Source organism: Bradyrhizobium sp. Ken01 (assembly GCF_055807355.1).
This window is the reverse complement of the sequence record NZ_JBVVPC010000018.1, coordinates 1-57,671: the sequence shown is the minus strand read 5'-3', so window position 1 is coordinate 57,671 and position 57,671 is coordinate 1. Positions and strand designations below refer to the sequence as shown.

The 57,671-nt window shown below is 60.8% G+C and carries 45 protein-coding genes and 2 pseudogenes (1 of these 47 running past the window's edge); 36 read left to right on the top strand and 11 right to left on the bottom strand.

Annotated elements, in window-relative coordinates; genetic code table 11:
• Together AC0L3S_RS18725 and AC0L3S_RS18720 are read right to left on the bottom strand one after the other, a co-directional pair.
• Window positions 1-1,365, bottom strand: partial view of a toll/interleukin-1 receptor domain-containing protein gene (locus AC0L3S_RS18725; RefSeq protein WP_259219268.1) — the 5' portion only. 96 nt of this gene lie to the left of the window's left edge; 1,365 of the gene's 1,461 nt are visible here — the first part of the coding sequence; its start codon is at window positions 1,363-1,365; the stop codon falls past the left edge of the window.
• A gap of 11 nt (window positions 1,366-1,376) precedes the next feature.
• Window positions 1,377-1,619 carry a DUF2188 domain-containing protein gene (locus AC0L3S_RS18720; RefSeq protein ID WP_259219270.1) on the bottom strand — a complete coding sequence of 81 codons (243 nt, stop codon included), beginning with the start codon at window positions 1,617-1,619 and terminating at the stop codon, window positions 1,377-1,379.
• Between the two features lie 107 nt (window positions 1,620-1,726).
• On the opposite strand from AC0L3S_RS18720, the gene AC0L3S_RS18715 reads away from it, so the two are divergent.
• The 5 genes from AC0L3S_RS18715 (at window position 1,727) to AC0L3S_RS18695 (ending at window position 9,695) form a co-directional block, all read left to right on the top strand.
• A complete protein-coding gene (locus tag AC0L3S_RS18715) occupies window positions 1,727-2,617 on the top strand; it encodes a BrxR family helix-turn-helix transcriptional regulator (RefSeq protein WP_259219271.1) in 891 nt (296 codons plus the stop codon).
• Between the two features lie 66 nt (window positions 2,618-2,683).
• On the top strand, window positions 2,684-4,657 hold the full coding sequence (locus AC0L3S_RS18710) for a DNA methyltransferase (RefSeq protein ID WP_473280335.1): 1,974 nt from the start codon (window positions 2,684-2,686) through the stop codon (window positions 4,655-4,657).
• Window positions 4,654-8,055 carry a DEAD/DEAH box helicase family protein gene (locus AC0L3S_RS18705; RefSeq protein ID WP_259219273.1) on the top strand — a complete coding sequence of 1,134 codons (3,402 nt, stop codon included), beginning with the start codon at window positions 4,654-4,656 and terminating at the stop codon, window positions 8,053-8,055. The genes AC0L3S_RS18710 and AC0L3S_RS18705 overlap by 4 nt, the downstream gene beginning before the upstream one ends.
• A 31-nt stretch (window positions 8,056-8,086) precedes the next feature.
• Complete coding sequence (locus AC0L3S_RS18700) at window positions 8,087-8,824, top strand: hypothetical protein (RefSeq protein WP_259219274.1); 738 nt, start codon at window positions 8,087-8,089, stop codon at window positions 8,822-8,824.
• 259 nt (window positions 8,825-9,083) lie between these two features.
• Window positions 9,084-9,695: a restriction endonuclease gene (locus tag AC0L3S_RS18695; RefSeq protein ID WP_259219275.1), complete on the top strand. Its 612-nt coding sequence runs from the start codon at window positions 9,084-9,086 to the stop codon at window positions 9,693-9,695.
• A gap of 30 nt (window positions 9,696-9,725) precedes the next feature.
• Here AC0L3S_RS18695 and AC0L3S_RS18690 read toward each other — a convergent pair whose 3' ends face one another.
• Complete coding sequence (locus AC0L3S_RS18690; protein ID WP_259219276.1) at window positions 9,726-10,100, bottom strand: hypothetical protein; 375 nt, start codon at window positions 10,098-10,100, stop codon at window positions 9,726-9,728.
• Window positions 10,101-10,313: 213 nt separating this feature from the next.
• On the opposite strand from AC0L3S_RS18690, the gene AC0L3S_RS18685 reads away from it, so the two are divergent.
• Window positions 10,314-10,661 (top strand): DUF2958 domain-containing protein, encoded by a 348-nt coding sequence (locus AC0L3S_RS18685; RefSeq protein ID WP_259219277.1) that lies wholly within the window; start codon window positions 10,314-10,316, stop codon window positions 10,659-10,661.
• 135 nt (window positions 10,662-10,796) lie between these two features.
• Here the strand turns inward: AC0L3S_RS18685 and AC0L3S_RS18680 are convergent, their stop codons facing one another.
• Genes AC0L3S_RS18680 through AC0L3S_RS18670 form a run of 3 tightly spaced genes read right to left on the bottom strand, consistent with a single transcriptional unit; the run spans window position 10,797 to window position 12,949 of the window.
• Window positions 10,797-11,612, bottom strand: a complete 816-nt coding sequence (locus tag AC0L3S_RS18680; RefSeq protein WP_259219278.1) for a hypothetical protein — start codon at window positions 11,610-11,612, stop codon at window positions 10,797-10,799.
• A gap of 4 nt (window positions 11,613-11,616) precedes the next feature.
• Window positions 11,617-12,543, bottom strand: coding sequence for a nucleotidyl transferase AbiEii/AbiGii toxin family protein (locus AC0L3S_RS18675; RefSeq protein WP_456652743.1), 927 nt, complete (start codon window positions 12,541-12,543; stop codon window positions 11,617-11,619).
• A complete protein-coding gene (locus AC0L3S_RS18670; RefSeq protein ID WP_259219281.1) occupies window positions 12,533-12,949 on the bottom strand; it encodes a DUF6088 family protein in 417 nt (138 codons plus the stop codon). Before AC0L3S_RS18670 ends, AC0L3S_RS18675 begins: the two co-directional genes overlap by 11 nt.
• Before the next feature lie 938 nt (window positions 12,950-13,887).
• Between AC0L3S_RS18670 and AC0L3S_RS18665 the strand changes: the two genes are divergently transcribed.
• Entirely contained in the window at window positions 13,888-14,070 is a 183-nt protein-coding gene (locus tag AC0L3S_RS18665) for a hypothetical protein (RefSeq protein WP_259219282.1), read from the top strand.
• Between the two features lie 311 nt (window positions 14,071-14,381).
• Here AC0L3S_RS18665 and AC0L3S_RS18660 read toward each other — a convergent pair whose 3' ends face one another.
• Together AC0L3S_RS18660 and AC0L3S_RS18655 are read right to left on the bottom strand one after the other, a co-directional pair.
• On the bottom strand, window positions 14,382-15,671 hold the full coding sequence (locus tag AC0L3S_RS18660) for a M20 metallopeptidase family protein (RefSeq protein WP_259219283.1): 1,290 nt from the start codon (window positions 15,669-15,671) through the stop codon (window positions 14,382-14,384).
• An 80-nt stretch (window positions 15,672-15,751) separates the two neighbouring features.
• Window positions 15,752-16,654 (bottom strand): hypothetical protein, encoded by a 903-nt coding sequence (locus AC0L3S_RS18655; RefSeq protein ID WP_259219284.1) that lies wholly within the window; start codon window positions 16,652-16,654, stop codon window positions 15,752-15,754.
• A 111-nt stretch (window positions 16,655-16,765) separates the two neighbouring features.
• On the opposite strand from AC0L3S_RS18655, the gene AC0L3S_RS18650 reads away from it, so the two are divergent.
• From AC0L3S_RS18650 to AC0L3S_RS18580, 15 genes and pseudogenes are all read left to right on the top strand, one after another.
• A complete protein-coding gene (locus AC0L3S_RS18650) occupies window positions 16,766-17,605 on the top strand; it encodes a hypothetical protein (protein WP_259219285.1) in 840 nt (279 codons plus the stop codon).
• Between the two features lie 450 nt (window positions 17,606-18,055).
• Window positions 18,056-18,298, top strand: coding sequence for a hypothetical protein (locus AC0L3S_RS18645; RefSeq protein WP_259219286.1), 243 nt, complete (start codon window positions 18,056-18,058; stop codon window positions 18,296-18,298).
• Window positions 18,295-20,766, top strand: a complete 2,472-nt coding sequence (locus AC0L3S_RS18640) for an AAA family ATPase (RefSeq protein ID WP_259219287.1) — start codon at window positions 18,295-18,297, stop codon at window positions 20,764-20,766. Before AC0L3S_RS18645 ends, AC0L3S_RS18640 begins: the two co-directional genes overlap by 4 nt.
• 219 nt (window positions 20,767-20,985) lie before the next feature.
• A complete protein-coding gene (locus tag AC0L3S_RS18635; protein ID WP_473280329.1) occupies window positions 20,986-25,665 on the top strand; it encodes a hypothetical protein in 4,680 nt (1,559 codons plus the stop codon).
• A gap of 112 nt (window positions 25,666-25,777) precedes the next feature.
• Window positions 25,778-25,957, top strand: a complete 180-nt coding sequence (locus AC0L3S_RS18630; RefSeq protein ID WP_259219289.1) for a hypothetical protein — start codon at window positions 25,778-25,780, stop codon at window positions 25,955-25,957.
• A 502-nt stretch (window positions 25,958-26,459) separates the two neighbouring features.
• The gene (locus tag AC0L3S_RS18625) at window positions 26,460-27,416 is read left to right on the top strand and encodes an ArdC family protein (protein ID WP_259219290.1); all 957 of its coding nucleotides are present in this window, start codon (window positions 26,460-26,462) and stop codon (window positions 27,414-27,416) included.
• Between the two features lie 107 nt (window positions 27,417-27,523).
• On the top strand, window positions 27,524-29,638 hold the full coding sequence (locus tag AC0L3S_RS18620) for a ParB/RepB/Spo0J family partition protein (protein WP_259219291.1): 2,115 nt from the start codon (window positions 27,524-27,526) through the stop codon (window positions 29,636-29,638).
• Between the two features lie 184 nt (window positions 29,639-29,822).
• On the top strand, window positions 29,823-34,145 hold the full coding sequence (locus tag AC0L3S_RS18615; protein WP_259219292.1) for a strawberry notch family protein: 4,323 nt from the start codon (window positions 29,823-29,825) through the stop codon (window positions 34,143-34,145).
• Window positions 34,145-35,206, top strand: a complete 1,062-nt coding sequence (locus AC0L3S_RS18610) for a DUF7146 domain-containing protein (RefSeq protein WP_259219293.1) — start codon at window positions 34,145-34,147, stop codon at window positions 35,204-35,206. The genes AC0L3S_RS18615 and AC0L3S_RS18610 overlap by 1 nt, the downstream gene beginning before the upstream one ends.
• A gap of 329 nt (window positions 35,207-35,535) precedes the next feature.
• Window positions 35,536-36,459: a DUF2493 domain-containing protein gene (locus AC0L3S_RS18605; protein WP_259219294.1), complete on the top strand. Its 924-nt coding sequence runs from the start codon at window positions 35,536-35,538 to the stop codon at window positions 36,457-36,459.
• A 141-nt stretch (window positions 36,460-36,600) separates the two neighbouring features.
• On the top strand, window positions 36,601-37,152 hold the full coding sequence (locus AC0L3S_RS18600) for a hypothetical protein (RefSeq protein WP_259219295.1): 552 nt from the start codon (window positions 36,601-36,603) through the stop codon (window positions 37,150-37,152).
• A gap of 479 nt (window positions 37,153-37,631) precedes the next feature.
• Window positions 37,632-37,952 (top strand): DUF736 domain-containing protein, encoded by a 321-nt coding sequence (locus tag AC0L3S_RS18595; protein ID WP_259219296.1) that lies wholly within the window; start codon window positions 37,632-37,634, stop codon window positions 37,950-37,952.
• A 1,301-nt stretch (window positions 37,953-39,253) separates the two neighbouring features.
• Entirely contained in the window at window positions 39,254-40,069 is an 816-nt protein-coding gene (locus AC0L3S_RS18590) for a ferredoxin--NADP reductase (RefSeq protein ID WP_259219297.1), read from the top strand.
• Between the two features lie 861 nt (window positions 40,070-40,930).
• Window positions 40,931-41,113 (top strand): hypothetical protein, encoded by a 183-nt coding sequence (locus tag AC0L3S_RS18585; protein ID WP_259219298.1) that lies wholly within the window; start codon window positions 40,931-40,933, stop codon window positions 41,111-41,113.
• A 91-nt stretch (window positions 41,114-41,204) separates the two neighbouring features.
• A pseudogene (locus tag AC0L3S_RS18580) lies at window positions 41,205-41,444 on the top strand (DUF736 domain-containing protein); the annotation flags it as partial.
• A gap of 162 nt (window positions 41,445-41,606) precedes the next feature.
• Here the strand turns inward: AC0L3S_RS18580 and AC0L3S_RS18575 are convergent.
• Window positions 41,607-41,888, bottom strand: a complete 282-nt coding sequence (locus AC0L3S_RS18575; protein WP_259219299.1) for a helix-turn-helix domain-containing protein — start codon at window positions 41,886-41,888, stop codon at window positions 41,607-41,609.
• A 105-nt stretch (window positions 41,889-41,993) separates the two neighbouring features.
• On the opposite strand from AC0L3S_RS18575, the gene AC0L3S_RS18570 reads away from it, so the two are divergent.
• The 5 genes from AC0L3S_RS18570 to AC0L3S_RS18550 all read left to right on the top strand — a co-directional run bounded on the left by AC0L3S_RS18570 (window position 41,994) and on the right by AC0L3S_RS18550 (window position 44,502).
• A complete protein-coding gene (locus AC0L3S_RS18570; protein WP_259219300.1) occupies window positions 41,994-42,272 on the top strand; it encodes a DUF2285 domain-containing protein in 279 nt (92 codons plus the stop codon).
• 158 nt (window positions 42,273-42,430) lie between these two features.
• The gene (locus AC0L3S_RS18565) at window positions 42,431-42,613 is read left to right on the top strand and encodes a transcriptional regulator domain-containing protein (protein WP_456652740.1); all 183 of its coding nucleotides are present in this window, start codon (window positions 42,431-42,433) and stop codon (window positions 42,611-42,613) included.
• Between the two features lie 58 nt (window positions 42,614-42,671).
• The gene (locus tag AC0L3S_RS18560) at window positions 42,672-43,193 is read left to right on the top strand and encodes a DUF2285 domain-containing protein (RefSeq protein WP_259219301.1); all 522 of its coding nucleotides are present in this window, start codon (window positions 42,672-42,674) and stop codon (window positions 43,191-43,193) included.
• Window positions 43,194-43,317: 124 nt separating this feature from the next.
• Window positions 43,318-43,596, top strand: a complete 279-nt coding sequence (locus tag AC0L3S_RS18555) for a helix-turn-helix transcriptional regulator (RefSeq protein WP_259219302.1) — start codon at window positions 43,318-43,320, stop codon at window positions 43,594-43,596.
• Window positions 43,597-43,599: 3 nt separating this feature from the next.
• A complete protein-coding gene (locus AC0L3S_RS18550; RefSeq protein ID WP_259219303.1) occupies window positions 43,600-44,502 on the top strand; it encodes a replication initiator protein A in 903 nt (300 codons plus the stop codon).
• Between the two features lie 587 nt (window positions 44,503-45,089).
• Here AC0L3S_RS18550 and AC0L3S_RS18545 read toward each other — a convergent pair.
• A pseudogene (locus AC0L3S_RS18545) lies at window positions 45,090-46,067 on the bottom strand (transposase).
• A 278-nt stretch (window positions 46,068-46,345) separates the two neighbouring features.
• On the opposite strand from AC0L3S_RS18545, the gene AC0L3S_RS18540 reads away from it, so the two are divergent.
• From AC0L3S_RS18540 to AC0L3S_RS18525, 4 genes are all read left to right on the top strand, one after another.
• A complete protein-coding gene (locus AC0L3S_RS18540; RefSeq protein WP_259219304.1) occupies window positions 46,346-46,810 on the top strand; it encodes a DUF2840 domain-containing protein in 465 nt (154 codons plus the stop codon).
• Entirely contained in the window at window positions 46,810-47,316 is a 507-nt protein-coding gene (locus AC0L3S_RS18535) for a S26 family signal peptidase (RefSeq protein WP_259219305.1), read from the top strand. Before AC0L3S_RS18540 ends, AC0L3S_RS18535 begins: the two co-directional genes overlap by 1 nt.
• Before the next feature lie 360 nt (window positions 47,317-47,676).
• On the top strand, window positions 47,677-48,219 hold the full coding sequence (locus AC0L3S_RS18530; protein WP_445432987.1) for a lytic transglycosylase domain-containing protein: 543 nt from the start codon (window positions 47,677-47,679) through the stop codon (window positions 48,217-48,219).
• 241 nt (window positions 48,220-48,460) lie between these two features.
• Window positions 48,461-50,188, top strand: coding sequence for a relaxase/mobilization nuclease domain-containing protein (locus tag AC0L3S_RS18525; RefSeq protein WP_456652739.1), 1,728 nt, complete (start codon window positions 48,461-48,463; stop codon window positions 50,186-50,188).
• Window positions 50,189-50,674: 486 nt separating this feature from the next.
• Here AC0L3S_RS18525 and AC0L3S_RS18520 read toward each other — a convergent pair whose 3' ends face one another.
• A complete protein-coding gene (locus AC0L3S_RS18520) occupies window positions 50,675-51,484 on the bottom strand; it encodes a polysaccharide deacetylase family protein (protein WP_374762386.1) in 810 nt (269 codons plus the stop codon).
• A 580-nt stretch (window positions 51,485-52,064) separates the two neighbouring features.
• Here AC0L3S_RS18520 and AC0L3S_RS18515 point away from each other — a divergent pair.
• From AC0L3S_RS18515 to AC0L3S_RS18495, 5 genes are all read left to right on the top strand, one after another.
• On the top strand, window positions 52,065-54,041 hold the full coding sequence (locus AC0L3S_RS18515; RefSeq protein WP_259219309.1) for a conjugal transfer protein TraG: 1,977 nt from the start codon (window positions 52,065-52,067) through the stop codon (window positions 54,039-54,041).
• Between the two features lie 9 nt (window positions 54,042-54,050).
• Complete coding sequence (locus AC0L3S_RS18510) at window positions 54,051-54,473, top strand: CopG family transcriptional regulator (RefSeq protein WP_259219310.1); 423 nt, start codon at window positions 54,051-54,053, stop codon at window positions 54,471-54,473.
• Window positions 54,474-54,860: 387 nt separating this feature from the next.
• Window positions 54,861-55,523, top strand: coding sequence for a ribbon-helix-helix domain-containing protein (locus AC0L3S_RS18505; RefSeq protein WP_259219311.1), 663 nt, complete (start codon window positions 54,861-54,863; stop codon window positions 55,521-55,523).
• An 82-nt stretch (window positions 55,524-55,605) separates the two neighbouring features.
• On the top strand, window positions 55,606-56,925 hold the full coding sequence (locus AC0L3S_RS18500; protein WP_259219312.1) for an MFS transporter: 1,320 nt from the start codon (window positions 55,606-55,608) through the stop codon (window positions 56,923-56,925).
• A gap of 357 nt (window positions 56,926-57,282) precedes the next feature.
• A partial coding sequence (locus AC0L3S_RS18495) for an electron transfer flavoprotein subunit beta/FixA family protein (protein ID WP_473280321.1) occupies window positions 57,283-57,671 on the top strand: 389 nt, incomplete at its 3' end.

Here is a 57,671-nt window from a genome sequence, read left to right as displayed (position 1 = left end):
CGTCCACGGGCTGGTGAAATTCATCGGCGTCATGGTGATGGTCAATTCCTGGCCGCCGCCGACCGTGCTGGCGAAGCTCTTGCCGCCCTTGGCGAGTTCGGAAGTGAATGCAAAGAGCCGGTCGCGCCATTCCTTGTTCCACCACTGCTTGCAGACGCTGCGGCGGGCCCTGTGCATCCGCTCGGGCTTCGACCACGGCTTGATCCCATCGTCGGTGAAGATGACGTGGTGCCTGAGCACGAGGCGCGGAAACGGCAGGAGCTGTGGTGAAGCCGAGAGCGCGTAGTGCCAAAAGCCGTCGGGAACCTTCTGGCCCTCCCTGGTGCGCTTGCTCTTGTTGCCCACTAACTGCCGGAAGGCGCGACGGCCGCGGAGCGCACGGTAATAGGCGCGGTTCTTTTCAAGTTGGCCGTTCTTGAAGAAACGCGCGGCAAGGCCACTTGCGAGCTCGAACATTCCGAGGCCAAGTGCGGTGAGGGCGCCTTCCCACGCCTGCCGGACGAGGTCGGTGACGATGTTGGTGGCATCGAAAGGGGCAATTTCAAGCGTCTTATCCCCGTCTTCGATGAAGGCTTCAGTCTTGGCCGCCGTGGCCGCCTTGAACGGCGCGTCGGAACCAAAATGCTCCCTGATCTCCCGGTCGGCGGCGAAGGTGATGAGGTGCGTGCCATGAACGCGGTGGGGATATGGGAAACCCGTGGCGCGCTTCTCGAGGGATTCCGCCGATCCCATGAAGGCGTGGAACTTGATCTCCTCGGGCAGATGCAACTTGAACCAGTTAGTGTAGCAGACCTCGTCGCTGATGACGATCCGTCGGCGGCGATCGAGCTGACGGGCATACCATTCCGCTACGCTGACAGGTCCCGCGAGGGGTGATTTCGGGATGTTTTCTCGCTCGAACAGCCTGAGCAGGGTCGCAAGCCCCTTTGACCAGTTCTCGTCGAACCGCACGATGTTCAGATCCGCCAAGGGCTTTTGCATTGCCTCAAACGGGAAGGCGTCGATTTTCAACGGGACGACGAAGTCGCGAAGCCCATATTTCTCCTGTGCCTCGAAGGCGAGACGTAGCTCCCGCAATGTGCCAGCCTTGCGATTGGATTCGAGCTCGGAGACGAAAAGGAAGCGGATCGCGTGCGCGTCGATGGCGTCCTCGATGTCCGACCAGAAGCGCTCACCCCCGAGGAGCTTGGTGGTATCGCACCATACCTCGTAACCCGCGATGGCGAGCTGGGTGGTGAGCCAGGTGGCGAAAGTGTTTTGCTGCGGGCTCGCGTGGCTAAGGAAGATGACGCCGCGCGTGGACGGAGGCGGCGCCGAAACCCCGGCACCGCTTTCAAAGAGCTGATCGTCAACATCACCCCGCATGACTGGCTCCCCTAGTGCTTGCGATCGCGCGGCGGGAACGGATCGTGGCCCGGCGCCACGGTGTCCGAATCCCGCCAGCGGCCGTCGCGGCCCTGAATACGGACCTCGCCGCCGCCCAGGTTGTGGACCGTGCGCTTGGCCGAGCGTTCGGCTTCACTTTGCTTGTGATGAACGCTCTCCGGCGTGGTCACGCCGCCTTTCTTCACGGCCCAATCGGGGCCATGCTTCACGACGAATCGGTCGTTCTTCGACATTGTAGTCTCCTTAAAAGGGTTGAATTCAAACTGCCGATGGGTTAAGAAACTATACGCACCCTCAGCGGGTGTCAATATAGTTTCTATACGCATTTTCGGGAGTGGGGATGAAAGCGGACGACAGCGGAATCAGGTGGGGCGTCGAGCAAAGGCTCGAATTCATCGAGTTCCGGCTTTTCTGGGAAGGGGCCCTAAATCGGTCCGACATCACCCGTTACTTCGGGGTGTCGGTACCGCAGGCTTCGAATGATCTATCGCGCTATCAGGAGCTTGCACCGAACAACATCGAATATGACCGCAGCCACAAGCGCTATTTTGCGAGCAAACGCTTCAAGCCAGTATTCCTGAAGCCCGATGCCGACAGCTACCTCAACCAGCTTCGATCGATCAGCGACGGCGTTCTGCCGGCGCAGCAAACATGGCTGAACAATTCGCCGGAATTTGAGTCGATGCCGCTCCCGCGGCGTCGCGTCGATCCTGCAATCCTTCGGACGCTTTTGGCTACGATACGCGAGAAGCGCTCGATTGAAATCCACTACCAATCCTTGACTCGTGCGGAAGCGATGTGGCGTTGGATTACACCGCACGCGCTGGGGTCCGACGGCCTGCGTTGGCATGTTCGCGCCTTCTGTCACCTCGATCGCATCTTCAAGGACTTTCTCCTGCCGCGTTTCCTGGAGTTGAAGGGCGATGCAGAGCCTGGTGCTCCGGCCGATGCCGATGAGATTTGGAACGACCATGTAGATGTGGTTCTTGTCCCCCACCCTGGTCTCACCAAGAGTCAGCGCCGAGTCGTTGCCCTGGATTTCGGTATGACCGGCGAATCCATCAAGGTGCCTGTGAGGCTCGCGCTTCTTTATTACTTCCTAAAGCGCTTAAATCTCGATGGCGATCCCGAACGGCGCGCGACGAAGGAGCAGCACGTCGTGCTCGGCAATAAGGCGGATGTGCGCGCCGCCATGAAGCGCGCGCAAGAACAAACGCCGCTCGCGGCATAACCAACAAGTACAAGCGGTATCACGATGACAGGTTTCGGTCCCCACAATCCCCACCCGCTCTCGCGTATGAAGACGGAGCTGGTCTGGGAAGGCAAATACGACGAGTTCGGCAACCGGCGCGAAGTGAACGTAAGCAATCTCGCGCTGCCTTTGCAGAAGATCGAAACGATCGACGAGCCGCGCTCGCGCGCGGACGAACAGGGTTCACTTTTCGACGTTTCCAAAGCCCATCGGGACGATTTTCGAAACAGGCTTGTCTGGGGCGACAACAAACTTATCGCGGGCTCCCTACTCGAAGAATTTCGCGGCAAGGTATCGCTTGTTTACATCGATCCTCCGTTCGATATCGGGGCCGATTTTTCGATGCGAATTCCGATCGGAGATGAACGCGAACAAGTCCAAAAGGACCAAAGCATCATCGAAATGATTGCCTACAGGGATATGTGGGGCAAAGGCGCTGCGTCCTATCTCAGTGTCATTTACGAGCGTCTCACGGTCATCAGCCAGCTCTTGTCGGAGCAAGGCAGCATTTACGTTCATATCGGTCCCAACGTAAATCACCTTGTTCGTGCGATGATGGCTGATGTGTTTGGACAAGAACGCGAACAGCGGGAAATTATTTGGAAACGCGTCGCGTCACGGAGCCATGGTCGCCACTACCCCGCGACACATGACTCGATATTGTTCTTCTCAAAAGGCGAATCTCCAATCTGGAACCAGCAGTACGAGCCACTCAATGAGAAGTATGTCGCTGATAAGTACAGATTTCAGGACGCGGACGGACGGCGCTTTCGCAAGGATAATTGCTTAAACCAAAATCCCGATCGTCCAAATTTGACGTACGAGTGGAAGGGTCACCTTCGCACGTGGCGCTGGACCAAGGAAAAGATGCAAGACCTGCATGATGCCGGTCGCTTGATTTACACGAAGAATGGAGTTCCGGAATATAAGCGGTATCTAGATGAGTCAGAAGGAGTTGCGTTGCAGTCGGTGTGGGCGGATATTCCGCCAGTGAATTCGCAGGCTTATGAGGACACCGGTTATGACACGCAGAAGCCAGAGGCGCTCCTAGAACGGATAATAAAGTCCTCCTCAAACGAAGGTGATATCGTTGCCGACTTCTTCTGCGGCTCCGGCACGACAGCGGCCGTCGCAGAGAAGCTGGGGCGGCGTTGGATTGCCTGCGATCTTGGGCGGTTTTCGATCCATACGACAAGGAAACGGCTGATCGGAATTCAGCGTGATCTCCATGAAGCCGGCAAACCCTACCGTTCGTTCGATCTCTACAATCTGGGCCGCTATGAACGCCAGTGGTGGCAGAAGGAGGCGCTAAACGGCGCCGACGACCAGCATCGCGCAATCGTCCTGAAGTTCTTCAAGGCCGAGACACTCGGCTCCGCGCCGTCCCCTCTTCTTCATGGCCGCAAGGGTACGGCGTTCGTGCATGTCGATGGCATCGATAGCATTTTCACGCGCCCCGAAGTCAAGGCGGTTGCTCAGGCGGTCGCGGCTGCCGGTGGTCGCGAGGTCTATGTCCTCGCATGGGACTTCGAAATGGACATCCGGCAGGTGACAGCGGCTGTAGAAGCCGAAACGGGCGTAAAGCTTCGGTTGAGCCGCATTCCTCGCGAGATCATGGAAAAAAACCGCGCTGAGGTGCCGCCCTTCTTCGAAGTTGCGGTGCTGGAGGCCGCGGCTGTTGTCCGCAAGGAAGGCAGGGAGCGCAAGGTCGATATTAAGCTCTTGAACTTCCTTCCGTCGCTTTCCGAGGTGCCGAGCAAGGAGTTGGAGGCCCTACAAGAGCGCGCTCTTGAGAGCGGCTTCGATTTCATCGACTTCTGGGCCATTGATTTCGACTGGAGGCCTAACCGGCCGTTCAATCACCATTGGCAAGAGTTCCGCACGCGCAGGGACCGCGCGCTCAAGACGGTGAGCGACGCGGGGCACGTTTATTCAAAGCCGGGAAAATATGTTGCCTGCGTCAAGGTAGTTGACGTCTTCGGGTGCGACACAAGCATTACGGTCGAGGTGGAGGTATGATTGATCAGAGTACGCCGGTTATCAACGCGGCTGCGCTGCAACCCCTTTTTGCGCCATGGGATGAGCCGAACCGGCACCGCGTGCGCGGGTCCAGCCCAGGCGCGCCGCCCGAGATCAAGACTTATCGGCGGCCTTCGCCCATCCGGCTGGTGAATCCGCTACGCGCGGCTGTCAAGGAGTGGCGTGATCTCCATTACCCAGGCGCGAGCGATACCACGCGGGAGTTGTTGGCGTACTGGTTTGAGCGCCCCCATCGTATTGCGACGGGCGCCGGGGACGATTTCGAGTTCCGGTACTATTTCTGCCAGCGGGAGGCGATCGAAACTTTCATCTATCTCCTCGAGATCAGGCGGCTCCACAATCTCTCTTCGTTGTTATTTGAGTATGGCGGCCCGAGCGGTGAGACGGAAGCCCTAGGCGTCCGGCCGGAGGACGATGAGTGGGCGCGCTACGCCTTCAAGCTTGCTACGGGTGCCGGCAAGACAAAATGCATGAGCCTTGCGATCGTGTGGAGCTACTTCCACGCTTTGCGCGAGACGGATTCCGAGATGGCGCGACACTTCGTGGTGATCGCGCCCAACCTCACAGTATTCGAACGGCTGAAGCAGGATTTCCGTCCCGAAGCGGGCGGTCGCGATATCTTCCTTGCTGATCCGCTCATTCCTTCCGAATGGCGCGGCGACTGGAATTTCTCGGTCGTCTTGCAAGACGAGGCCAGTGGCGCAGCGACTGGCGGCGGTCTTTACCTGACGAACATTCACCGCCTGTTTGATGGCCGCTCTGGCGGCGGCGAAAGCGACGAATACGATTGGGCCGGACCCGCCGTTTTAAAGTCAAAGGCATTGGAGACGGCCGCAGAACTCCGCGACCGCATCGCAGTGCATCGCCGCGTGATGGTGCTAAATGATGAAGCGCATCACGTGTGGGACCCAGGCTCGGCATGGAACCAAGCAATCCGCTCCCTTCACGACGTGATGAAGGAGCTGGGCGGCGATGGCGTGATATCGCAGCTCGATTTTTCCGCGACACCCAAGAACAATAACGGCCAGATTTTCCCGCATGTGGTTTGCGATACGCCATTGGGCGAAGCCGTTGACGCGGGCATCGTCAAGACGCCGGTTCTTGGCCGCACCAAGGAGATGATCGAACAACCACATGATGACGCCGCCTACCGCTTCGAGGCGCATCTACGACTTGGATATGAGCGCTGGCGCAAGAGCCAGGACGAATGGAAGAAGAGCGAGAAGAAGCCGCTTCTGTTCGTTATGTGCGAGAACACCGATGCTGCCGATCAAATCACGGCACGGCTAAACAACGATCCGATATTCGCTGGGCTGAACCAGAAGACAATCAACCTTCATACGAACCTGAAGGGCAAGATCAAGACCATCAAGCAGGAAGGCAAGCGGATCGAGGTCTTTGTCGAGGATGAGAAGGCTATCTCCGATGAGGATTTGAAAGCGATTCGCCGCATTAGCCGCGAGCTGGACAGCAATCAGAGCCCCTACAACTGTATCGTATCGGTGCTGATGTTGCGTGAGGGCTGGGACGTTCGAAACGTCACAACGATTGTTCCGCTTCGCGCATTCAGTTCTTCCGCCAATATCCTGCCCGAGCAGACGCTCGGCCGCGGCCTTCGCCGCATGACACCGCCCGGCCAGGCAAACGAGCTGGTAATCGTTATCGAGCATCCGGCTTTTGCAAGCCTTTACGAGCAGGAGCTCGAACAGGAAGGCTTGCCGATCGAGATTATCGACGCGGAAAAAGTCCCCGCCACGACGGTCACCATCTTTCCGGACGATGCCAAGAATTTCGACAAGCTCGACATCGTCCTACCGGTCCTCTCCGCTGCACACGAGATCCAGCCCAAGCTGGAAGGCCTTACCATTGAAAACGTGCGAGAAAAGTCCCGCGAGTACAAGTCGCTGCCGCTTGGCAGCAAGGGGGCAACCGAAGTCAAATACGAAGGTCGTCACCTCATCACGGATGAGGTGGTCGAGGAGATGCGCGTCAGCCTCCCGCTTCTTCGGAACGGCCTTACGGCGATCTCCTTTTATGTGCGTGAGCTGGAGGCGGCCTGCAAAGTGCAAAGCACCCATTCGATCCTCGCGCCGCTTTTGCAGACGTTCCTCGGCGAGATTTTGTTTGGGGAGAAGGTGTCGCTTGTCGACCCGCGTTTGGTCGCGCGGCTTTCAGATCCCGATGTGCGAGAACACATTCGGGCGGTCTTCGTACCCCTTATCCGTGCACGCACTGTCAAGACCGAGAAGCGCCGACTTGCGAGAGAGGCAGAGACGGTGCGCCACTGGAAACCCTACCAGGCGACCTTCTCGGAGCAGCGTCCGGCAATGAAGGCCGGCCGCACCCTGTTCAATCTTGTTCCCTGCAACCGCTCGCTCGAAGTCGCGCTCGCGAAGTTCGTCGATGTCGCGCGGGACGTCGCAGCTTTTGCAAAGAACGCGGGGCCGCAAGCGGTTCGCATCGACTATCTAACGATCGACCAGCGGCTTGCTTTCTACACGCCGGATTTCTTCGTACGCGGCGATGATGGCACACTTTATCTGGTCGAGACGAAGGGTCGCCAGGATCGCGATGTGCCGAAGAAGGCCATGGCTGCGATCGAGTGGTGCAAGACGGCATCGCGCAGCAAGACCAAATGGGAGTATGTTTTTATCCCACAAAACGTGATGGAGGGGCTTGCTACCGACAAGTTTGCTGATCTTGTTCGTGCGTGCGCGCCCGCGTTGCAGAATCTGCTTAGCGAAACCAGCCGCGAGCCAGAATTGCCGTTGTTTGGGCCTAGGGAAGGTCATGACGCCGAGAACTTCTTTGGTGCGGCGACCTTGGCCAAACTTGGACCCCGGGCCAAAAAGGCCGCGGAAGACGCCCTGGAACTGTATCGGTATTTGGAGAAGAAGACTGATACAACGAGCCTTGCGCCAGTGTTCAACACGCTGCTTGGTTCAGTCGATGAAGCTGCAAAGACCTTCATCATCAAGTTGCTTCAACCCAAGGTGCCGATCAATCGTCTTGACCAGCAGCGCTGGTTTGAGCCGGACCTCTCAGCAGTTCCTCATCGTGAAGTTCGGCATTTCCAGAATATGGCGGCTTCTCTCAAACGCGCGCTGGTCTATGGCTCGGTCCACTCTGCGATCGGCCTGGCACGCTCGTGCCTTGATCACGCGGTTCAGGGTAAGCCCCCTTTGAAAGGCGTCTTTGAGGGCGTGCGAGAAGCCTTTGTTATTTCTAACGCAAAGGGGCATTTGATGAGGATCACAGAGCTGAACGATTTCCGGAATATGTATGTTGCTCATCACGAGAAGCCGCTCACGGATAGACCGCTCGCTGAAAAGAACCTCAAAGCCTGGGTCACGACGCTTTCCCTGCTGCGCGCGTAGGTCGCAAGCGCGACTCTTTGGAGACTACCCCGTGGCACGCAACGCTAAAGTTTCACAAGCGATCTATCGGCATCACCTCAGGCTCAATCGGTTCCTCAACGACGCGTGGATTTTCACGACGTTGACACGCCCAATGCTGAAAGAAAAAGGCGACGCGCTGGTCGCGAGCAAGTCGAAACGGAAACGAGAATATCCTGTTCCGAAGAAGGGGGACACAGTAATCAGCGAGCGCCGGGACGAAGACGTGGGAGCGCTCTTTCTCGCGCAGCATGGCCGAGGCATCTTCGACACCCACCTCATATCCATCATCTCGCGGATCGAAGCTTTCATTCAGGATTGCATGTTTGAGGTCGTAAAGAAGTATCCTGAAAAGCTCTCCATCATCGGCGGAAAGTCTGGTATCCCGCTGGACCTCTATCTCCAGCACGAGGATCGTGACGATTTGCTGGAAGCCTATATCGCCCTGCGGTGCCAGGATTTGATGTTCGGGAAACCATCGGACTATCTGGCGAAAGCGGCGGAGGTGCTTTCGATCCAACTCAAGCCGGATCTTGTCGCAATCTACGTTGAAATGAAGGCTTCTCGCGATTTGTTGATCCACAACGGCGGCCTGATCAATCAGCTCTACCTCGACAAGGCGGGCCGCAAGGCGCGGGGGAAGATCAATGAGGAACTCGATATTGACGAGGACTACTTTGCGGAGGTGATCATGAATGCCAAAATGTTATCAGGCGCCGTCCAAAGAGCGACTGAAGAAAAATATCGATGAAGACCCAAGCCACGGCCTGTGACCTAGCTTACTCGCGAGGATAAGTGTGAGTGTCCAAACCCCTCGGACAATAGGACGTAAGCCGTCCTTCAGTCCCGACCGCTACGGCAACCCCGATAACGATCCGCGCGGAGCTTACTTCGCTGCGCCTCTCACTTACCTTGGTGTGCGGCACAATCGTCAGTACGAGTGGAGAGGACACGCTCCGCCGCCGGGCCGACGCTGGAAGTTCACTCTAGAACAAGCAGAGGCGGCGGATGTGGATGGCCGCATCCATTGGCCAGCCAAGGGCGGCGCCCCTCGGCTCAAAAGATATTTGGCGGATGAGGAGACGCCTCCGGATGAGGAGAGTCTTCCGCGCACATCGGTTGAACGTGCACTGCGTTCCATGTTGCACGCCTTGGCGCAAGAGATCGTCCGAACGCCAGATTACCTAGCGCAGGTCGAGTGGCGTGATCTTGAGCGATTGCTCGGCGAGGTGTTGTCAGGATTGGGGTTTGGCGTATTGGTTACGCGGCCTGGACGTGATGGAGGCTTCGATCTGGAGCTAAGCTGCGACGAAGCCGGTCAGCAAGAAGCTTATCTTGTGGAGATCAAGCATTGGGGTGCCCCTTCAAGACCGGGGCCCGGCGTGCTGGAACGTTTCTTCGAGGTGGTGCTGTCAAGGCGGGCCAACGGTGGTCTAATTCTGTCGAGTTCCGGCTACAGCGCACCTGCGCTCGCAGGGCGCTCTGAAATTGCTCGTGAGTTGGTTCGATTGGGAAGCGCCAACAAAATTGTCGGACTCTGCCAGTCCTATGTCAGTCGCGGACACGGTCTCTGGACCCCAATTAGCAGTCTTTCCACGATTTTATTCGCTGACACGTATTAAAGTTGCCCAGCACCAGGACAACAGATCGGCTCACGCATCGAGAGAGCCACCCATCGTTGCTGATTTCTGCCGGCGCGGCGTGACTTTGTGCGGGGCGACGAACCGTTTCCTTCCGCGCATTCGCAATCCAGGTACGCAGCTTATCGACGTCCTCGCTGCCGGCAATGAGAGCAAGGATCTTTGCGTGATCAGGTATCTGAAATGCCTTGAATCACGAAAACGGGCGCAGCTTAGTAATTCCTTGAGCGTGCCAAGAAACCGTTCGAAGGATATCTCGTTGTGTTTCCGACTGGGCGCATGCGGATTCGCCGCACCGGTGCTCTCGTAAACCGAGCCGCATAGGCGTCTCGGCCATTCGGCTTCGATCACGCTCGCGCGAATAAGGGGAGCGGCCACGCCGCTCATGTCGCTTCTTCCTGTTACTAAGGGGCTGCGCCCTTGGCGCGCGCAAGGCATCCAAACGCTCCGCGCCGCCTCCACACGTCTCCCGCAAGGGCGGGGCCCTCGTGTGGACCCTCGGCGCTCCGCGTTCGGAGCCTCCTTGCACTTGCCTACTGCCTGCTCGCCACGAGGGCAGGGTTGCAGCAGCAGCTGCAACCAGAAAGCAAGGAGGCAAGAATGAAATTGATCACCGACGAAATCCACAACATCCTGCTCACCAACGGCCAGGCCAACGCGAGACGCGAAGAAACCATCGACTTCAACCCCGCTGTCAAGCTGTTCTGCCCATGGGGTGCGGCGACATGGCTCCTCACCGAACTTGACCCCGAAGACCCGGACATCGCTTTCGGCCTCTGCGATCTCGGCATGGAATGTCCCGAACTCGGAAACGTCCGCATCAGCGAGCTTGAAGAATTGCGCGGCCCCGGTGGCTTGACCATCGAGCGCGATCTCTTCTTCACCGCGCATAAAACCCTTTCCGGATACGCCGACGAGGCCCGGCGCCTCGGGCGCATCGACGCGTAAGGGGGCCATCATGACTCCACGGCAAGAGCTGGTTGCCTGTGATCTTGCGTACGCCCGCTAGATCCGCCCAGCTTGAAGCGGAAAAGGAAGTGGTCTGAAACCGGCGCGGCGACGGGCAACGCCACGTCGCTGTTCCTATTGTTGATAGCGAAGGCGCCGCAGAAAGGTGCGACCCGTCACCAGCACCACATGAAGGCGGAAGGTGCTGTGATCCTCGTCTGATAACCCCGGATGCGAGCCATCGGTGTGCAGCATCTTGAATAGGCCGTTGATGTAGTTCTTGCCGTCATCCGTCCACTCGTTGCGATCCTTGGCAAGAAAGCCAATCTTCGCCAGCAGCGCGCGGCGGTTCTCGGAGGTTAATACGTCTGTCTTGTCCGCCCCATCGCAATACCGCGCGATTTCATCGAACAAGCCTTCAAGGAAAGTGCGGAACTGCGCATTGGCCGCCGCCCAATCCCCACGCGCATGCGCCTCAATCCCCTGGTCGAGATGGCCAAGCGGCTCAACGAAACTAAAATGCTTCAAGAGTTGATGCACCTCGTCATCGACTTCCGGAAGCCCAAGCTCTTCCGGCAGCGCCTTGCGCAGATGCGGCACTCTTTGGTCGTCGAACTCCACCACATAACCGTCGCGGGCCAACCCACGCGCGAAGGCGATCTCGTTCGGGTGAAGGGACGCCACGCGCATCGGCTTGACCGCTTCACGAACCACCGCCTCCGCCAAGGACATTCGACCCTCCAGCGTATCGAGGAGATCATCACGCCGCTGCACGAGGATGCGGCCCAGTCTGTCGGCTTTTTTCGACACGCTGATCGACGTGTCAGACGGAATCTCTTCGTCGAGTCCGAGGCGCAGCACCATGTGATTGAATGCAGCTTGCGACAGGCTCGTATCCAAAAACGCGACGGCGGCGATGAGGGTTGGACGCGTAAACGGCACGGAGCCCATCAGATCATGACGCCTTCAGATGCCCGGCAAGTGCGTCAAGAGATGTCATGGCGGTGGCGAAATCCGGTTTGTCGCCATAGACCATGTCGCGCTGGAAGGTGGCGTAACCGTCGATAAACACCTTGTCTTTCGGGATGCCTTCAATGGCGCGGAGTGTCTCGGCGAGAGGGTCCTTCTGATAGGCCGGGAAACTTTTGCCACGCGTCGCGGCATCGTCCTTCATCACCTCGCGCGCGAGCGCGGCGACTTCCTTGCCGTCATACGCCTGGCGCGTCATGTGCAAATCATAGATGTGCCGCACCAAGGTCGGGTCGCGATCCTTGCGCAAACCGGCAAGTTCCGACCCTGCACGCCATGTGAGGCCCGTGAGCTTTTCCGCAGCCGTTTCCAGCACGGATGAGCACGGGATCGAGGCAACCTCAGGGGCAAGCCCGTTAGCCTCGGCGTAGAAAGACGCGATCGGCTTATCGATCGCAGGCTGCCGCAGCGGCCAGAGCGAAAGCTCGATCTGCACGCCGCCGGGGCGGAGCCCGCCGCCTTGCGCGAGCGCTTCATAGGGAAGCATGTATTTCGTGTATTCGCCGCCATACATCACGCGGCGGTGCTCTTCGTTAGCGGGATCGAACACGAAACCCGCGCCGAGCAACGCCTCGGTGACGCTCTTACGGAGCTTGCGAAGCGTGTTCGACGAGGGCTTGCTGTCGCTGACGATCTTGAGGTCAATGTCTTCCGACATCCGCTTTGTCAGCTTGTAGGCCCGGCTCAACGCTGTGCCGCCACCGAACACAAGGCGGAGATTACCCGTGTCGAGCGCAGCAATCGCCGCCAATGCCTGGGCCACGTGCCAGTCTTTCTCGACAAGCCCTGCGCTCGGCAAGCCAAAGTGATCCTGCACATCGACCAGTTCGTCGAGCGTTGGTTTACCGCTCAAGGACCAACTCCGCGTTGCGATAGCGCAAATGCCGGGAGAAACGGCCTTTGACGCGCACGACCGGATTGATAGGGACTTGCGTCGAGCGGCCTTCATTGTAGGCGCGCTGCGCCTCCGTTGGCTCCCATTCGACGCCGAGCTTATCAAGCGCTTGCTGCGCGACACCCAAGAAACCTTCACGGCTGCTCAGGACGGCTTTGCCGCTCAAGCTGGATGGTCGCGCACGGCCATAGATGCCGTAGCCGAGCCGCACCAACTGACCTTCATCGACCAGCGTACGCAGGGTGCGCAGCACCTGATCCTCGCCACCGAGCTTCTTGAACTCGCGCGTGAGAAACACGTCTTCGCCTTCCTTCCGGGCGATTCGATGCTCGATCTTTTGACGTAAGGTCAGCTTGCGCGGCATATCGGGCCTCCTTGCAAAAACCCGACATCAATATAGGCAAAAACCCGACATATAGCAATAAAGACCATAGCAAAATCAATTATATAATAAATATCAACGGGATAGTTCGGGCGCCGACGGAAGTAGAGGAGCCGGGCCCTTGGGTCTCGCCTCCTTCCAACGCCTGTCGCCGCGCGATCCCATCCGCTGGCCAAGCGATCCACGCAATCGTCCCATTCGATCGACTTGCATCGCGCCTCCGCTTTCTTCGCCTCGGTTCATCCTAACGGCTTGTGCGGCGAAAGATGTGGGAATGTCTGGTGCCGGCTGAAAGCCATGCCTGTCGCGCGCCATGGAAAACTGCCCCCTCGGTGCCATGAGGAATTGCCCCCTCCTTGAATAGCCGAGGAGAGAGCGAATGAAGCAGGAACCAATCACTGAAGGCTCGTCGTGGATTGATCCACGGGAGCAGGTACTGAATCCACCGCGTGCCGGACGGCACCGTCTCGATCGAGGTTGCCAAGGCCGGTTCGATGAAGCCGGGCAACGGCGCCTTCACGCCGATTGCCGCGGGTCTTTTACGCTGAAACGCCACTGAAGCACTCCACGCAACAGCTGATTCAAACTGACACAGGTGAATCGTTCCGGAACCCGTGAATCCTCTGCTGCGTTGGTTTGTCATCAAATCCGACAGGAGGAGCCGATGGCGGCAGCGAGTACCACGGCTGGATGCAGGACCGCGCTGATCCGCACGCCCGCGTCTGCATGCATCCGCGCAAGTGGAAAGCCGTCCACCTGTTCGGACGATGCAAATGCCCATCCTTGATGCGATTCCTGCGAGGCACCAGTCCACAACGTGCATTGGCCGATCACCGAACTTGGGCCGGTGGCTCTGGCGCGGTTTGGGCGACTCACGCTACCCATCATTCCCGATCACCTCACTGCACAATGGGAATGAAATGGTTGCTGCCACCCGTGAATTGCTGGCATCTGGTTACGCGCTTGAAGTGGACGGCCGGCTCAAAGCTGAATTTACAACCAAAGACGGCGCCAGGGCAGGTGGCGAAGAGCTAAAGAAGCGTTTTCCCATGCTGCAGATCAGGATCTATGACGCGCAGACCAATGCGCGCGAGGAAATCTAGATCCGCTGATTCAAGTTGTGGCGGAGTTGCTCGGCCGGAGCGCGCGCGGCTGCCGCCGCACCGGGCTCTCGTGGACCGAGCCGCTTTGCGTCTCGGCCGTACGGCGTCGATCCCCCGCGAAGGGATGCGGAGCTCCTCGCCGGGGCACTCGGAAAAGGGGCCACCGTCATGAGTATGCCGGCCGATGCAGCCTGGGCCGAGGAGCGATAAGGCGACATCCGCGACTATGGTCGTCCCGACCACCACTCTGTGCGGTTAAGAGGGTGCCCGGGAACGGGGCAATGAGAGCGACGATGGCGCGGGTTATTTGGCTATTGCCAATCCATCTTCCCAGTGGTCCCAATGACGGCCAACGTCGTCATGAGACGAAGGCCTTGAGCGAAGACATCGGGGTGCGCATCAAACTCCTTTGTATGGACTCCGGCCAGTCCATGTCCGCCCTTGGTGACGCCGATGGAAAAGTACAGCGCGGGCATGACGTCCGTATAATATGAGAAATCCTCCGAGAACATGCCGCGCCCAGGATGGGTCTCCAGCGCCCCGGGCCATGCCCGTGCGAGAGGCGGGATGATCTGCTCGAACAGCGCAGGGTCGTTTCGTGTCGCCGGCGCACCCGCTCGGATCGTCCAGTCGTAATTTACAGTCGCCTCCGCTGCCATTCGCGAGACAAGCTGATCGAGCTTGTCCTTGAGTGAGGACTCGCCGTTCTCGCCCTGTGCGATATTCTCGAAGCTGCGGATGGTGCCGCTGACATCGGCCTCCGCGGGGATAACATTGCCTGCATTGCCATCGGCGAGGAGTCGTGTGACCGAAATGATGACAGGCTTGTTAGCGATATCAAGGTGACGGGCCGGATACTCAGACAGCTCGACCGCCATGCGCGCGGCGACGAGCGGTGTATCGCTGCCTTCATTGGGCGCCGCCGCGTGCGAGCCCGTCCCCTTGATTTTGAGATGAAAGTAGTTGCTTCCGGCCAGGGCAAAACCTGGTGCGATGGCGATGGTCCCTATCGGCATGCCCGGAGCGACATGTTCGGCGAAGATTGCCTTGACCCCGAGGCGTTCGAGAATCTTCTCGTGGACAATGTCATCGGCGCCGCCCGGGGTTTCCTCGGCCGGTTGAAACAAGAAGACGATCTTTCCTGAAATACGGTTCTTGTTGGCGATCAGAATGGCAGCGGTGCCGAGCAAGATCGATGCGTGGATGTCGTGACCACAATTATGCATCAAGCCGTCGATCCGTGAGCGCGGGGTGTGAGACATTGGCTCGACCGCGTTGAGCTCGAGCGGGCGGGCATCCATCTCAGCTCGCAGTGCAATAACTGGTCCCGGCCTGCCGCTATCAAGAATTGCGATCACGGCCGTCGGCGCTTCGGTCGAGACGATAAACTCCGTGAAGCCAAATCCCTTCAGCGCATCCAGAAGATACACCTGGGCCTTGAACTCCTTCTTCCCCAGCTCGGGATTCTCATGCAGGAACGTGTAGGCGCTTCGTACAGGCTCTGTCATCGACGCAATTGCGGTCGACAAATCTGCGGCGACCGCCGGTGCGCGGCCAAAGAGCGCCAGCAGGCTGAGACCAATGACGGCCATTTTTTGCATCGATGCCTCAACCCTCGTAAGAGGACGAAATTACAGGCCTTGTCGAGCCTTGTTCCAATCGAGAGGCGCGATCAATCGAGCTAACGTCGATCACAGACCACGGTCCCCAGATAGGTTACGTTTGGCGCGGCCAGCTTGGTAAAATCAATGTCCATTGATCCGCCACCGAGTGTCGCAATCGTCCCGGAGGCGTTGAAATTCACGCCCGAAATCGCAAGCGCGGCCGCATTGATCTGGTCGATGGTAGCGAGGATGCCTTTGACTGCATTGCACATTCTGGGGAATTGATCGCCGGGCCTGCATTCCGCTGCTCGGAAGCAATTGGCGAGCTTCTCATAGATCGCCTCTATCCTGCCTGTGACCTCGCCCAGCTTCTGATTGGCCCGTTTCAGCCGCGCCGTTCCCGCCACTTCTGCGAACCGGTCGTTGATTTGATCCGGCGACAGATGCTGGAGCTGCCACTCGGCAACAATTCGATCGAGATCTGCCTTCGAGAGCGGGGGTCTTATCTCGGCCTGCCCCTCCACTATCATGCTTCGGCCATTGCCAAGTGTGTTGATCGCACTCTTGTAAGGTGAGGGGGCCTCGAGTGTGGACGAGGACGGCTGACCGAGTATTTCGTTGATGTACCCGTCCGCACGAGCCTTCTGCTCGTACACACGAATGAGAGCCATGGAGGCAACGAAAACCGCTGTGGCGCAGAGGGCAAGGAAGCCCGCGAATATGAAGAAATGAATACGCGAGCGGAGATACTGCTCCGCGGTCATTCCCTTCGGCACGACGCGGCCAGTTTCGATACGTATCGCCTCCAGGCGATCTCCTTCTTTCAGCTTCTCGATCTTGTCCATCAGGATCTGGAAGCGTTTCACCCGCCACGCAATCAGCGTCCAGGCGAGGACCGTTGCCAGGTACGCGATAAGGGCGAGAGGGCTCGCCGCCGCCGCGGGTATGGCATTTAGAAAGGCGCCAATTTCTTCGATCATAGAGTTTGCAAGTAATGGTTGCGGTATGCTTTTGCAAAGTGCAAATTGGATGCGATTTCCATATATCAAATCATAGGTTGTGGTCCGAGTTAAGATGTTTAGGAGGCTTGCTTGAAAATTCTTTGCGTCTCTCTGCTAAAGAGCGCTCTCTGCTGTCTAGGCTTGGCAGGCGCGATCTTCCTTTCGATTGAGCTCCCCGTCTTTGCACAGTCAGCTGATCCTGCGGTCCGGTCCCAACCGTCCAAGGTCGAGCTTGCGCAGCGGCTATCAGCGGCGATGTCCGCGGCCCGAGAAAAATTTATCTCGGATTTCGGGCCAAACGCATTTGACCGCGCGGACTATCCCGGTGGCAAGACTCTCGGAGACGTCTGGACGGATTATCTGGGACGTGCCGGATATCCGAGCTCCCTTGCGGAGCGGCAAAGATTCGCCGGGATCCTGCGGGCTGAGCTCGACCAGCAGGCCGCGCTTGTACTTGTGATGGCGCCTGCCCGCGACGAGGCTATCGAGCATCTGGTCGTCTCGCTGAGGCGGATCGTCTCGGGGGGATCGGCAAGACTGGCCGTGCGTCAAGACCCCAACGGGGGGCGCTTCTCGGTCATGTTCGGAGAGGACACGTCCATCCAAACCACGCTACAGGCGGACGACGGCTCGAGCTATCAGCCGCGGTCTGGCGATGAGATCGCCTGGCAATTCACCTGTGCTGGAAAATTGCCTGACCTGAATGCCAGCGTCCGCGGTTGCTACGACAAGAATTACGGGTACTTGATGGCGAATTCAGCAAAGCGCCCCCTGGAATCGGCACAGGGACGATATGTTTTCCAGGGGACCAGATCCACCGGCGAACAGATGATGCTCGAAGCGCCGAGTGGATTCTGCAGGCCTATCTTCCTGGAGCTCAAGTCCGGCGCGCGCAAGCTCGAAGTCGAGATTGTCAGGGCTGGAAAGTAACTCGGCTCTCCCGGAGAGGTGCTTGCTATCCGGTCTTGCGGGCTCGGCGCAGGAAGCGGCGGGCCATTAGCCCGACGAGCATGACGTCATCGGCCCGCGGGCTCATCGGCCGGAAGGGAGAACACAATGGGGCGTCGTCCCGTGAGCAAGGGCTCGCCGCTTCCGGTTCAAAGGTTGCAGCGCCGTGCTCTCGGCCGACTGTCGCATTTGACAGAATTGCGACGCGGCGGCGCTAAGAAACCTACTCGCACGGCGGAGGAGGTCGCTCAGAATCAGTTCTGTACGGAACGTACCAAGGGCGCGCTGTCTGCGAGGTGGATAACGCGTTAGCCGTGTTGAATGTGAGGCCGAATCCGTACCACGTGCGTGCACGAAAGCAGTAGCAAGACGATCATTTGCGTTGCCGCATTGAGTGACGACGACGGACGATTATGTGTTTGGGGGAGCATAGTGACGAATACTGAAATTCCGTTCGAAATCGATGACAGCAGAACCGTTGATGAAAACATCTCGGCGCTCTCGACCGCGCTCAAGCGGATCGACGATCCCATGGCAGACGTCCTGTCGGGGGCACTGTCAAGCCTCAGCCTGGACATCGCGCTCGATCACGATGCACTCCTGGACGCGTTGTATGCAGCGACGATGCCTGTCGAATCCCAGCAGACCGCCTCCGAGCAAGGCCCTGCACAATGAGCGGCTGGTATCTCCAGAAGGTCTCTATCGAAGGCTTTCGCGGCATCAACAACGAGGGTGCCCCTCTCGTCCTCAAACTCAAGACGGATTGCGTCAACTCCATCTCCGCGCCCAACGGGGTAGGAAAGACATCGATCTTTGATGCGGTGGTCTACGCGATCACCGGCCGAATTCCCAAGCTCGATGATCTGCCCGCGGCCGAAAAGGGCTCGTCTTACTATCTGAACCGCTTCCATGCGGGTGGTGTGGGAACGATCACCCTGACCCTTATGCCTGCCGGCGGCGGCGCCGAGGTCGATGTGACCGTCCGGCGCGATGCCGCCGGCGGGCGAACCGTTGCGGCTAGTGCAGGAGCAGACGGAAATGCGATCCTGGCCGACCTCAATCGCGAGTTCGTCCTTCTCGATGGAAAGACATTTCAGGACTTTATCGATCTTGCGCCGCAGAAGCGCGGGCGGTCGTTCGCGGGGCTGCTGGGCCTGAAGCGTTACTCGTCGCTGCGGCAAGGGTTGGCCTCGCTGACAAACACGAGGGCATTCAACAATCACTTCGGTGTCGCCGGCAAGGAAGCCAAGCAAAATAGTGCGGCCGTATCCGTCCAGCGGGCCCGAGGCAATATCAAGGAGGCCTTCACGGCGCTCGTCGGCGACGAATACGATCCGGCCGAAGCCGAGGCGACGATGCTCGCGAAGGCGCATTCCGCCCTCAGTGGCATCGAACTGCTCAAACCCCTCTGCGAGGGGCGGAGGTTCGAGGAGATCGATCCTTCAAGTTGCGTCGATGCAGCGAAAGCTGCCGAGGGAGGTGAGGCAAGGACAGAACTCGCGAAAATCCTGCGCGACGAGGCGAGGTGGTCAGAGGCCGTGAAAGCCGCGCCAAGCGAACAGCATGCCAAGCGCCTCGTGGACCTGGCCGATGCTCGCGACGCCGCCTTAAGACTTACGCAAGGAGATCTGTTTCGTCAGCTCTACGGTCTCAGCGAAACCATCCTTGAGGATGACAGTTGGGCTGACAAGTGTCTCTGCCCGACATGTGATCAATCCGCTCCCGGTTCGATTCTCGATCACGTTCGCGACAAAATCGCGGCGTTTGAGGCCGTGGAGACTGCTTCTGCCAATCTGGCTCGAGAGTGGACCGAACAAGGCTGGAATCAGCTTGACGAGCTGGAACGGTTGGGCCGCCAGGAAGATGAGCCGGCCCAGCTCTCCGATGCAAAGGACGTCGGACTGAAGGGGACGCTGGACGGGGCGCGCGCACGCGCGCTCGCCGAATGGCTGAAGATGCTCACGAAGCGCGCGCTCGCCAATGTCAAAGAGTTGTCCGACAGGAAACTTACCCTGGAGAAGGGCCTTCCCGACAAGCTCACGGCTGTGGTGGAAAAGGCTGAAGCCGCACGCCGTCTTCAGAGCAATTTGTCGGACCTGCGCGCCGCGCGGAGAGAGCAGTCCGCCATCACTGCAGACCTTGCGCGAATTGCCCGGGTCAAGAGCTTCCTTGACACAGCCAGCTCCTGCTTCGCAAGCGCCGAATCCGCGGCAAGTGCGCGTCGGCTCGCTGCGATCGAACCCGTCAGCCGAAATATCTTCGCAGCGATCATGTACACCGATGTCGTGCCGGCCCTGAGGAAGCGCGCCGGCAGCGAGGATCTTTCCATCTCGCTTGCTCAGTTCTGGACGCTGCCGGACGTCTCAGCCCAAGCCGTTCTCTCCGAAAGCTATCGCAACGCCTTCGCGATCAGCGTCTATTTGGCGGCCGCTTCGCTCTATGGTGGGGGCGCCAAGTTTCTGATTCTCGATGACGTCACATCGAGCTTTGATTCCGGACACCAGTTCCACCTGATGAACGTGTTCAAGGAACAATTCGCCCGGCCCGGCGTCCCCGATGGCCCACAGGTCATCCTTCTCAGCCACGACACTGTCCTCGAGAAGCTGTTCAACACAAATGCCAACGAGGGCGGCTGGTGGCATCAGTGCATTCAGGGCACGGCACGAACATCGGTGCTGCCACAGTCGGGCGCAATCCATAAGATCCGCGATGCGACTCACGCCTTTCTGGATACCGGCAACACCGATGATGCCGCTCCCCGTATCAGGCAGTACCTCGAGTTCAAGCTCGAGGAGATCATCTCCAAAGTCGGCATTCCGGTGCCTATCGGCATTGCCTTCAACGACGACAAGCACATGGCGAAAAACCTGATAGACGCCATCAGGGCAGCCGTCGATCTCCACGAAGCGGCTGGCCGCCTGGTCCTGGAGCCTGCCCAACTCGCCGGCCTCGGAACCTCGGTGGCAACCATCGTGAGCAATTACCTCTCGCATTGGGCGACGGGGCAGACCCATGCGTTCACGGCCCCGGCCCTGAAAGGGGTCATGCAAGCGATCGAGAATTTCGCGGGTTGCTTTCACTTCGAGCATCCGGCAGGCTCGAGCCAATACCGTTACTACCGGTCTCTTGGTCAAAGGATGTGAGGCTGGGCAGGGCGGCTTGAGCCGGCCGTAAAATCATCATGGCGCGACTTCTCATGGCATCGGCCGTCGAGGAGAGTTAGAGATAGCGTATCCTCGAAGCCAACACAAACTGCCTTCGACGGGGCTTAGGCTCTGCCCAGGCGCTAAGAATTTAATCGCGCCCTGGGCAGGATTCCAACTACCCGTCTCGCAAGTCCCATTCGTTGCAACCGATCACTCATGCCGCTTACCCCCGAAGAGCTTTCCCGTCAGAGCCAATTGAAATCTGCGCTTCAGGCCGAGAGGAACGCCCACAAGCTGGAAAATCTCGCGGCCGGACTTGTGGGCCGGTTGCTCGGCGTTTCGATTGCGGTGGCCAAGTCAGGTTTTCAACACGGTGGCGATGCGGGTGCGGTCGGCCAGCAGGATCGCCGGTTCCGCCTGGAGTGCAAGAAATATGGCGACGACACCAGCCTGAGCGATCGCGAACTCCTCGGCGAAATCGACCATGCGCTGGCACGCGACGAGGCGCTGGAAGCATGGGTCCTGATTGCCACGCGCAGCGTTCCCGAGCAGCTCGCCCAGGACCTGGTGCAAAAGGGCGAACGGCTCGGCATTCCCGTTGTCGTCATCGGCTGGAAGGAACATGAGCCCGCGCCGCTCGCTGCCTTGTGCGCATTTGGCCCCGATCTCGTGCAAGCCGAGTTCTCGCAAGACGCTGGCAATCATGCACGCAGCTTACAACCTGCCATGGGCGAGGCAATCGCCAACCTGCGGCGCAATCTGCAGGTTTGGTGCCTTGGCTTCGAAAGCCTGCGATCCGAATCGCACCGCAAACTGCAGGGCATCTGGACCTCGCATCGCCTTTCGAATGCCGAACTAGGGCAGGATGCGGCGGGAGGTGCTCAGTCCAAGAGGGTACGGCGCCAACGGGTTCATGCTGCGCTGGATGCCTGGTGGAGGGGTGCTGCCGTTAACGACGCGCCGGCGGCGATCGTCGGGTGGGACGGTGTCGGGAAGACCTGGGCCGCGCTCGACTGGCTGACTGACCGGATGCGCGAACAGCCGATTATCCTCACCGTTCCCTCTTCCGCGCTCGCCGGTCTGACCGGGATCTCGGAATCGACCATCAGGCGTTTTTTGGCCGAGCGGCTCTGTGAGCTTACCGGGACACGCGATCCCGAGCATTGGTTGCGTCGGCTTGCCTACCTGCTCAAGCGGCCGAGGGAGGAGGGGCCCCTTCTCACCGTGCTGTTCGATGGCCTTAATCAGGAGCCCTCGGTTCCTTGGCTAACGCTCCTCAAGGCCATCCAGGGCGTGGCCTTCGAGGGGCGGGTGCGTGTGATCATCAGCACGCGCCGATATCATTTTGACGACAAGCTCTCGGGACTTCGCGGGCTTGTTGTCGCGGCAGTCCCCGTCGCCGTCGACGTCTATGATGCCACTTCAGGCGGCGAGCTCGACCAGATGCTCGCTTTCGAGAACCTCACTCGGGCAGATTTGCATCCCGAACTCATCGAACTTGCGTGCACGCCGCGCTTGTTCAGGCTTGTCATCCGCTTTCGCGATCGGCTCGTGGAGGCGGGTCAGGTCACGGTCCATCGGCTGTTGTGGGAATATGGGCGGGACACCTTCGGTGATCGGGCCGGCAAATCCTTCAGCGAAAATGAGTGGCGTGCATGGCTTGCTGAAGTCGCGGGACGCTACCGCGGCGGTATCCAGGAATTCTCGCTCAAGAGCCTTGGCGAAACGGCAAGCCGGCCCGATCTCTCCGAGCGAGAGGTGTATGCCCGGCTGAGCGACATCATTGACGGACGCTTTGCACGGCCCGGACCCTCGGGCGCAATGCAGCTCAGTCCGACGGTCGTAGCTCACGCGCTCGGGGCCGCGCTGCTTGCACAACTCGATGCGATGGATGGTGCGACCTTTGCGGCGGCCGAAGCCGAGGTCACGCAATGGCTCGACCCGATTGCCGGCCTTGATCAGCGCGCGGAAATTCTGCGGGCGGCCGTATCTATCCTTGTCGAACGGGGAGGCCCGTTCACAACGCCTATCGGAGGTGTTCTTGTTACGGCGTGGCTGCAAACCCAGAACGTGACCGATAGCCACCGCCGAGAGCTTGCGAGCCTGGCACCGAGCATTCCAGACGCCCTTCTCGACGCCGTGGAACAGTCGGGCGCGCACGCGCACGCATCCGCTCGGATGTGGGCGGTCAATGCGCTTCGCGCCATCCCGCGGATTGAAGGCGCGCAATTGACCGCGATCGTTGCGCGGGTCCGTGCCTGGTTTTCGATCGTGTCCCGCGAAGTCGACAACAGGCCGGACGCGAACGCCGACTTCGAGCGGCGTCGTGCGGAGCGTTACCGCGGCCGTGTCGGGATCGATACGTCCGGACCATTAACGGTGCTGGGCGTTACGCTTCGTCTAGTCGGCCGCGACGATGGCAGGCTGCCGGCCGCGGCGCCTTCGATTCTCGAAGGCTTCCCTCTATCGAAGATCATGCCGTGTTTCGAAGCCATCGCGGTTGCTTCGGCCGTCCGCGGACACGCAGATGGCTGGCAGGGCCTGAAATGGCTTTGCTACTTGAATGAGCTCGATCCCGAACCCACAGCTGTTGCCCTGCGCGGTCTGTCCGGGGATATCCGCTCGCGCACGCCCGAATCCGGCATTCACCCGCAGCTTCCTGCACGGGCCGCGGCGCTCGTGCTCTGGCTCAGCGGACAGGAAGCCGACGAGGAATGCGCCGCTGGCCTCGACCCGGGCATCGACCGGCACTACACCTATGAGAATGACTACTTGCCAAACCCGAGCCGGAGTTTCTTTGCCCTTGAACGCCGGCACGCGCACGTTGCGCTTGAGGACAAGGGGCGGCCTCTCCATACCCGTTTGCAGCGCACCGGCGAGCTGTGGCTTGATCCAACCTTTCAGCCGCCACCCGGCTTCGTCGAGGAGTTGCGTTCCGCCGCGGCCGGCTTCGATGTGGCGAAGCTCCACCGGCAGATGGGACACATTCCGGAAGAATTGTTCTTCGAACAACTCCAACCGGCACTCGCACGATGCGCTCCGGACGCTCTCGCCGCCTTGCTACGGCGCAAAATGGACAGCTTCGCGTCCTGTCCGCCCGAGTCACGCTATTGGAGCGCCATTCACGCCACCGAGGCTTTCATCCTGGCAGGAACGGCGGAGGCGCAGGCAGCACAGGTTTTGCGCCTGAGCGCGCACGAAGCGGACGAGAATAATGATGCGATCTCGGCAAGCGAGCTGCTCAAGATCGAACTGCAGTCCCTTGGTGATGCACAAACTCAGTTCGATAGGCTTATTGCGGCCGATCTCAAATTCATTCCCGCCGATTTTGCCGAGGTCATGCGAAATGCGTCCTCTGCGGACATTGACGCCCTGATTGCGCGGTACGGCGCGGCGCCTGCCAAGCAGCGGCGTGATCTCGTCGTGCTCTTGTCGGTTCACCCGGGGGGCTTTAGCGACAGAGCCTGGTCGTGGCTGATAAGTTTGATCGACCAGCCCGATCATGAGCTGGACGGTGTGCTGTTTCGCATGCTGACACTGGCCGATGCCGCTCGGTTTGGGCACTATCTTGCCGCAAAGGCCTGGGGCTGGAGCCCGTCGGCCGATGTCTGGGTCAACCACTATGGCACCGGCGCACTTATCAGAGCCGAATCGGCTCTGCCCTTTGACCAGTTGGGGCCCCGGCTTGCGCCGTGGCGCCTGCTGGAAGCGGCGCGTGTGCGTGGCGCCGATCCCACTGAGGTGCGGCTTGCCGCCGAGATCTTCGGTCACGTGCTTGCTGCCAACAAAATCGCGGAACCGGACCCGGGCTCGACACTCACGGTCGACCGGACGGAGAAGAGATTCACACCGTTCTTCGTTTCCGTGCAGCTGAGACCAGATCCCCAAGACCGAAATAGCCCTGCAGCGATCCGCGCTGCGCTCGATGCCGATGCGCGCATCAAGGCTCACCAACGTGCGGTAGAGACCGCAACAGCCCGCATCGAGGAAGCAAGGCAATCAGGAGCGAGCCTCTATCTCACCAATGTTGATGCCGTCGATCTGGTTCCTGTGATCCTGCATGCAGTCAACATGATCGATCGCTGGCTGGAAGGCTCGCACGACATCAGTACGGATTTCCGCAGACGCGTGCGCCTTGCGGAGACTGCGTTCCTTGCGCTGTGCGAGGCGCTTCTCATTCAAGAGCCCACGCGCGGTGCCGCGCTGTGGCGCGCACTGCACAGGACCGTGACAACACGCTACATTGGTCCGGCCGGTTTAGACGAGTTGCTGCATATCGTGTTTCGCGTTCCCGATTCGGCGCCCGTCGCCGCGCTTCGGGATGAACTTGTTAGCCTACCATTCTGCCACTCGGATCAAGATCTCTTCGATGTCGCCTTGGCGGCGGCGTACAATGGCAAGGCTGCCTGGATCGCCGATCTTGCGGCTGCGGATCGTGCCTCGTCGCTGACTTGGCGGCAGCGACGTGGTACCCTCCTGGACGGGCTAGGCACCGGTTATGCGCTACCTGTCCCGGACGCCTGGCCCGAAGGCGAGATGCGCACGGATAGTGCCGGTCTGCGCGCTAAGGCCGCGCGGCTGCGCTGGCGTGAAGCCTGCGCCCATCATTGGTGGCAGACCTATATCGCAGCTCAGGATGCGGTGGAGGCTTATGCCTCTTGGGTCCTGTTTCTGCGCTCGGCGGACGCGCGCGCCTGGACCTGGATGCGCGATGATGTGCAAGAACAAGCCAACAGTGACGGCTTCTTTGCTCTTAAATCCGCACATGTGCAGCTCAACCGAGCGGAACTAAAGCGAGCGATGGACAAGACCCTGGAGAGACGTGACAAGACGTTTCTCGATCACGACATCGTGGAAGGCATCGGGCCTTGGGCGAAAGCGGCCAGCCCCATCTAATCAATCCACAAGTGTGATAGCCAATCACCGCTTTTGGCGATCGAGTCTCGCGCGGTTTGGGCGCCTCAGGCTGCCCATCATTCCCAATCACACACTGCACAACGGGAATGAAATGATTGCAGCCACCCGCGAATTGCCGGCCTCTGGTTACGCGCTTGAAGTGGACGGCCGGCTCAAAGCCGAATTTACAACGAGACTGCGCCAGGCAGGTGGCGAAGAACTGAAGAGGCGTTTTCCCATGCTTCGGATCAGGATCTATGACGCGCAGACGCATGCGCGCGAGGAAATCTAGATCCTCTGACTCAGGTCTCGGTGGCGTTCTTACGCTCGTGCGCGTGCGGCTTTCGCCGCACCTGGCTCTCGTTGAACCGAGCCGCTTTGCGTCGCGGCCGTGCGGCGTCGATCCCTCGCGCAAAGCGATGCGGAGCTCCTCGCCGGGGGCACTCGGAAAAGGGGCTCGCCTGCGGCGATCGCTATCACTGCCCCGTTCCCGGGTGCCGCTATTGAACCGGTCTCGTCGCTGCACTCGGACCCGCGTGCCCCTTCGGGTCGCTATGCTCACGCTCTCCGGGTGCGTTTTCCCTTGAGGCGATGCGCCCTGGCGCACGCCTGGTCGGGCCTTGCGGCCCTAGGTAGCTCAACGCAATTCCCATGAACACCCGATGGAAGGCGGGGCTGCGTCGCAGATTTCGCATTCGCTCAGGTAGATGCGAGAGGCAGAGTGTCGCGCGGGTTTGCCGTGACGGGTTACAGGCTGCGAGAGAGGCTCGCGGCGCCCGTCGCGGAGATCCGCGATGTCCAGACATCATCCTCGGGCGCGCATCGGTGAGGACCGGGCAAGCCTTTATGACGACATCACCAACAAAATTATCGGCGAACTTGAGGCCGGCCGAGTGCCGTGGGTGCAGCCTTGGGGCACCGCGGCGGCGAAGGCGCCTTTGGCCATGCCGAAGAGCGCAGCGACCGGCCGTCAATATAGCGGCATAAACATTTTAATTCTCTGGGGTGCGGCGACTGAACACGGATTTGCAGGCCAGAGCTGGCTTACCTTCCGCCAAGCGCTGTCGCTCGGTGGTCACGTCCGCAAGGGCGAGCGCGGCACGACCGTCGTCTATGCAGACCGCTTTGTGCCGGTCGACGAAAAGCGCCGCGCACATGAGACCGGCGAAGCGGCACAAGCTGTTCCATTTTTGAAGCGCTTCACCGTTTTCAATCTCGATCAATGCGACGGGCTGGCTTTGGACATCGTAACCGCTGCGCCACCACCGCCACCCGGCATGATCGAGCCGACGGTCGATGCTCTGATCAAGGCGACCGGCATCGACTTCCGCATCGGCGGCAACCGCGCCTTCTATGCGCCGACGGAAGACTATGTACAGGTGCCGCCGCCGCAAGCCTATTTCGAACCGATCAATTGGCATCGAACGGCCCTGCACGAGCTGGCGCATGCCAGCGGCCATCCGTCACGTCTCAACCGCGACTTGTCGGGCAGCTTTGGTACCAGGAAGTACGCCTTCGAGGAGTTGGTTGCGGAAATCTCGTCTGCGTTCGGTTGCGCCTCGCTTGGTATCGTGCCCACGGTGCGGCACGCCGACTATATCGGCTCGTGGCTTGAAGTCTTGCGCGAGGACAATCGTGCAATTGTCCGGGCCGCTTCCCAGGCCAGCAAGGTCGCGGACTATCTCCTTGGATTCTTGCCGGAAGTCACTGTCGACATGACGACCGAGAGAGCGGAGCAGGAGGTGGCGTGAGTTTCTCCACTGCTGCCTCGAACAAGAGAGTGAGAGGGGAGCGGCGGTTACGCGACGGGTTGGAGGCCGAGAGAGAGGCTCTCGGCTGCCCGTCGTGGAGAATCGATATGACGAACGCTGTCCAAAAGATCACCTTGTCGCCCTCACGCGATATTCCTTTCAACAAGCTGTTGCTGAGCCAGTCCAACGTCCGGCATGTGAAGGCCGGCATTTCCATCGAGCAGCTCGCCGAGAGTATTGCGCAGCGTACTTTGTTGCAGAGCCTCAATGCGCGGGCCGTTGTCGATGCAGAGGGCAATGAAACCGGCATGTTCGAGGTGCCGGCGGGCGGCCGGCGTTATCGGGCGCTGGAGCTTCTCGTCAAGCAGAAGCGGATGGCAAAGACCCAGCCGGTTCCTTGTGTCGTGCGAGAGGGGGGCATCGCTGAAGACGACTCGCTTGCAGAGAATGACGAGCGGGTAGGGCTGCACCCGCTCGATCAGTTCCGAGCCTTCCAGACCTTGAGTGGCGCCGGTCTGTCCGACGAGGATATCGCTGCCCGGCACTTCGTCTCCCCGGCGGTCGTGAAGCAACGCCTCCGGCTGGCGTCCGTGTCGCCAAAGCTCCACGACGTCTATGCCGAAGACGGCATGACACTCGAGCAGCTCATGGCTTTCTCTGTGACAGCCGACCACGCCAGGCAGGAGCAGGTCTGGGAGAACGTCAGCCGATCCGGCTATGATGAACCGTATCAGATCCGGCGAATGCTGACGGAGAATACCGTGCGCGCGTCCGATCGCCGCGTTCAATTCATTGGGCTGGACGCTTACGAGCAGGCTGGCGGCGGCGTTTTGCGGGATCTGTTCGAGCACGATGATGGCGGCTGGCTCCAGGACGTTGCTTTGCTCGACCGTCTCGTGACAGAAAAACTCAAAGCCGAAGCCGAGACGATTGCAGCCGAGGGCTGGAAGTGGATTTCGGTCGCCATTGAGTTCCCCTACGGCCACACCGGGGGACTGCGCGAAATCGAGAGCAAACCTGTCGATCTCTCCCCGGAGGAGCAGACCACCATCGACGCACTCAACGCGGAGCAAGCCGGGCTTGAATCCGATTATCAGGATGCCGACGAGTTGCCCGAGGAGGTCGATCAGCGTCTCGGCGAAATCGAGGCGGCTCTGATGGCGTTCGAAGAGCGACCGATGATTTACGATTCGGCCGAGATTGCCCGCGCTGGCGCCTTCGTCAGCATCGATTCCGAAGGCCGCCTCTCGGTGGACCGGGGTTACGTCCGGCCGGAGGACGATTTGTCGGCAGCCGATCCTGATGTCGGGCAGGGCGCGGACACACAGTCGATTGAGGGGAAAGCGGCTGGTACTTCCACCCAGCGCACGGTCATTGCGGTGGGCGGCGCTGCTGACACGGAAGAAGATGATGAGGACGCGACCAAACCTCTGCCGGATCGGCTGATCACCGAGTTGACAGCGCATCGCACGCTGGCATTGCGGGATGCGCTGGCGGAAAATCCTGCGATTGCGTTCCAGGCGGTGCTGCACAACTTCGTGCTGACGGCCTTTTACAGGTTCGCATCGTCCGGAAGCTGCCTTGAGATCGGCCTTCGCACGCCGACTTTTCCGGCTCAAGCGCCTGGCTTGAGGGAAAGCGCGTCCGCGAAGGCCGTTGAGGCGCGGCATGAATGCTGGAAAGCACGACTGCCGAAGGGCGAGAACGATCTCTGGGATGCGCTCACAGCCCTCGATGGCGCCGCACAGGCATCCCTGTTCGCCCACTGTGCGTCATTTGCGGTCAACGCCGTCTATGAGCCGGCCAACCGCGACAATCAGGGCCGCGTCTCCGCCCACGGCGTCCGCACCCGGCTCGACCAGGCAGATGTGCTGGCACGCGCTGTCGACCTCGACATGGTTCGAGCGGGCTGGAGACCGACCGTCGACAACTACCTCGGCCGGGTCACCAAGCCTCGCATTCTGGAGGCGGTGCGGGAAGCCAAGGGTGAATCCTCCGCGCAATTGATCGACCACCTGAAGAAGGCCGACATGGCCAGGGAGGCCGAGCGTCTTCTCGATGGTTCGGGCTGGTTGCCGGAGCCGCTGCGTCTGGTCGATCCCAATGCGGCGTCAGGGGAGCAGGAGAGTGAAGCGAGCCCGTTGCCCGAATTCCTCGCCGATGACGAGGATCGGGACAACGCGGGCGACGATGATCCGCAACAGCTCGACGCGGCTGAGTGACATCGTAGAAAGGGACGGCTCCGGCCGTCCGGCAATTGCTTGGGGACCGGTGTGTCGCGCCGGTCCCCATTCTTATGGGCGAGGGCTGAGAGGGAGAGCCGGGCCGGGAAGGGTTTGAGCCGTCGGGTCTTAAGGAGAGCGCCTGATGGTTCGACCCATTCCTGCTCTCCGAAAGAACCCTGTCATGACCGAATCTCTCGCTGGCGGCGCTGCCGCCGCGCCGCTCTCGATGCGTGCCGCTGCAAGTCTCACCTCCGCCGCCGTTAGGGCCGCGCGACAGCTCGTGATTGATCTCGAGCGCGGCCGTCGCATCGATGCCGCTGTCCTGCGCGGCGCCATGGAAGCTGCCTTCGGCGCTTCCGACGCCACTGGCGCCTGGAACTGGAAGACCGCCTATGATGTCTGCGAGGCGGCAACCGTTCTGTTCCTTCGCAAGTTTGGCCCGGCTCTCCGGACCAAAGCTGGGTCAACGGCCGCGATGCTGCCGATGCTCGCGAAAATCGCGCGCTGTCTGCCGACCCATACGCGGCGCTCCGAGGATAGCCAGGCCCTTCAACAATTCTCCACACCGATCCCGCTTGGGCTTGCTGCATGCACCGCGGCCGGTATCACGCCGTCCGACAGGATTCTGGAGCCGTCCGCGGGGACCGGCTTGCTCGCCATCTTTGCCGAGCTCGCCGGCGGCGCCTTGGTACTGAACGAGCTGGCCGAGACCCGCGCGGCCTTGCTCGACCAACTGTTCGCCAACGTTAAGGTCACGCGGTTCGACGCTGCCCAGATCGATGATCACCTCGATGCGGGTGTCGAACCGAGCGTTGTCCTGATGAACCCTCCGTTCTCGGCGTTGGCGAACGTCGATCGGCGGATGGCGGACGCGGCTCTCCGGCATATCGCATCAGCCTTGGCGCGGCTTTGCGACGGCGGGCGTCTCGTCGCCATTACCGGCGCCAGCCTTGCGCCGGACAATCCGGCATGGCGAGATGCCTTCGTTCGCCTCCAGCAATGCGGGCGGGTGGTGTTTTCTGCCGCCATCGACGGCGTGGTCTACGCGAAACACGGAACGCAGACCGACACAAGGCTGCTCGTGATCGACAAGCAGCCCGCCGCAGACCCGAAAGTCTTTCCCGGTTCACCGGGCATAGCGAGCGATGTCGCCACTTTGCTTGACTGGGTGACCCAGCATGTGCCTCCGAGGCTGCCCGTTGTCGCGCCGGGCGTGGTCGACGTCATCAGGCGCCCTGCGAATTCTCGATCCCTCGGCTCTTCTGCGCCATGCCCATCGTCTACTTCGAGCGGTGCAGCGCCAGAAGGCGCCGAACTTACGTATGAGACGGTCGAATGGTCGCCGCCGGAAGGTGCCCGGCTCACCGATGCGCTTTATGAGGAATACGCACTGCAGGCGATCCGTATTCCGGACGCGCATGCGCATCCGACCACACTCGTGCAGTCCGCGGCGATGGCCTCGGTCGCGCCGCCGAAGCCGTCTTACCGGCCCCATCTGCCGGCTAATGTCGTGGTGGATGGCATCCTGTCCGACGCCCAGCTCGAGAGCGTCATCTATGCCGGCGAGGCGCATTCCGAGTTTCTTGCGGGCTCCTGGACGGTGGATGCGACTTTTGATGCTGTGGCGGCCGCACGCGACGATGCAGAAAATGCCGTCCGCTTTCGCCGCGGCTGGTTCTTGGGCGATGGCACCGGCGCGGGCAAGGGTCGGCAGGTCGCCGGAATCCTTGTCGACAATTGGCTTAAGGGCCGCCGCCGCGCGGTCTGGATCAGCAAGTCCGACAAGCTGATCGAAGACGCGCAGCGCGACTGGTCGGCGCTCGGCATGGAGCGGCTGCTGGTTACACCACTGTCCCGGTTTCGCCAGGGCACCCCGATCAGGCTTTCGGAAGGTGTCCTATTCACCACCTACGCCACGCTGCGCACCGATGAGCGTGGCGAGAAGCTTTCGCGCGTGCGGCAGATCGTCGAATGGTTGGGCTCCAACTTCGACGGAGTGATCGTCTTCGACGAGAGCCACGCGATGCAGAACGCGGCAGGCCAGAAGGGCGAGCGTGGCGAGCAGGCGGCCTCCCAGCAGGGGCGTGCGGGGCTCAGGCTCCAGCACGCGTTGGCGCATGCCCGCGTCGTCTATGTCTCGGCGACCGGCGCCACGACAGTCCACAATCTCGCCTACGCCCAGCGATTGGGATTGTGGGGCGGCGCCGATTTCCCGTTCGCCACCCGCGCCGAGTTCGTCGAGGCGATCGAGGAGGGCGGCGTCGCGGCCATGGAGGTGCTGGCTCGTGACCTCAAGGCGCTCGGTCTCTACGCGGCGAGGTCGCTATCTTACGAGGGCGTCGCGTACGAGCTCATCGAGCACCAGCTCACCCCCGAACAGGTTCGCATCTATGACGCCTACGCCGGCGCGTTCAGCGTTATCCATAACAATCTCGATGCCGCGATGCGGGCCGCGAATATCACGGGCGAGACCGGTACGCTGAACGGCCAGGCCAAATCGGCCGCGCGATCTGCCTTCGAGAGTGCCAAGCAGCGCTTTTTTGGCCACCTCCTGACCTCAATGAAGACGCCGTCGTTGATCCGCTCGATCGAGCGTGATCTCGACGCCGGCCATGCCGCCGTCATCCAGATTGTCTCGACGGGCGAAGCGCTGATGGAGCGCCGGCTCGCCGAGATCCCGACCGAGGAGTTGGGCGACGTCCGGGTCGACATCACTCCACGCGAGTATGTCCTCGATTACCTCGCCCATTCCTTTCCGGTCCAGCTCTACGAGCCCTTCTCGGACTCGGAGGGCAACCTCTGCTCCCGGCCCGTCTATCGCGACGGCCAACCGGTCGAGAGCCGGGAGGCCGTCGCCCGCCGGGACCGCCTCATCGAGAAGCTCGCCTCGCTGCCGCCGGTGCCTGGGGCGCTGGACCAGGTCGTCCAGCGCTTCGGCACCGACATGGTCGCCGAGGTGACCGGCCGCTCGCGCCGCATCGTTCGCAAAGGAGACCGGCTGGTGGTTGAAAACCGGGCCGGTTTGGCCAACCTCGCCGAGACCTCGGCCTTCATGGATGACGTCAAGCGGATCCTCGTGTTCTCCGACGCGGGCGGCACGGGGAGGAGCTACCATGCCGAGCTGTCGGCGCGGAATCGCCGCCTGCGGGTCCACTATTTGCTCGAGCCCGGCTGGAAAGCGGACGCCGCGATCCAGGGGCTCGGCCGCACCAAGCGGACCAACCAGGCGCAGCCGCCGCTGTTTCGCCCTATCGCTACCGACGTGAAGGCCGAAAAGCGATTTCTGAGCACCATTGCCCGCCGGCTCGACACGTTGGGAGCGATCACGCGCGGCCAGCGCCAGACCGGAGGGCAGGGCCTGTTCCGGCCCGAGGACAATCTCGAAAGTCAGTACGGGCGTGATGCGTTGCGCCAACTCTACACGCTGCTCGCGCGCGGCAAGGTCGAGGGCTGCTCGCTCGAGAGGTTCGAGGATGCGACCGGCCTGAAGCTCACGGATCCCAATGGGCTCAGGGATGACCTGCCGCCGATCACGACTTTCCTGAATAGGTTGCTGGCGCTCACGATCGATCTTCAGAATATGCTGTTCACCGTCTTCGAGCAGCTGTTGACCGCTCGGATCGACGGCGCGGTCGCGTCGGGCACCTATGACGTCGGGCTGGAAACGCTCCGCGCCGAGAGCTTTGTCGTCACTGACCGGCGCACGATTTACGTCCATCCGAGCACAAGCGCCGAGACCCGGCTGCTCACGATCACCCAGCGCCAGCGCAATCATCCTGTGAGCCTGGATGAAGCTCTCGGTCGTCTTTCGGATCGCCGCGCCGCTCTACTGATCAATGAGCGCTCGGGACGAGCCGCTGTGCAAGTCCCAGCCCCGAGCTTCATGCTTGACGACGGCGAGATCGAACGGCGCGTCCGCTTGATCCGTCCGATGGAGCAGCACAGCGTTTCCCTAGAGACGATGACGGAAAGCCATTGGCGCGACGCCGACCGCGACCGCTTCGCCGCGGCCTGGCTGGCGGAGCTTGCCGAGATCCTAGAGTTCACGGAAGGCACGATCCACGTCGTGGCGGGCTTGCTGCTGCCGATTTGGAAGCGACTACCGAACGAATCGACCCGCGTCTATCGGCTCCAGACCGATGCGGGCGAACGCATCATCGGCCGCAAGGTGTCTGCCGCCTGGGTCGCAAACGTCCTTGTAGCGGAAGCGCCTTCGTTGACGCCGGATGCTGCCTTTGCCGCGCTCGTGGAGGGACGGACCGTCCTCGAGCTTGCGGAGGGGCTCCAGCTTCGCCGTGCCCGGGTGATGGGTGCGCACCGTATCGAACTGTCGGGCTTCAACGACACCATGCGCGATCGCTTGCGGGCTTACGGCCTCTTTGGAGAGATTATCTCCTGGAAGCTGCGCATGTTCGTGCCGACGGACGCAAGCGGCGTCGAGATCCTGTCGAAGGTGCTCGATAGCTATCCGGTTGCGCGCATCGGTGAGCGGGAGGCCGCCTGATGCCCCGCGATGCTTCCGAACTGGCAGGCCGCCTCGCGCGCGAGGCGGAGGCGGTGTGCCGACACTATCTCTCCAATGGCAAGCGGGCGGGCCGGTACTGGCTGGTCGGCGACGTCCACAACACCCCGGGCCGCTCGCTATTCGTGCGGCTCCAGGAATCGCCGAAGGGGCCGGCGGGCAAGTGGACCGATGCGGCAACGGGGGAACATGGCGACCTCCTCGACATCATCCGCGAAAGCCTGGCTTTGCGAGACTTCCACGAGGTCGCCGAGGAGGCGAGGCGATTTCTGAGGCTGCCTCGTACTGAACCGGAACTCCTGCCGAAACCCGTTCGTACGTTAGCACCGGCTGGATCGCAAGGGGCGGCGAGACGGCTCTTTGTTACATCGCAACCGATCGAGCGGACCGTGGTCGAGGCATATTTGCAGCGTCGCGGAATAGCCCGCGTGCACCATGGTGGCAGTCTGCGTTTCCATCCGCGCTGCTATTATCGGCCCGATGAACACCTGCCGACCGAGACTTGGCCGGCGATGATCGCCTGCGTCACGGACCTCGAAGGCAGGATCACCGGCGTGCACCGCACCTGGCTCGATCCGGACAGCTTCGATCGTGTTCGGCTCGGCAAGGCTCCGATCGATACGCCACGACGCGCGATGGGTGATCTCCTTGGGAACGCGGTTCGCTTCGGCGTAGTGGACGACGTGGTCGCTGCTGGCGAGGGCATTGAGACCATGCTGTCGCTGCGCTACGTGCTGCCGACTATGCCAATGGCGGCCGCGCTTTCAGCCAATCACCTCTCGGCCATGTTGCTGCCCTCGAGCCTGCGCCGGCTCTATATCGCCCGCGACTCCGATGCCGCCGGCGATGCGGTGCATGCTATTCTCAGCCAGCGCGCAGCAGACGCGGGCATTGAAGCGGTCGCGCTGTCGCCGCGGTTGGGGGACTTCAACGAAGATCTGCACGTTTTCGGCCTCGATTCCATACGGGCAGCATTGCGGCTTCAGCTCGTGCCAGAGGACGTCGTTCGCTTCCTGCATTCGTCGGGGGCCGTCGCAGAATAGCTTCCGGTGTTCGATCGATGCTGCCACGTCGGTCATAGGCGAGGCCAATACCGGAAGAGGACGCGACCTCGGCCTTCTAGAGGGCGATCGGACGGCAAGCGGCCCGGGCCGGCAATGGCTGCGTCCGGCTATTTTCCGCCGCGCGCAGCGATGTGAGGACACATCATACGTTGGGCCAGCGCGCTTTGCATCGCGAAGCAAAATAGCCGGCCTCCGCCATCCTCCGCTGCCGCTTCGGCCCTTTCGGGTTCTGGCCGTTCCGCCTGCCGTTAGAGGATCGCCACGAAGGCCGCGATGGTCGCGGCCGATCCGGCAAAGGACCTATTCCCATGACCGACCATGACGACATCGAACCGCCGCACGCCTCTTCTCCAACCGACCACGTCCTCACCGAATTACAGCTCTTCGGCTATCGTCCCTTCGACGACCAGCCCGATCCAAGACCGCTTCCCGACGGCAAGATGATCGTCGGCGCCGTAGTGGATATCTTTGACGCCTTTGTTGCGACCCTGAACGACACGCGGCTTGAGCCAGACCTTGACGATCTGCTCTGGTCGACCGTGAACCTGTTCCACCGTGCCGTCGATCGCATCGAACGCCAGCTCGACGACAACGAACAGGCGCAGCACAAGAGTCAACGCGAGCAGAACGGCTCCGAAGTACGATCGGTCGAACTCGAGCGCCTGACGGCCGAAGGCATCACGCTGATCGAGCGCCGCAATTGCCTGGAACTGTTCCGCGATCACGCCATCGAGCGATTTGAGGTCCACACCGGTTCAGCTTGGCGTCCTCGGTCGGGATCATTGGTCAATCACCGCACGCTCACCGCGGCAATGATCGACTCCCGCGACTTCATCGCCGCCAAGCGCCGCGCCGAGACTGAGGTCATGTTGCCACCAGGACCGAAAATCGCACTCACCGGTGGGCTCGACTTCAACGACCACCACCTCATCTGGGATCGCCTCGACAAGGTTCATGCCAAGCACCCCAGCATGGTCCTCCTCCATGGCGGCTCCCCAAAAGGCGCTGAACTCATCGCCTCCAAATGGGCGACCAATCGCAAGGTGCCTCAGATCGCCTTCAAGCCCGACTGGACGAAGCATGTCAAGGCAGCGCCGTTCAAGCGCAACGACACGATGCTCGAGCTTCTGCCGATCGGCGTCATGCATTTCCCGGGCACGGGAATCCAGGACAACCTCGCCGACAAGGCGAAGCGGCTCGGCATCCCCGTCTGGAGGTTCGGCGGCGCGTGAGCGCCGTCGGACTTGACATCGAGACAACCAAGCCGGAGTTGCATGCCGCAACTCCGCCTCGTTTCGATTTTACCTCCGAAACTGCGCCGTGGTGGTGGTGGAAGGCGCGACCGGTACATCTATGCACATGGAGCCACCACCATGCTCGCGCTTGGGCTTGTTCTCAACACACTCGGCATTGGCTTATTCTGCTGGGCGATCTTTGCGCTCGCGGTGTACGCTTTGCCGTTTTTCGTCGCACTCAGCGTCGGAATGCTGGCATTTGATGGCGCAGGCGTCGTCGGCGCGCTGCTTATCGGATTGGCCTCCGGCGCACTGACGCTTGCTGTCGGTCAGGTCGCCGTCACGGTTAGTCGGGTCCGGACCTTGCGCGTCGCGATCGCAACCGCATTCGCGGTCCCTGCAGCAATCGCTGGCTATCATGTGGTGTTTGCCCTCTCGCAGATCGGGGTGCCTTCGCTGGCTTGGCGCGAGGCCTTCGCTTGCGGAGGTGCGGTTTGCATCGGCGGCACGGCGTGGACGCTTGACCGTTTTCGCGGAGACGCGCCCGTCGGAGTCGGCCGGGGTGGTGGAGCATGCGCCTCAACCAGTTCTCACAGCCGCCACGCAAGAGTGATGAGGCATCGTCGCCATCATCGGTCGAAGGTCGCACAGGGCGCCACGTTGAACGAAGGGGTCGTCGAGCTTGAGTGAGAAGTAACAGGGCTTCTCCTCGGAGCGCTTTAAGCAAGCCTACCAATCTATGTCTGGCCCACATGGCTGCGGTGGAGCGGCACGCCGCGCTCGATCATTCCTTCCGGGACCGATACCGCCCTTTGCAGCAGATTGTTTCTCTTTCTGCGCCGAACCGTACCAACCCCTTGTTCAGCAGAACCGAGATTCGCCAAATCTTCTCCGAAGATTGCGGTTCAGCACGCGGACGCACGTGGCCTCTTTGATGGCTTGATCTGGCCGAAGACCGGCTGCGCCTCGATCGTTTGAGCCGCAACGCCGTTGACGCGACTTTCTTCCCCTGGGCTTCGCCCATTCCTCGCGAGACAAGAAAGTCGCCACAACGACGTCCTCCGCTGCGCTCCGGCCCGCGAGCGGGTGCGTCGCCGATCGTCTTCGGCCTCTAGATCGCCATCGAGGCCGCGGTGGTCGCGGGCTCGAAACACAACAGGAGAAGTGACATGGCTAACATCGGTTCTTTCAAGAAAGTCGGCAACGATTTCCAGGGCGAGATCATCACCCTGAGCTTGCAGGCCAAGGGCGTCCGCATCGTCGCTGAGGCCAATCGCTCCAACGAGAACGCGCCCAGCCACCGCATCTACGTGGGTAGGGCGGAGATCGGGGCGGCCTGGTCGAAGCGCTCCGACGAGGGCCGTGATTACCTCTCGCTCAAGCTCGACGATCCGTCCTTCAACGCTCCGATCTACGCGAACCTGTTCGATGACGAAGGCGGCGAGGGCTACACCCTGCTCTGGTCGCGGCCGCGCAAGAACGGGGAGTGAGGCTCGCTCTAACCCCCGCCCGAGTTGATCGGGCGGGGTCCCTTTGGAACCTAAAGCCGCAATCATCAATGGCGCGGTCGATTTTTTATGATTTTCGCATTTTAGAGCGCGCGGTGCCGCTACCGATCTGCGTGGCCATAAAGTCGCTCTTGCAGCAGTGCTATTTCTTCTTGGAACGTAGGCTTCGCTGGCTTGCGGCCGTTAGGCAAAGTCTTGGATGTCGTCGCTCCTCTGGATGGCTGAACATAGACTTCAGATAAAAGAACACCAGCGTCTCGGCCAGCCGGTCGAGAAGATCAATGTCGGCTTCCCAGATTGCCTCTCAAGACCACCCATATATGAGCGGTCAAGCCGGCGTCGTACGCAAGTTGCTCTTGCTGCATCGGACGCCTTGCCGAGCCGGGTGCGGAGCGCGTCTGCCTCACATGTCGACTTCTGTTCCGTGGAACTGGCGCTCGATGCAGACTTTGAACTCCGTGCCAATACCTCTCTTGTTTCCGCTTCGCCTGTTTGGCTTAAGTGGAGGCTGAGGCAGCACGTTCTGTATCGGACCGAACACGTGGCGCGCTAGCGGGACCCTTCGGGAGCAGGCGGATCGCTATCGCGTGAAACCCATCGAAGAAGGCACCCGGATGCAGGATTTGAGCGTGAACACGCGCTCATTGCATTAATCAACACTAGAATATTGTTACGGTCAGCCCAGAGCAATCACATGCAATCGGAGAGAGCATGTTCGGCGACCGTTACCTCGGCGAAGCTCGCAGCGTCGATCCTCTTTGGGAGCTCTTTCCAGTAGTGCAACAGCGCGCAGGTTCTAAGCGAGATGGCAGGGCTTTGTACAAAACTTTCCCATCTGAAGCCCAGACGACGCACTCACGTGCGAAACAAGATTGTTCGTTCGCTACGTACCGTGTTTGTCGAAGCAAAGGCCCCCAAATTTGCCATGCCTCTGCGCGACATGGGCACGAAACTCGGCGGGGAGTGAGCTGGCCAAGTCAGCCCGCCGGCGCGGCGTGAACTGCGAGAGAAGTTCATCTGAGCAGCGATGCCGGCGGGCTGAACGAGTAGAGGATTGGAGATCTTTGTGAATTGGCAGCGGCCGGGTTGATCGCTACAGGCGGGGCACAGGCCAATCTTCCAAAGCGAAAGCAGTTGAGTGCGTGAAGCTATCGGTCCGACAGTACTTGATCGAGAGCCTCGTCTGGTGCTTGTAGCATGATCCTTCGGAAAATCGGTGAAAACTTTGCGCTAACGCGGTCCTGCGGGTCCGGATCATGGTCTACTTTCGCGGCAGCGGTGGGATGAGTATTTTCGACCAGGAAAGCGTACTGAGCGTCCATCACTGGACCGACAATCTCTTCAGCTTCACCACGACGCGGAATCCGTCGTTCCGCTTCCGCAGCGGCGAATTCACCAGGATTGGCTTCAAGATCGACGAGAAGCCGCTGCTGCGTGCCCGCAGCCTCGCCAGCGCCCATTACGAGGACCGGCTGGAATTTTTCTCGATCAAAGTGCCGGATGCTCCCTTAACTTCGCGTCTGCAGCATCTGAAGGAGGGTGACGAGATCATCGTCAGCCGCGAGGCGACGGGGACGCTGGTCATCGATAACCTGGAGGACGGGCGTAATCTCTATCTGATCGGCACCGGCACCGGGCTTGCGCCGTTCCTGAGCGTGATCAAGGATCCCGAAACCTATCTACGATTCGAGAATGTCGTGCTGCTGCATGGCTGCCGCCGCGTCGCCGAGCTCGCCTATGGCGAGATGATCACGGAAAAACTGCCGAGCGACGAGCTGGTCGGCGACTTCGTGCGCTACCAGCTGATCTATTATCCGACCGTGACGCGCGATAGATTTTGTAACCGCGGCCGGATCACCGACCTGATCGAGTCAGGCAAGCTGTTTACCGAAATCGAGCTGCCGGAACTGGAGCCGCAGCATGACCGCGTCATGATCTGTGGCAGCCCCGCCCTGGTGCGCGATGCCCGCGAGCTATTGGCATCGAAGGGCTTTGTCGAAGGCGATCACGGCGCGCCGGCGCAATTCGTGTTTGAAAAGGAGTTCGCTGAACGCAATACTTTGAGCTCTTCTCGGAAAAGGGGTCTACATGAACCATGACGGCAAGTAAGAATCGCCATGAAGCCTCTGCAATAACAGACGAACGGCGCGAGCTGGAGCGCTGCAAGCAAGAGATCCTCCGTCTCTCACAACTGGTTATATTTCTCAAACGGCGGCTTGTGCAGCTTTCTGAAATCGTCTTACGCAACGTCGTAAAGAGTGCCGGGGGCGGAGAAGCGGAACGTTCGTGACACTCTGAGCGACGCCGAAGTAACGCGGTGTTTCCCAGCAGCGTGGCTGCCTGGCTTTGGGCGGCGGGAGCAGCTCGGCCCTTGTGCTCCATGGGGGGCTCTCAAATTTTCAGTCGGAAGCGCGGTTATGGCGCGACAATCAGGATGAGAGCGCGTCTCACCTTGAACGCCGCCGCCACGCGGTGCCATATGAGGGCTAATGTTCAACCGTGACGGTGAAATCTGGCCTCAACTTGCGGCCTATCTCTGCGCTGTGATTGTTGCGGTGTCTGTGTTGTACGGCATTGGGCGACTTCTAACAGGGGACAATCTTGAACTGTTCCCAACCTCGGATGCGCGAGGGGGTACCTTTTATTGGATGAATCGCACGCGTCGTAAGCGAATGAGTTGCGGGAGCGGTCAAACGGAATCCGCTACCGGTCCAGCCGTGAAAATGGCATTGCAATGAAGTCATTTTGTCTTATGCGTTTTTGGCGGGACAAGGCTGGGGCGACCTCAGCTGAGTACGCCTGATCGTGGCCGGGATTTCTGCTACTCTTGTCCTTGGGCTGACTGTTCTTGGCACCAACCGCAATGTTGCTTCCAGTTCCTCACCTTCACCAAACGTTTCGGCGCGCCAGCTCGACAAGTTGGATCTCGTACGTGAACTCAGCAATGATAGGCAAGGCGAATGACCGTCAGCAAATATCAGTTCAGGCACGAGCTGCGGCAGCTGATCGAGAAGCACATGAGCTCCTCAAGCACATTCGAAGACTACGTGCTGATCACAGGGGAGCTGGAAGAGGCGAAGAACAGGCTGGAGCTGGACGCCGAGAAATTCCCGGACGAGGAGGTCGACGCCTGTGAATTATAGCGCCGGCCCGAGCGCTCAATCCTCGGGCGGAGGCTCAATTGGAATGGCAAAGCCCGCCCATAACGGGGCCGACTATGACCATCGTCTTTAAGCCCCTAGTGTCCGGGTCCTCATAGGAGAATTGCCGGGTGAACTGCTCATAGTTTTCCTTGTGGTGCACAATAAGGCTGAGATAGGCGCAGCGTGGTCGAAGCGCTCCGGGAAGGGGCGCGACTAGCTCGCTCAAGCTCGACGCCCTTCGTTCAACGCGCCGATCTACGCGAACTTCGACGGCAAAGGCGGCGAATGTTACACCCTGCTCTGGTCGCGTCCGCGCAAGAACGGAGAGTGAGGCTTATTATCGCCCCGCCCGAACTGCTCGGGCGGGGCTCGCTCTTGGAGAAAAGCCGATTGAGCAAAGCTGCAGCTGGATCGGCTTGGTCGAGTTGATTTTCGCTCGTTTAAGACGCGCACTTACGCGGCGCTTGTCCGCGCGGCTTGACCTCGCCCAATGCTATTGCTTCTTGGAACGTAGACGCGCTGACTTGCGACCTTTAGGCAACGTCTCGGGTGTCGCCGCTCCCTTGGGTGGCTGAACAAAGAATTCAGATAAATGAACACCCAGCGTCTCGGCGAGCCGGTCGAGAAGATCAATTGTCGGATTCTCAGATTGCCGCTCAAGGCCGCTCATATATGAGCGGTCAATCCCGGCATCGTAGGCCAGTTGCTCTTGCGGAATACCGCGATCCACGCGGATCCGGCGCACATTCCAGGCCACGAGCGCACGAGCTTTCATGCGCTCAAACAGCCATTAGGCAGACCATCAAACCACTGGCTATAACCGAACTATTTTGGTAAGTTTCGCTTACGATGCAGATTAGCGAAGTGCGCATAAGCCTACATGACGAAGCCACCGTTAGATCCCGACGTCGCGGATGTCGCGCCGCATGCGCCGGTGCTGACGACCTATGACGAGCAGCATCTGGTAACGTATTGGCGACTTCTTGATGCCGAGACTGACGGCGCCGATTGGAAAGAAGTGGCTCGGATTGTGTTGCACATCGATCCGGATCGCGAACCGGCTCGCGCCCGCAATGCGTTTGATAGTCATCTGGCGCGAGCAAAATGGATGGCAGACCACGGCTACCGCGACTTGCTTCGCGGCGGCGCGCCTAAGTAGCAAAATCTGTCATGAAGAATTCGCGCTCGAGAACAGATTTCCCCGCTGACGTGTGATCGCCTGCAGGCATCACGCAATGCATAATTGGTGACTTCCCCAACAATCCCAAGCTTCATAGACATTGCGCCGCAATCGACTTGCGGCAGGAGATCACAGCAATGTCCGAGTTCGACTGGCGCTCACCGGAGGCGTATCAGCACGCTATCAAGTCGGGCGAGATGGCGGATTTCGCCTGGGAGTCACTGCGGCGCAGCCCTAACTATCGAGCTTCCTATCGTCAAAATCGATCGCAGATGACTTCCGAATTCCGAAGGAGATGGGGCGTCTGCTTTCGCCCATGACCCGCAGGGGTCCTTTTACCAACAGACAATCTTCTGGGCACCTGAGGCGTTGCCGACGGTGGTGCCGGTCGTTCAGCGCACGTCCGGCTCAAAAGCGCTCGGCGCGAGGCTACCGCTTCCCGACCTTTCATCGGGCACCATCAGACAGGCATCTGACGGCTGGCATGCCGTATTGCGCATTCAAGGGGCACAACATCATCTCTGGCTGAAAGAGGCGCCGCAGTTTGGTGCCTCTTATGCGGCCGAACTGCCGCTCGATGCGGACTTTGAGATCCGCGCCCATGCCTCACATCGGCTGTGGCGCGCAATCAACGGCCGCCGGCCGGGACCTCCCCTTCATCAGCTTTCGGCGCAGCGGCGCGAACGACTCGTCTTGGTGCTGCGAGCGCTCGATGGACACATGGATGGCGCTTCCTATCGCGTCATCGCCGAGGTGCTGTTCGGCCGAAAACGCATCCCTGAGCGCGCCTGGAAAACCCACGAATTGCGCAGCCGGACCATCCGCCTGGTGCAGGCTGGCTTGGCTCTGATGCGCGGCGGCTATCGCGCATTGCTACGTCCCTCATCTCGCAAGGAGTAGAGCAGGGGTGCCGAAAATCATCGCTCGATCTTCGGCATCCCCCTAAGCACTCTTACTGCGCCATCGTGACCGTCGATGCGCGGCCCGAGCCGGCCGCGCTCCAGACGACCACGGAGCCTCGCAAATGCCCGATCCGAACGCCGGCCTGCCGCCGCGATACCTGCGCACGCCCGAAGCGGCGCGCTTTCTCGGACTCTCCGGCCGAACCCTGGAAAAGCACCGCACCTATGGGACAGGTCCGACCTACCGCAAGCTCGGCGGTCGCGTTGTGTATGCGCTCGAGGACCTGAAGGCGTGGGTTGACCGCGGCGCCAAAACGTCCACTCGCGATCCCGGCACAGGCACGGTCCTGCCCGCGAAACGGCACACACCCGTTCCGTATGCCGGCAAGGAGCGGCGCTGACCCATGCCGGACAGCAACTCCACTGCAAGCAGGAGGCGGCGATCAGAGCGCGACCAACTCGATCTGTTTCGCGCCCTCCCGGGCGATCTGGCGCCACGCGACGCGCAAGACCTGATGGCGTATCCGTTCTTTTCGCTGGCAAAGTCGAGGCGCATTGTGCCCATCGATTTCCGCGCAGGCACCACCACCATTCGTGTCGAAGCCGTGCCGGAACATGGCATGGCGACGATTTGGGACGCGGACGTTCTGATCTGGGCTGCCTCGCAGATTGTCGAAGCCCGTGATGCCGGCCTGAAAACGTCCCGGCTGATGGCAGCGACGCCTTATGAGATCCTGACCTTCGTCGGCCGCGGCACCAGCGTGCGCGACTACGACCGCCTGAAGGCTGCGCTCGACCGGTTGCAATCGACCACTGTGGTGACATCGATCCGGCAGCCGAGCGAGCGGCGGCGGTATCGGTTCTCCTGGATCAACGAATGGAAAGAGACAGCCGATCCGCACGGACATGCCCGTGGAATCGAGCTGATCCTGCCCGATTGGTTCTACACGGGCGTTCTCGATGAAGCGCTCGTGCTGACGATTGACCGCGCGTATTTCGATCTAACCGGCGGGCTGGAGCGTTGGCTCTATCGGCTGGTGCGCAAGCATGGCGGTCGTCAGGGCGGTGGCTGGAGCTTCGACGTCGTACATCTCCACGCCAAATCCGGCAGCTTATCGCCAATCAAGCACTTTGCTTACGACCTGCGCCAGATCGTCCGTCGGCAGACGCTGCCGGGTTACAAACTTATCATCACGCAGGACCCAAACGGTGCCGAGCGACTGAATTTCGCACCAGTCCCCATCGGTCCGTTGAGCAAGCGACTGCTCAAGCGTGGCCTCGTCCTTCCTGCTGGGGATAAGCTGTGAATTCGCTCGTGCTATCAGGGACCAGAACCCTCGTGCCATCGGGGACCCGATGCTCGTGCTATCGGGGACCGGAATCAGAGCTAAGGTTCTGCGGCGTCAAGACTTCCTGCTCCCGTAACTTTGCTAACATACTGACACTAACTTCTTGTTGTGAATCAGTGCGCTGTGAACAAGTCGATCGTGCGTGCAACGAGAATGCCACATGCGCTTACTCTGTCGCGCGCAAAACCTTCCTGCAATGCGAATCTGTTCTCCAATCTGCGCGTGCAAGCACGATCGCGCGCAAAATCACGCGATCACCAGCATCGGCATCACCGCATCACGCTCATCGCTTTCCTTTGCGGCAGCTCGCTCGTCGAGGAGAACTCGCTAACGTCCCTGGTTGGCCCGACGGCCACCACATGCCGGAATCTGGAGAATGGGCGGTCAGGCTAACCAGCGTCGTGCATGATAACCTCACAGCTCTGCATGAAGCCGCCGGCAAGAATAGCTGCGATCTCACCCACATCCCCGTCCCCTCGGGAGACGCCGCTCCGCCGTGGCGGAAGAAGAAGACGCGCGTGGAAGCGGCCGGGTCGCGGAGGCCCTTAAGCCGTCGCAGCGACCCGGCCGAGCTTGCCGCCGGCGCCGAACCGGAAGGTGGTGCCACTGGTCCAGATCTTGTGCAGCAACACGGCGAGCGCGCGCGCCACTGCGGTCGCAGCGCGCTTCAGACCCTTCTTCCTGGCCAGCCGCAGGCCCCACAGCCGCAGCTTAAAGTTCTTCGGAATGCGCGGGAGGATCGCGATCGCCGCCTCGTACGGCATTGCCCGCGTCAGCTCGTCGCCGCATTTGGAGATGCTGCCGATCCGGTCGGTCTGGCCGGATTGATAGCGCCGCGGCGTCAGCCCGCAATGGGCGCCGACATTGGTCGACTTCTTAAATCGCGCCGGATCATCGACCGTGGCGCGGAACGTCAGCGCCACGCGGTGCAGTTTTGCCAACTGCTGCCGCATGGCGCTGCGGGCGTCCAACAGCGGCGCGACGATCGCTTCCAATTCCTTCTTCCCGGCCAAGAGATCGCGCACCCGCGCATCAAAACGGCCGACCGAGATCTCGCCGACTTTGAAGCCGAACGGGCGCAACAGGCCGCGGATCATGTTCTCCGTGTCCAGCACTTTGCCGAGCATCGCCTTGCGGGCGACCAGCAGCGCCCGCGACGTCTGTGCGCTCTCCGACCTGACATGAACCGCGCGGAACCAGCCAGTGCGCATCATCTGCGCAGTGTCTTTTGCGTCGTTGCGGTCCGTCTTGTTCAGCATCGCGTTCGGCGCCGCCTTGGCGTGCCGGTTCTCGATGCGGATCATCGGGAGGCCCTTTTCGGCAAGCGCCGTGAACAGCCAGGTCCTGAACGAGAACGCTTCCGACAGTTCGATCGTGTCTGGATCGGCGTCCAGGTTCGCCTCTCAGACGACCTTGCCGTCGCCGTCGACCACACAAATGTTCGTCGCCTCCCGCGACACCCCGAACCCTACATAGAAGTTGCGCCCCCGTTGCCGACTGCCGGAACGCACCGCGCGTTCCATTCGCGAATCGTCGCGAGGCATCATCGTCGCAATGCGACCGGCGATGGGGCACCGGTCAGTACCCCGGCTAACCTCGAGTCCTTCGGACTCCTTCTAACGAATTGGAGCACTCGGCTGCGATCCTTGACAGCAGCAGGAGCGCTGCAACGCTTGGACAAGCCGATCATCGATCCTTCATCACAACCGTTCTGCCGAAACCAAGGCTCTGACGTCGATGCGCTGGCGACAGCGCACCCGTTGGCATGTCCAAATTCCTCTCAAAACTATGGAGTGGCCAGGTGAGCGACCTCACAACTGTTGAACTCTTGTGGCTCGAGAAGCGGATCGAGAACCGAATCCGGTTCGGCAAGCCTGTATCGGAGAAGATCATTGACCAGCACCGCCGCATTCTCTCGTTTATGCCCGGCAGCATCTTCGCGTTCGTGCGCTGGACATCCAATGACTTCGGAACCATCCTGTCTCGTATCGACATTCTGCGCGCGATCGCGCCGGGGCAGCGGTATTCGACCGTGCCTTGGGTCAGCCCTGGCGGCGAAAGCCTGCTGCGACTGGCTGGCTGGCCAAAGGTCGAGCGCGTTCTCCAGCTGATCGACGCCGTGGAGTCATTCGGCATCGATCCAGCCGATGCAGCCCCCGAGTATTGGCATCACGTCCACAACCGTCTTTCCGTCAACGAAACGCCACGAGCTTATACGCGTGCGCGCCACCAGGGGTGGCTCCACCGGCGCAGGATGGTGTTCTGATGGGACGGCCAAGGATCATCCTTGCGATATGTGGGGCCACAATGCTCGCGCTTTGGCCGGTCACCGACACCTCACTATCGTACATCTGGAACGCTTCCGAAAGTGTGCCGATCGGCCTCTACCGTTTGCAAGGGACCGCACGATTGCACATCACTGAGCTCGTGGCCGTTCGGGCACCAGAGCCGCTTGCGAGCTTCCTCGACTTCAACGGCTATTTGCCGAGCGGTCTTCCGATGCTCAAGCGTGTGCTGGCGTTGCCCGGGCAAACCGTCTGCAGAACGGGTCTCACAATCGTCGTCGACGGCATCGAAATGGGCCAGGCACGCGAGCGCGACCGCCGTGGCAGTCCGTTGCCGGCGTGGCGGGGCTGCCGGGTCGTCGCTGAGGACCAAGTGTTTCTCATGAACTGGCAATCGGACGAGTCCTTGGACGGCAGATATTTCGGACCGCTCCCGATATCGGCCGTCATCGGGCAAGCGGTACCGGTGTGGACCAGGGAGGACTGACAAATGCCGGCATTGCTCCACTGGGTTGCGGTTTCTCTAGTCGGCCGATCGCGCCGTCATTCCTCCATCCCGGCCGAATTGTCGGCAATCGGCGCGCGTCGCGGCCGTCTCGCGCCGTCTCAGTGCCGGCCGGGAAGAGCTCTGTCCTCGGCGGCTGTCCGCACATTGCTATCTCGAGCCGCTGCTTGCTTTTTTGGAATTCTGCTGACGTTCGGAGCGCCATCGGCCGGCAGAGCGGAGGTTGGATCGCGCGCACAAGCTGCGCGCTCCTCAAACCTGCTTCCAGGCCGTGCATACGCCGCGTTCGTGACCGAAGCCTCGCATCGGTTCGCGGTCCCGGAGCATTGGATCCGTGCTGTCATGCAGGCCGAAAGCGGTGGTAATGCGCATGCCATATCACCTCGCGGAGCGCTCGGGTTGATGCAAATCATGCCCGCGACCTGGGTCGAGCTTAGCGTTCGTTACGATCTCGGTATCGATCCGTTTGATCCTCACGACAACATTATGGCTGCGGCAGCATACCTTCGCGAGATGCTCGATCGTTTCGGATCGGAAGGGTTTCTCGCAGCCTATAATGCTGGACCCAGACGGTACGAGGAGCACCTGGTCACCGGTCGAGCGCTTCCGGATGAAACACAGATCTACATCGCTACACTCGCACCATTGATCGGTATTGAGCAGCGCAACCGCGGTGGTTCGGCTGCCAGACGCTTCGCCGCGTGGCAGCAAGCGCCACTCCGTGTTGAGCGGTCCAAGAGCTTATCGGCTGACAACACCGACTCGGCATCCGGCGTCCGCACAATGAATTCGTCGAAAGCAGCGCCTAGGGCGGGTGCAACTGCACTCGTCCCTTTCGCGACGGGCCCGTTTGTGCGGCGATCAGACGAGGTGAAGTCCCGATGATCGCAATCGCATTTCGTCGCATGATGTCGAAGCTAGTCGCAACGTTGAGAGTGGTTGGCAGAGAGCCGAGAGTGGGCGACCGGGGAGGGCAGGATAAAAGCCGCAAGGTGCGGCCGGTCGGTTGTGGGCGAAACTGCATCGATTTCAATGATCCGGAAAACATTGAGAATGGCCGACACAACTTGCGATTTGCGGCAACTCCCCGTTGTCGCTCGGTTTTCGACACGTTCCGGCGGGCAAGATGACCGGTCACGACGATTTCCGCATCCGCCCAGGCCGCATCCGTTCGACGCGCGCGCCCCGGACGAAGCCGTTCTTGGCGCAGACGCTAAGAGCTGCTCAGAGGGCCGGCGGTCTCTCGCGGGGTAGCCGCAGCCGTGGCAGCAAGTTTGGGCGCGGTCGCGCGGCGAGCCTTGCCGCGACGCGGCTCCTCAACAACCGCGCGCGATCCGCCATGGTCAAGGCGCGGGTCGTGCGCCGGATGCGTTCGCCGGGCGCGATGCGCGCGCATATCGGTTATCTCCAGCGCGACGGCGTCACCCGCGATGGGACCCCGGGCAAGCTCTTTGACGCGGCGGGCGATGACGCCGACGGCCGCGCGTTCGCCGAGCGCTGCGAGGGCGACCGGCATCACTTCCGGTTCATCGTCTCGCCGGACGATGCTGGCGAACTCGCGAACTTGCGGATCTTTACCCGGGAGCTGATGGATCAGGCCTCGCGCGACCTCGGCACCCGCCTCGATTGGGTTGCGGTCGATCATTGGAACACCGAGCACCCGCATGTCCACATCCTGGTGCGCGGCCGCGCGGATGACGGAAATGACCTTGTCATCAGCCGTGACTACATCTCGACAGGCTTGCGCGCCCGGGCCGGCGATCTCGTCACGCGCGAGCTTGGCCCTCGATCGGAGCTCGAGATCCGCCAAGTCCTTGAAGCGGAGGTGACGGCCGAACGCTGGACCAGGCTCGACCGGGCGCTTGCCCGCGAAGCGGGTGCGGCGGACGGGGTGATCGATCTGAGGCCGGACGGGATTGCCGGGGGCGACCCCTTACGGGAGATTCGCATCGGGCGGATGCGGACACTCGAGCGGCTTGGCGTGGCCGCGCCCGCCGGTCCTGCGCAGTGGGTACTGGCCGCAGATGCCCAGCCGCGGCTGCGTGCGCTCGGTGAGCGCGGCGACATCATCAAGCGGCTGCACAATACAATCGCGAAGGATGGCCCGGCGCGCGCGCCCTCGTCCTGGGCACTCGAGGGCGAACGCCATGGCGAACCGGTCATCGGCCGTCTTATGGCGCGCGGGCTCGACGACGAGCTCAGGGGCACGGCCTTTGCCATTGTCGACGGGATCGACGGGCGCGTGCATCACCTGAAACTCCCCGATATCGAGTCGGCTGGCAACGGGCCGATCGGCGCCATTGTGGAGTTCCGGCGCTTTGACGATGCGCGCGGTCGAGCACGGATCGCGCTCGTTGTGCGCTCGGACGTGGCGCTCGAGCAGCAGGTCTCGGCGGAGGGAGCGACCTGGCTCGACCGACAGCTTGTGGCACGCGAGCCTACCGATCTCTCACGCGCTGGCTTTGGCGCCGAGGTGCGGACCGCGCTCGAGCGGCGGATCGACGTCCTGGCAGAGCAGGGACTTGCTCGCCGTAACGGCGAAAAGGTCACACTCGGTCGCAACCTGGTCGAGACCCTTCGCCGCCGTGAGTTGGAAGCCGTCGGACGACGTCTGGCCGAGGAATCAGGGCTTGCGCATTTGGCCGCCGATGCAGGTGAGCAGATTTCGGGGGTCTATCGCCGGCGCCTATCGTTGGCCTCTGGACGTTTCGCCATGATCGACAATGGGCTTGGTTTCCAGCTCGTGCCGTGGACGCCTTCACTTGAGCACCAACTGGGAAAACAAGTAAGCGGCATCGCGGGACCGGCCAATGTCGAGTGGAGCTTTGGACGCAAACGGGGGCTCGCGCTCTGACCCGTCGATTTCTGCTTTGGGGCGCCGGCAGTTGCTGGGCACGACGGGCTATCATTGAGCCGCACATCGTTCCTATTCAAGCCGAACCCTGTTCGCGTCAAGGGAGCAATCTTGAGGGTCCGGCATGACGACCGGATCTCCATTTCTCAACGAGAGCTGGCAGAGTTCATGAGGTTTTGAGACGATCCTACCCGCTCAATGTTGAGGCGGTTGGCTTCATCAAGTCGTAACAGTGGAATGTAGGCCGACTACCTTAGGCCATCCCTTGTACACGCCGACGTCAGCCCACCAGTTAGAATGATCGGATATTGCCATTCGGACCGCAGGATTTAGCCGTCAACTTAGCATGCATTGCACCAATCGAGATTTGAATCCCCCTTAGGATTGGATATCGAGCAGCTGCCACTCTCGGCCATCACCAGCCTGCAGCAAACTCAAAAGGGACATCATCAGGGAGCTGCCACACGTGATGTCGAAAGGCGCATGCTAGTGGCGCGTCTCAGCCTTCCTCTCGGCCTGGACAGCCGGTACCAAATGCACGACTCGATAGCCGTTCTTGTGCAGATATCGCAGCAACGCAGGTATCATTGCAGCAGTGCGGGCTTGGGCATCGTGCAGGAGGATGATGCCCTTTCTCGCGCTCTCTAGCTGCACAATCACATTCATGAGCTCTTGGTCTGGGCTAATGTCTTCCCAATCGCTCGCCCAAAGGTCGGTTCCGAACACGACGATCCCGCGCGACTGCAACGCGTCCAGCATTGCAGGCGATGAGTCGAAATGGGGAAAGCGGAAGAATGGCGTCGAAGGGACGTTGGTCGACAAGCCCTCGAGTGCGAGCTCATCAGCCGCAATGCCGCGATCGATATCGTCCATTGCCTGCTCGAACGGCATCTTGGACATCATCTGGTGCGACCAGCTATGGTGCGCAATGCTGTGGCCCTGTGAGGCGATGCGGCGGACGAGCTCGGGAAATTCTGCCGAGGATCTGCCGACAAGGAAGAAGGTGGCCCGCACGCATTCCTGCCCGAGCGCTTCCAGCACCTTTTGTGTGTTCGGCGGCCTCGGACCGTCATCGAAGGTGAGGACGACCTCGTGATCTGCCAGAGGAAGGGTCTTCGGAAACTCATTCGATCCCACGCGCGGATAGGCCTTCGGATCGACAGCGAGTACGCGCGACGTTCCCAATGCGTCCTGCCGCGGGCAGTCGGTCGCGCTAGCGATGCCATTGCAGGCGAACGCCACGGCCGCAGCGCCGGCAAGCCATGATGCCAATCTGTTCAAACGCCTGTTTGCCATCGCCCCCGGCGCGACTTTGCTTGCTGCGCAAACCCGTGCGCGCCGTACGATATTCGATGTCGCTAGCGGGATTTCTGCGCATCAATGGCATATCGGGCCAAAAAGCGTCGTTAGGCCCCGGCTGATGCGATGAACGCGGCGTTCTTAATGATTGAACTTATTTCTGTGCCCTCTCTCCTGGGAAGCATCCTGGCCCGACCTTGGGCATAGTCGAGGGGTCGCCAAGTCGCTCGTGTCAAGCACAACAACTTCCGAAAGAGAACGCCACCAACGCCGGTTGATCAGATCAAGGACGAATCCGCCATATCGAGCAAACGTTGGGTAACGTCTGACGCCGTAGCCGCGACGGTCACGCAACGATAGGATAATCGCCGGCTCTTCCCAGTCGTTTCGGAGCGCGACATGGATCATAGCATGTTGTGGCTAGTATCACCGGTACGTACCGGACCGTTGGGGATCTTCATTCACGAATGCGACTGTTCGCCTGACCGGCTGATTTCTGCGCCCTGACGCGCGCGAGTACGATGCACGGGCGGCACCGCTTGTGCGCCCCCCATGAATGCCTCCACATCTCCAATCCATGTCGGCAACAAAGATCATATGGCATCAGGTCATCCTGGTTTGTCTCGTCGTACTCGCCTTTCTTTGGGCGGCTACTGAATGGACGGCATGGCGGCTCGCCTTCCAACCGCAGCTTGGACCAGCCTGGTTCAGGATTGGGCATTGGCCGATTTACCAGCCGGCAGCCTTCTTCGCTTGGTGGTTCAAATTCGACGCTTACGCACCGTTGATCTTCCTGGAGGGCGGCGCCATTGCCGCGAGCGGTGGCATCGCAGCAATTGCGCTAGCGATGATGCTCTCCGTCTTGCGGGCGCAAGAGGCGAGGGACGTCACCACCTATGGCTCGGCACGCTGGGCGGATGCGCGCGAGGTCAGGCGGGCGGGTCTCTTGGGATCTGACGGCATCGTGCTCGGCCGGCTTGAGGGCCATTATCTGCGGCATGACGGGCCTGAGCACGTGCTCTGCTTTGCTCCCACGCGCTCTGGCAAGGGCGTTGGCCTCGTCATCCCGACTCTTTTGACCTGGCCGGCTTCGACGATTGTTCATGACATCAAGGGCGAGAACTTCCAGTTGACTTCCGGCTGGCGCGCGCGATTTGGGCCAGTGCTCCTATTCGATCCGACCAATCCGGCCAGCGCCGCCTACAACCCGCTTCTCGAGATCCGCCGTGGTGATTGCGAGGTGCGAGATGCGCAAAATATCGCCGATATCCTTGTCGACCCAGAAGGGGCACTCGAGCGCCGCAACCACTGGGAAAAGACCAGCCACTCTCTCCTTGTCGGCGCAATCCTGCATGTCCTGTACGCCGAAGCTGACAAGACCCTCGCAGGCGTCGCCAATTTCCTGTCCGATCCCTCCCGCCCGATCGACGCTACACTCACAGCAATGCTTGCAACCCCGCATCTTGGAGGTAGCGTTCATCCCGTTGTCGCTTCGGCCGCGCGCGAGCTTCTCAACAAGAGCGAGAACGAGCGCTCCGGTGTGCTCTCAACCGCGATGAGCTTCTTGGGGCTGTATCGCGATCCGGTGGTTGCCAAGATCACCGCGCGAAGCAATTGGCGCATCTGCGACCTTGTCGACGGCGCCGAGCCCGTCTCACTCTATCTCGTGGTGCCTCCATCCGACATCGTCCGCACCAAACCCTTGATGCGGCTCATCCTCAACCAGATCGGGCGGCGGTTGACCGAAAGCCTGGATCCAGACCGGCGCCGGCAAAAACTCCTTCTGATGCTCGATGAGTTTGCAGCGCTCGGCCGGCTCGACTTTTTCGAGAGTCAGCTCGCCTTCATGGCAGGCTACGGCATCCGCAGCTTTCTGATCACCCAGAGCCTCAATCAGCTCGAACGCGCCTATGGGCCGAACCATGCTATCCTCGACAATTGCCACGTCCGGATCGCCTTCTCGACCAATGATGAGCGTACCGCCAAGCGCGTATCCGACGCACTCGGAACTGCGACCGAGTTGCGCGCCATGAAGAACTATGCGGGGCACCGTTTGAGCCCCTGGCTTGGACACCTGATGGTGAGCCGTCAGGAGACCTCGCGGCCGCTGCTGACGCCAGGCGAGGTCATGCAACTCTCGCCTAAAGAGGCAATCGTGATGATTTCCGGGGTGCACCCGGTGCGCGCTACGAAAGCCCGCTACTATGAGGATCCGCAGTTCCAGCGACGTGTGCTGAAGCCAGCCCGCTTCGATCCGCGTACCTTGTCCGCAGGACCGGATGACTGGTCGGCCGGCGCCCCAATTCCGCCATCAGTCGAGCTACTGACCAGACGCAAGCGCAGGAGTGATGAGGCGAACGGTGGTTTGCGTCGCGAGCCGGAATTGCCGGAACATGAGGAGATCGAGGTCAAGGCGCCGCTCGGCGAACACGAGTTCGACACCGACCTCGATGAGGGTGATGCCGATGCCGTCCAGGCACAAGCTCTGAGCCGCTCGATGCAGGGTGTTGCGCGGACCGTCAGCCTCGACGCGGACGATGGGATGGATCTGTGAGCGGGCAGCGTGAAAAAGATCCAGCTCAGCATCTATCTCGATCCGGAAACCTTCAAAACCCTCGAGGCCTTCGCACAACGCCGGGGTCAGCCTAAGTCCCTGGTCGCCGAGGCCGCGATCGGCTCCTTCCTTTGCCCTGATGATTCCGATCGGCGCGAGGCGGCGATCGCCAAGCGTCTGGACCGGATCGCGCGCGTGCTCGAACGCCTGGAGCGCAATGATGGCATCACGCTTGAGACCATCGCGCTCTTCATCCGTTTCTGGCTGACCTCAACGCCGGCGCTCCCCGAACATTCGACTCCCGCCGCACGCGCCAAGGGCGCGGAACGTTACGATCGGTTTGTTGAGGCGCTGGGACGGCGGCTTGCAAGCGGATCCACCGTCCTGAAAGAGGTAAGCATCGACATGCACGCCTCTGAGAAGCACGAGTAATCAGTACGCACCCCCAATGCTCTGGCAGCTTCTGAAAATGGGGGCGCCGCTGAGTCAGACAAGCCGACTGCAGGTCGGCAGCATGCCACGAAGCACGTAAGGGATCGGCGCGTCACTCAAGGTGCCCGGGGCCGCTGCAACAGGCGGTTAGCTGCCCGCGAATGACATAGGCTTACAAATCCAGCTCTTTTTGAGACCGCCTTGTCTTTCTTTGGCTACGCCAGACTACGACGCAGATGTTGGTGCGGTTGAAGTGACGTTCGGATTGGCCCTTGTGTCAAGTCCATCATCGCTGGGGGCGATTCAGCCGTTTCGATTCCGAAATCGACGCCGCGCGTGCCGCCGTGCGCGGGCAGGTCGCGGCCGCAAGTTGGGAGTGAACAAGCAATGCAAGTCGATGGAGAGCTTGGAGGCCAGCCCAGCTCGATTGTGAATCAAGCCGACAGCGATGCGCAGCCGAGCTCGAGCGAAGGAGCGCGAACCAAGAAGGTCACCGTTCAGCTCTCCGAGAGCATGTTTCAGCGGCTTGAAGTTGCGACCGAACGCCCGGGGCTTGGCAAGAGCATGGTCGTCGAGACGGCGCTTGAACGATTCCTGAATCCTGCACCGCCCATTGACGGGCTTTTTCATGAGGCACTGGACCGGATCAGTGGCCAGATGGCCAGGCTCGAGCGCGAGATCGCGATCATCGCCGAGACGGTAGCCCTGCATGCGCGCTATCACCTCACCGTGACGCCGCCCATGCTGCCATCCGGGCAGCGGGAGGCGTGCCTGCTCGGACAGCAGCGTTTCAAGGTATTGGCGGAGCAGGTCGAACGGCGGGTACGGCTCGGTCAGCCATTGATCCAGGAGACGATCGATCGGCTGGGCAGGCGCAGTCGACCTGCCAGTGAAGCTCATGCCGGCGCGTCACAGCGCGCGGCAGAAGAACAGCCGAGTCAGGAAGGTCTGTCCGCGGTCGCGGCGGATGGAAACTCCGAGCCGAGCGCTGCCGCCGAGGAGGGCGGCAGCAATTCGAACTTTCGAAACCTGCCGAACTCCTTTTGTTGAGGCGACCAAGTGGGCCGGAAGAAACGCGCCGAAGCAAATGAGGGCGCAAACATCGCCCGCAAAACGCGTTGAGCCTTGTCCCTTGTGGCGGCTCATCGCCTGCGTGTTTCTTCCCTTCGCGGCCGGGTACTACCTTTCGTACCTGTTCCGGACCATCAATACGCTCATTGCTGGGCGCCTCGCCTCTGATCTCGGGCTTGGCGCTGCGGATGTCGGGCTGCTCACGTCAATCTATTTCCTGGTCGTTATGGCGGCCCAGATTCCGATCGGCATGTTACTTGATCGCTTCGGGCCGCGCCGGGTCCAGAGCGTGCTCTTGGCTGTTGCTGCAGGGGGGGCCGCGCTCTTTGGACTATCGACGGGATTCCTGTCGCTTCTTTTTGCTCGCGCGATGGTCGGACTTGGGAGTGCAGCAGCCCTGATGTCCGGGCTGAAAATCATCGTCCTCTGGTTTCCAAGAGAACGAATGGCCCTCATCAATGGCTATATGATCATGCTGGGCTCATTGGGGGCCGTTACCGCAACGGCTCCTGCCGAGGTGCTGCTGGACTGGATCGGATGGCGGGGTCTATTCGGCGTGCTGGCCGCCTCAAGCGCGCTTGCTGCCATTTTGATCTATCTCGTGGTTCCCGAACGAACCACTGGGCCACAGGCTAGCAGGACGCCCGCCACTCTGAAAACCGTCTACTCGGATGGGCGGTTCTGGAGAATGGCGCCCTTATCGGCGACCTGCATCGGGTCCGCTTGGGCACTGCAATCCTTATGGGCGGCGCCCTGGCTTTCCGATGTGGAGCGGCTGGATCGGACGAGACTGGTCAACGAATTGTTCGTGATGGCGGTCGCTCTGAGTCTCGGCGCTCTGGTCTTGGGCGTCCTTGCCAACTGGGTGCGCCGCCGGGCTAAGAAGAGCGAGACACTGTTTGGCTTGATCGCGGCGATGTTGATTGTGGCGGAGCTTGTGCTGATCCTGCATCCGCCCTGGCCATCACTCCTGCCGTGGTGCGTGCTGTCGATGGCCGGATCAGCCACTGCTCTGACCTACGCCATCATAGCGGATTATTTCCCGGCCGAACTGGTTGCGCGCGCCAATGGCGGTCTGAATGTCCTGCAGTTTGGCTGGGCTTTCGTGGTGCAGTACGGGACGGGATTAATTCTGGCGCAATGGCCTCTTGAGGCGGGGCATTATCCTTCAACGGCCTATCAGACCGCGTTCGGTGTGAACGTTTTGCTGCAGCTGGCAGCGCTGGTCTGGTTCGCCGCCGTCCCGTGGCTCGAGCGCCGTGAACGGAGTGCTGGTGCTTCGGTCACACGTCAACCGGCGGGAGGCTGGAACTCGGTTGATGTCGTTATTCCACCGGCCGAGCTCGCGATCCTGGAGGCGGACGACCATGCGGAGTGGTGAAGCCAAGCTGTCGCCGGGCTGATGTCCCGGGTCATGATTTTCGGCGCGTCAAGAGCGATCGTCCCGAATCTTTCTTCTTCTACGCCAGACTACGATCCGCTTGGTCCCATTTTGCCGAGCGCAGCTTCTGCTTCCTCCTTGTCCCGTGTGAAGCCGCTGATTGCTATCGGCCGCAGCAAGAAGTCGAGTTGCGCGCGCATCTCCGCACACCCTCGATGGAGTGTTTATATGGGTGCAGGCGCTTTGCTGCGTCCGAATGAACTCTCGTGCACAAATCCTGCACGTTGGTCGCGATCCATACGAATTAGCGCAATCCTTTCGTGATAACCCCTCCCCAGATTGAGTGAAAGAGGATCGATGAAGGTCTTGGTGCCGGTAAAGCGGGTGGTCGATTACAACGTCAAGGTCCGCGTCAAGAGCGATGGATCGGGCGTTGAACTCGCCAACGTCAAAATGTCCATGAACCCGTTCGACGAAATTGCGGTCGAAGAAGCGCTGCGCCTGAAGGAAGCCGGCAAGGCGACCGAAGTCGTGGTGGTCTCCATCGGACCGGCGCAGGCATCGGAAACGATCCGCACCGGTCTCGCCATGGGAGCCGATCGCGGCATCCTGGTGAAGGCCGAGGGTGCGGTCGAGCCGCTCGCGGTCGCCAAGATCCTGAAGAAGATTGCGGACGAAGAGCAGCCGGGCCTGATCATTCTCGGCAAGCAGGCGATCGACGACGACAGCAATCAGACCGGCCAGAT

Excerpts from the sequence above, each read along its gene's own strand:
- AC0L3S_RS18615 (WP_259219292.1), top strand. The coding sequence starts at position 29,823 with ATGACCGAATCTCTCGCTGGCGGCGCTGCCGCCGCGCCGCTCTCGATG.
- AC0L3S_RS18565 (WP_456652740.1), top strand. The coding sequence starts at position 42,431 with ATGTCCGAGTTCGACTGGCGCTCACCGGAGGCGTATCAGCACGCTATC.
- AC0L3S_RS18710 (WP_473280335.1), top strand. The coding sequence starts at position 2,684 with ATGAAGACGGAGCTGGTCTGGGAAGGCAAATACGACGAGTTCGGCAAC.
- AC0L3S_RS18720 (WP_259219270.1), bottom strand. The coding sequence starts at position 1,619 with ATGTCGAAGAACGACCGATTCGTCGTGAAGCATGGCCCCGATTGGGCC.
- AC0L3S_RS18590 (WP_259219297.1), top strand. The coding sequence starts at position 39,254 with ATGAGTATTTTCGACCAGGAAAGCGTACTGAGCGTCCATCACTGGACC.
- AC0L3S_RS18535 (WP_259219305.1), top strand. The coding sequence starts at position 46,810 with ATGGGACGGCCAAGGATCATCCTTGCGATATGTGGGGCCACAATGCTC.
- AC0L3S_RS18505 (WP_259219311.1), top strand. The coding sequence starts at position 54,861 with ATGCAAGTCGATGGAGAGCTTGGAGGCCAGCCCAGCTCGATTGTGAAT.
- AC0L3S_RS18575 (WP_259219299.1), bottom strand. The coding sequence starts at position 41,888 with ATGAAAGCTCGTGCGCTCGTGGCCTGGAATGTGCGCCGGATCCGCGTG.
- AC0L3S_RS18715 (WP_259219271.1), top strand. The coding sequence starts at position 1,727 with ATGAAAGCGGACGACAGCGGAATCAGGTGGGGCGTCGAGCAAAGGCTC.
- AC0L3S_RS18665 (WP_259219282.1), top strand. The coding sequence starts at position 13,888 with ATGGTTGCTGCCACCCGTGAATTGCTGGCATCTGGTTACGCGCTTGAA.
- AC0L3S_RS18655 (WP_259219284.1), bottom strand. The coding sequence starts at position 16,654 with ATGATCGAAGAAATTGGCGCCTTTCTAAATGCCATACCCGCGGCGGCG.
- AC0L3S_RS18515 (WP_259219309.1), top strand. The coding sequence starts at position 52,065 with ATGTCGGCAACAAAGATCATATGGCATCAGGTCATCCTGGTTTGTCTC.
- AC0L3S_RS18630 (WP_259219289.1), top strand. The coding sequence starts at position 25,778 with ATGATTGCAGCCACCCGCGAATTGCCGGCCTCTGGTTACGCGCTTGAA.
- AC0L3S_RS18670 (WP_259219281.1), bottom strand. The coding sequence starts at position 12,949 with ATGCCGCGCAAGCTGACCTTACGTCAAAAGATCGAGCATCGAATCGCC.
- AC0L3S_RS18685 (WP_259219277.1), top strand. The coding sequence starts at position 10,314 with ATGAAATTGATCACCGACGAAATCCACAACATCCTGCTCACCAACGGC.
- AC0L3S_RS18705 (WP_259219273.1), top strand. The coding sequence starts at position 4,654 with ATGATTGATCAGAGTACGCCGGTTATCAACGCGGCTGCGCTGCAACCC.
- AC0L3S_RS18660 (WP_259219283.1), bottom strand. The coding sequence starts at position 15,671 with ATGCAAAAAATGGCCGTCATTGGTCTCAGCCTGCTGGCGCTCTTTGGC.
- AC0L3S_RS18640 (WP_259219287.1), top strand. The coding sequence starts at position 18,295 with ATGAGCGGCTGGTATCTCCAGAAGGTCTCTATCGAAGGCTTTCGCGGC.
- AC0L3S_RS18600 (WP_259219295.1), top strand. The coding sequence starts at position 36,601 with ATGCTCGCGCTTGGGCTTGTTCTCAACACACTCGGCATTGGCTTATTC.
- AC0L3S_RS18625 (WP_259219290.1), top strand. The coding sequence starts at position 26,460 with ATGTCCAGACATCATCCTCGGGCGCGCATCGGTGAGGACCGGGCAAGC.
- AC0L3S_RS18635 (WP_473280329.1), top strand. The coding sequence starts at position 20,986 with ATGCCGCTTACCCCCGAAGAGCTTTCCCGTCAGAGCCAATTGAAATCT.
- AC0L3S_RS18530 (WP_445432987.1), top strand. The coding sequence starts at position 47,677 with ATGCAGGCCGAAAGCGGTGGTAATGCGCATGCCATATCACCTCGCGGA.
- AC0L3S_RS18520 (WP_374762386.1), bottom strand. The coding sequence starts at position 51,484 with ATGGCAAACAGGCGTTTGAACAGATTGGCATCATGGCTTGCCGGCGCT.
- AC0L3S_RS18595 (WP_259219296.1), top strand. The coding sequence starts at position 37,632 with ATGGCTAACATCGGTTCTTTCAAGAAAGTCGGCAACGATTTCCAGGGC.
- AC0L3S_RS18555 (WP_259219302.1), top strand. The coding sequence starts at position 43,318 with ATGCCCGATCCGAACGCCGGCCTGCCGCCGCGATACCTGCGCACGCCC.
- AC0L3S_RS18690 (WP_259219276.1), bottom strand. The coding sequence starts at position 10,100 with ATGAGCGGCGTGGCCGCTCCCCTTATTCGCGCGAGCGTGATCGAAGCC.
- AC0L3S_RS18570 (WP_259219300.1), top strand. The coding sequence starts at position 41,994 with ATGACGAAGCCACCGTTAGATCCCGACGTCGCGGATGTCGCGCCGCAT.
- AC0L3S_RS18680 (WP_259219278.1), bottom strand. The coding sequence starts at position 11,612 with ATGGGCTCCGTGCCGTTTACGCGTCCAACCCTCATCGCCGCCGTCGCG.
- AC0L3S_RS18605 (WP_259219294.1), top strand. The coding sequence starts at position 35,536 with ATGACCGACCATGACGACATCGAACCGCCGCACGCCTCTTCTCCAACC.
- AC0L3S_RS18550 (WP_259219303.1), top strand. The coding sequence starts at position 43,600 with ATGCCGGACAGCAACTCCACTGCAAGCAGGAGGCGGCGATCAGAGCGC.
- AC0L3S_RS18610 (WP_259219293.1), top strand. The coding sequence starts at position 34,145 with ATGCCCCGCGATGCTTCCGAACTGGCAGGCCGCCTCGCGCGCGAGGCG.
- AC0L3S_RS18585 (WP_259219298.1), top strand. The coding sequence starts at position 40,931 with ATGACCGTCAGCAAATATCAGTTCAGGCACGAGCTGCGGCAGCTGATC.
- AC0L3S_RS18525 (WP_456652739.1), top strand. The coding sequence starts at position 48,461 with ATGACCGGTCACGACGATTTCCGCATCCGCCCAGGCCGCATCCGTTCG.
- AC0L3S_RS18620 (WP_259219291.1), top strand. The coding sequence starts at position 27,524 with ATGACGAACGCTGTCCAAAAGATCACCTTGTCGCCCTCACGCGATATT.